Origin of the sequence: Yersinia kristensenii (assembly GCF_900460525.1) — a bacterium.
GTDB lineage: Bacteria > Pseudomonadota > Gammaproteobacteria > Enterobacterales > Enterobacteriaceae > Yersinia > Yersinia kristensenii.
In genome coordinates this window covers 920,956-978,626 of the sequence record NZ_UHIY01000001.1, presented here as the reverse complement: position 1 = coordinate 978,626, position 57,671 = coordinate 920,956, and the positions used below count along the sequence as shown (strand labels likewise).

Sequence of the window (57,671 nt, the reverse complement as noted above, 5' to 3'; positions counted from 1 at the left end):
TAACGTGGACGGCTGGCGGGAGGCTGAACCACAAGTTTCATCAACTATAGCCCCGTATTTAATGATTAAGTATTCTATTTGAGATGCTTGGTAACTTGCGTTTTATGGAATGCTTTGAGGAATTTTTAGGGTATGAAAAGTATAAAAATAAGTCTGGCCTGGCAAATACTCATTGCACTGGTGTTGGGTATTTTGGTTGGTGCAATTTTGCATAACCAAATTGAATCAAGAGAGTGGTTAGTTAGTAATATTTTAAGTCCAGCGGGCGATATTTTTATCCGCTTAATTAAAATGATTGTAGTGCCGATCGTTATTTCAACCTTGATTGTGGGCATCGCAGGTGTTGGTGATGCGAAGAAGCTTGGGCGAATTGGTCTGAAAACCATCATCTACTTCGAAGTTATCACAACTATTGCCATTATCGTCGGGATCACCTTGGCGAATGTGTTACAACCCGGGCACGGCATTGATATGTCTGCCTTGACCGTGGTTGATATCTCCCAGTATGAAAAAACCACTGAACAAGTGCAAAGTGGTAGCCACAGTCTGGTCAGTACCATCTTGTCGCTGATCCCTGCCAACGTCTTTGCCTCTATGGCAAAAGGCGATATGTTACCCATTATTTTCTTCTCAGTGTTGTTTGGTTTAGGGCTGTCTTCATTGCCAAAAGAAACCAAAGAACCACTGTTGAATGTATTTAAAGCTGTATCTGAAAGCATGTTCAAAGTCACGCACATGATTATGCGTTATGCGCCGGTCGGGGTGTTTGGTTTGATCTCGGTGACAGTCGCCAACTTTGGTTTTGCATCGCTTATTCCTCTCGCCAAGTTGGTTGTTCTGGTTTACGCCGCCATTCTCTTCTTTGCATTGGTGGTGCTGGGCACAGTGGCCAGATTATGTAAATTACGCATTTGGACATTGATTCGTATTTTGAAGGATGAGTTGATTTTGGCTTATTCCACGGCCAGTTCTGAAACTGTACTGCCACGAATTATCGAAAAAATGGAAGCTTATGGTGCGCCAAAAGCGATTACCAGCTTTGTGGTACCGACGGGTTATTCATTTAACCTAGATGGCTCTACGTTATACCAAAGTATTGCGGCCATATTTATTGCTCAACTTTATGGTATTGAGCTGTCACTTGGGCAAGAGATTATTCTAGTGCTGACTTTGATGGTGACCTCAAAAGGTATCGCCGGTGTTCCGGGCGTCTCTTTTGTTGTCCTGCTGGCGACATTAGGCAGTGTCGGTATTCCGTTGGAAGGTTTGGCCTTTATTGCTGGCGTTGACCGTATTCTGGATATGGCGCGTACCGCACTAAATGTGGTGGGGAATGCGTTAGCGGTGCTGGTTATCGCCAAATGGGAAAATCAGTTTGATGATAAGAAAGCCCTGGCTTATGAGAAAGCATTGTTTGCACCGAAACAAACACCGGTTCAAAACTAGCTGTTAAGCTCTTTATTTGTCAAAAATAGCTACCGGTAAAAACCCCCTGTTGGAGCGATACTAACAGGGGGTTTTTATTGGACATTTCTACAGAAAATAAGCATGTAGTTAATTTATGGACATTATTCATTTAAACCTAAGCGATATGACCAGTGAATCAGTTCAGCGACTTTATGTACATCCAGCTTTTTCATCATATTAAGGCGGTGGGTTTCAACGGTTTTCTGGCTGATTGAAAGCTGAGTGGCAATAATACGATTACAGGAACCTTCAGTGATCAGTTTTAATATTTGCCGCTCGCGGGGTGTCAGGATGGTTTGAGTCGTCTGGTCGCCCTGAGCCAGTTTACTCAACAAGGCGCTATTCAGCGTGGGGTCAATATAGCGCTTACCCGCAGCAACAGTTTGAATAGCGGCTAGCAAGATTTGCTGCGGGCTTTTCTTCAGAACATATCCTAGCGCACCATTATTGAGAGTCCTGCTGGCGTAATGCTCTTCATGGCGAGCTGTCAATGCCAGGATCTTCATGGTGGGCCAGCGGCGAAGAAGTTGAATAATGACATCAAGGCCATCCATTCCGGGTAACCCTAAATCGATAATGACAATATCTGGCTCGGTTTGACGACACAAGTTATACACATCCAGCCCATTCTCTGCCTGGCCGACAATTTGATAACGTGGATAAGCAATAAGCATATTTTTAATGCCATTAATAATCAGCTCATGATCGTCGACAATTAATAGTTTTGTGTTCATAAAGTGAATCCTTTACCTGATGATTTAAATAGTGTCACGGGGGCCTTATGGCTGGAATAGCCAGTGGGTTATCTCGTCGAGGCGGTTGATATCTTCTTGTGTAATCACTTCCTTAGCCTCAATGGCTATTTCCAGTTGGATAACGGCGTCTTGTAATTCAATTAACCCTGCTTGTCCGGCACAGCCTTTTAGGGTGTGAAGGTGGTCCGATAATGTGGGAGTATGAGTAAGCGAGTTTCTTGATTGTTGCAGTAAATCTTGTATTGATTTTAATACTTTCAGGCGAAGTGAGCCGTCAGCCAGGTTCAATAATGGCTGGGGTGTGGTTATTTGGGGAATGAGATGAATCCCACGTTCGAGTTGAAATTGTGCTGTTAGATCCAGAACCTTAGCCAACTGATCGAATGTCACGGGTTTAGAAATATAATGATTCATCCCTGCATGATAAGCCCTTATTTTTTCGTCAGGATTAGTGTTCGCACTAAGTGCTGTTATCATGCAGCGTCTATCCAGATTAATTGCATCATTACGCCAGCGCTGCGTTGTCATCAGGCCATCCATATCCGGCATACGAATATCCATCAGCACCAAATCAAAATGTTGGTTCTGCCCGATACGCAGCGCCACTTCGCCACTCTCCGCCAGCGTAACGTTATGCCCCAATTGCCGCAGCATCATACCGGTAATATCACGATTGGTTTCTGCGTCATCGACCAGCAATATACTCATGCACCAAGGTTGTAACGGGAGAGTATGTCGTATTTCTGGCTGATAAGGTGTGGCGTGTCTTTTATTGTCCAGATACTGTTTTACTTTGGTATATAAACGGCCTGGTAAGTAACATAATTCTTTTTCCGCAAAAAGCGTCAGTGGGAGAAAATCAGATTGGTTATTCTTCGATTGGCAGGTTATACCCCAAGCAGATAATTGCGCCTGTAATGGTGAAAGGGGCGCATAGAGTTCCCCCTTAAAAGGTATCGCTGGGGTTATTCCATTAAAGGGTAGAGTTAATGAAAAACGGCTCCCGGAATTTGGCTTGCTGTAAAGCGTAATGTGCCCTCCCATCATTTTTGCCAGATTATCCGCAATAGTCAGCCCTAAACCCGTCCCTTGCCCATGATCATAAGTTTGAATAAAAGGACGAAATATCTTCTGTTGATCCTGTAAATCAATTCCACAGCCGGTATCCTCCACGGTAAAACAAAGTTGTTGGCCTTTGCGTTCAACAGTGAGGCTAATACGGCCTTGTTGTGTAAATTTGACCGAGTTACCCAATAGGTTAATCAGGATCTGCTTTATGCGCTGGCTATCCAGCTCAAGCTCTAGAGGGACATCTGAGCTGACATAAGTAGAGAGAACAATAGACTTACTCAGAACTTGGCTGTGAATGGTTAACATTGCCTGATCCAGCAATGGTAATAATGCCGTTTTGTCTTGGGACAGTGTTAATTGACCAGACTCAATACGCGAAAAGTCTAAAAGATTATTGATTATCGCCAGTAATGAATGCGAACACTGGCTAGCCGTCTCTGCCAGCCGATATTGTTCAGGTGTTAGATAGGTATTCTGCAATAATTCGACTGCACCTAAGGTCCCATTTAAGGGCGTGCGGATTTCATGGCTTATTGTGGTTAGATGGATACTTTTGCGGTGATTGGCTTGCTCAGCTGCTAATTTTGATTTTGCTAATGCTAGTGTGCGTTCTTTTACTTTCATTTCCAGTGTGTCATATTGCTCATTCAATTTATCCAGTAAGTTATTGTAAGCACGAGCAATATGGCCTAATTCATCCATTCGTTTAATGGGTAATCGTGGCTCCATTGCATGTGGGCCGGTGGCACCAATAATATTGACAAAGTTCCATAAAGGAATAGCGAGGTAATATCGTAGTAATAAAGAAAGCGCCAGGGTGAGTAACAGCAAAATAGCTAATGCAAAAGGGAGTTGATGTAATGAGGGCTTTGCTGCTTCCCAGGCAAAACCTATTCGTGGATAAATAACTAATTGTTGCCAGCCAGGGCCTTTTAACTGAGTTCTTAGCACCAAATAATCAGGTGTTTGCTGCCAACCATCATGTAAAGGACTATCTTTCAGTTGACGGAGAATTTCATATAATTGGTTTGAAGGTATATTCTGTTGATAAAGAGGTAATAACTCCCCATTCTTATCCAGCAATAAATTAATGTCTCTTTGCTCAATGGATTGATTATTATTCACTAATTCATTTAGTTTTAATGAAAATCCGGCTAACGAACCCTCCTGATCACAGGCGGCAACGGAAACATGCCAGCCACTTTTTTTTGTGTACGTGGGTGTACCCCAAAAAATATTATCATGAGTGGGAAATACAGGGAGTAAAATGAGCTCTTTGCGCCGTTGCTGCAAATAATCGTTGGATACGTCTTGCGGTTTAAATATTGTAATCCCCTGATCTCTTTTAATCGTAAAACTATCAAGATAATAAGTTTGCCCTGAAGTGCCATAAGCCTGTGTCACTTTAAGGTCATGCTTAAACTGTGGGGTATTACATATTATTGAGTTAACGAGAGTATTATCCATATTCTCGCCTTTCAGCGGTATAGGGAATCCCCAGTTCATTTGATGACGAGTTTGGCGGTTGATCAGCGAGATAGCGTCCCGTTCAGCACCTTCAAACTGGTAATTGCTTAAATCCGCGCGTAATGACGCCATGTGTGTTAATTCATTCACTAACCGTTGACGTATATCTTCATATGAAAAGAATGCTGTTGTGGCAATTGAAATTAACCAAATAGCCGTTAAGGTTATACCCAATAAGAATGTCAATCGAGTGACGAGTGATGATGAATTTTCCATGAGGTCACCTGACTGTTTTTTTTAGTACGCCACAGCCAAAAAATGATATCAAGAATTACACTGATTTCATTACTGCTCGTTATAGATTCGTTTAATTATGAATAATGAGTAAATCAGGTTTTAACCTTATGACGGATATTTGATAACAGAGGATAATTGAATCGTGGTATTTCTGGAGTTATTGTCAATGTTAGAAATATTGAAAATGCAGACTTTAATTAAAGATATTAATTTATCAGATACTCACATTATGCACTTTACATTGAATGGCATCCCTGCCAAAGCGATGGATTACGACCATTCTATTTGTATCGGGCTTTTTTTTATTGAAAAAAAAATGATATCTGATTCGACGATTTATTATATTTCTCTCATGTTAATGGCTCTTGAAGATACGCAAGATTTTGCATTGCAGCTTAAGAGTAACTATTGGTGGCTTTGGTATCGGTATACTATTAATGACAGAAGCAATCTTGACGAGGAACGTCAGAAATTATCAATAAAACTAAATAAACTCAATGAGTTAGTTAATGTTTTTAGCTCATTAACAACTCCGGTTAAATCATCTAAAAAACGTATTTTAGGCGAACATAAAATAGATGTCAGCAAGGTGACTGTATGAAAAAAATTGCTGGCTTAACATTGTTTTTTTTTATGTTTCAGGCCAATGGGAAAACTATTCCCTGGCAAGGTGAACCTTTTTTTATTTATAGTCGAGGTATGACGGTCACTCATTTATTACAGGATCTCGGGGTAAATTATGGAATTCCTGTGGTCGTTAGCCCAGAAATAACTGAAAAATTTAGTGGCAAAATACGGGATAAAACACCAGAGCAAATATTGTCCGAGCTGGCTGGGCTATACAATATTACTTGGTATTATGACGGTAATATCCTCTACTTCTACAAAACTCAATCTATTAAAAGGGAGCTTATATCTCCTGAAGGCCTGTCAACTGCTTCCTTAATAAAATATCTAAATCAAAGTGGTGTGCCTGCGGCTAAAAATTGTACTGTGAGGGCTGTTTCGCAACTTAATGCTATTGAAGTTACGGGGGTGCCAGTCTGCATTGAGCGTGTGAGTTCTCTGACTAAAATGTTTTCCGCGCAAGTTCGTGAGCAAAACCAAAATAAAGAAACAGTGAAAGTCTTCCAGTTAAAATATGCTTCTGCAGCTGACTCTAACTACCAGTATCGAGATCAACAAGTTAAATTACCTGGTCTTGTCAGTGTGTTGCGTGAAATGAGCGCAGGTAATCATTTATCTTTGGGGGGTGAAAAAGAAACAGAGGGTGCACCTGTCAGCATGCCACTTTTCTCAGCAGATCCTCGGCAGAATGCGATTATTATTCGCGATCGCCAAGCGAATATGCCGCTTTATCGTAGTTTGATTACACAGTTGGATCTACGGCCTGTCCAAATAGAGATTTCGGTGACCATCATTGATGTTGATGCAGGGGATATCAGTCAGCTTGGTATCGATTGGTCAGCATCTACATCCATTGGTGGAGCTGGAATCTCATTTAACAGTGGGGAACCTCAAAATAGTGCCAATGGATTCTCCACTGTAATAGGGGATAGCGGAAACTTTATGGTGCGCCTGAATGCTTTACAAAAGAATTCACGCGCGCGAGTCTTATCCCGCCCGTCAGTAGTTACCTTGAATAATATCCAGGCAGTATTAGATAAAAATGTGACATTTTATACAAAACTGCAAGGTGATAAGGTGGCAAAACTTGAGTCAATAACATCTGGTTCATTATTACGAGTCACGCCAAGAATGATTGATGCTGACGGTGTGAAAGAAGTCCTACTGAACCTTAATATTCAAGATGGACAACAACAGGCATCAATCAGCAGTAGTGAGCCTTTACCAGAAATACAAAACTCAGATATTTCGACCCAAGCTACATTGCGAGTTGGACAAAGTTTACTCTTAGGTGGATTCATTCAAGACAAACAAATTGAATCACAAAATAAAATACCCTTATTGGGTGATATTCCCTTGTTAGGTGGGTTGTTTCGTAATACCAATAAGCAATCTCACAGTGTTGTTCGGTTGTTTTTAATCAAAGCTGTACCGATTAGCACAGGGGAATAATATGGAAATGAAATTCAAGCTTCGTATATTGGATGGTGAACTCAATGGTCGCGAACTGATGTTACCGAATGGGGTGTTTACTCTAGGGGGTCAGGGGGCCGATGTGTTATTACCATTACCTCAGGGGAAAATACTCGCCTTGATAATAAGTGAGAACCAAATAATGCTACAGGTGCCGGGTGTTGTTTGGGTTAATGGCTTGCGACATGATCTACAACAACCTGTTCCTTTACGGCAAGTCATTGAGGCAGCAGGTTTAGCATTAGTGCTCGGTGAGGAAAATGATGTCTTAAGTGGGATAATAGTGGGTCATCGTTCAGGGCCTCGCTTATTGCTATGGTTATCTGTGGCGACATTTATTCTATTAGGATTATTATTCTCTTTTATATTTTGGTTTACACAACAATCGAATCGGCTATTTTCTCATCTTCCTTCCTCTATCCCAACACAATTATCGGAACAATTAAAAATATCTACTTTAGAGGGAATAAACGCAACCTGGCTAGCCGATGGCAGTGTGGTGTTGAGTGGCCACTGTACGTCATCCTCAGCGGTTATCCAGTTACAGAATTTTTTGGTTTCGAACCATGTTGTATTTCGTAATCAACTAGTTTGTGATGATAGGTTGATTGCCAGTGTTAGTGAGGTATTACACCAGTATGGTTATCAGGATATAGACGTTAAGGTCGGTAAAATAACAGGGAATGTTGCTATTCATGGTGCTATTGAGATGGGGGAGAAATGGTTAAATGTGCAGAAAGTATTGGCAACTATTGTAGGTTTAAAAGGTTGGGTAGTTATTAACTCTCATGACTTCCAAATTCCACTTCTGGTTGATCGTTTAAAGGATCTGGGGTTATTAAGCTATCTAAGCATGACACAAAGTAATAAAGAAATCGTTATTAGCGGCATGTTATCACCTGAGCAGCAGCAACATCTTAGGTTAATGCTAGCGACACTCACCCAACAACCTGATGTATTTCCAGTCAGATATCAGAATATTCCAGCTTCGGATCAAGCCACTCAACTCCTCCCTGCGGCGATTGTGAGTTATGGTGGAAATAGTCATTCAAAATTTGTGCAATTGGCTAATGGTGTTCGTTTACAGCAAGGTACTGTGTTGGGAAATGGTTATAAGGTTATTTTAATTGGGGAGCAGAGTATCTCCCTATTAAAATCATCTAACTTAGTACAAATACCGATGAATTTTTGAAAGTAGGAAGTTAATTAATGCGACACATTACGGATCTGGAAGATTGTGTTAAGTGTAACTCTTTATCCATTCAGCATAAAAAAGCGTTGCTAATAAAAGAAAAGCTATTAGTTACCCACCAGTTGTCTCTCCGGCAAACACCGGAGAATTATAAATATCTTAATGACATGATATTAGCATTGGACAGTGCAGAAAAAATCATAGAAACCTTAATTCTCCGTTATAAGAAGTAATTTAACTTATGATGCCAATTTTTAAAAGAAACATAGTGAATATAAAAGACACTGATTAATGAATAATACAAAATTAATTTAATGGCTCATGAATAGATAAGGAGATTTCATATGAATGATAGTAACCCTATTCAATACATGCTGGGTGATTTGCAGGGAAGATATAGTAAGTTAAAATCTGATTTAGATAAGCTTAAGGATTTTCAACAGTATATTACATTACTGCAACAACGGGCAGATAATGACAGTCAAGCACGAGAAACATTATTGCGTCTGGATGCTGCTTTTCCTAATGGTTTTAAACAAGAAAAAGCCAAGATGATGGATTGTGTGTCTCAGATGAGTATACAGTTTAAACAATTAGAAACACAGCTTAAAAACCTAAATTCTACCGAGAATACGCAGTGATGATTTTCCTTAAATATCACTTCGGTTGGAGTGTGGGAGCCTCTATATGTCAACGAATACTTATGTCAATATACCAAAGTATTTTGCAACACACGCAGCCAAACCATCTGGAAATGATGTAATTAAATACACATCTCCTTATGCAGTTAATGATTCTGATGATATTTTTAGTCTAGGTTTAAAAGTCTTATATTCATTTCTTGAAGTGCTTTCTAACATCGCCAGCACTAATTTTAAAGAGATGCAGGCTCGCTCAAAATATGCCAGCGATACGCAAGATATGTCTAACCGTGTTGATGAGATTATTGCCAAAGCAGCGAAAGGGGATGATAAAACAAAGGAACCTCTACCTGATGAAGTGATTGATTTTATGCGGAGAAATGGCATTACTGTTGATGGTATGAGTATTGATGACTATTTAAAAAAGAATGGCCCAGAATTGGATAAAGGGCAGCTTCAGGCGGTGAAAGGTGCATTGGATAATGAGAAGAATCGAGCCACAGATACAATGAGTCAGGATCAATTACAGTTACAGAAAATAATGCAAAGTTATAACGTTTGCGCTAATAACATCAGTACATTACAGGCCGGTTTAAAAGATTTACTGATGACCATCGCCCGTAGTTTTTGTTAATTAAATCGTGGTGCGCAGGAGGGTATGAAATGAATATTCAACCCAGTGATGCAGTCATTAACTTTATGCGGCGAGGCGGCTCTCTGCGTATGTTAGCCAAAATGAATCCGCAAGATTTGGCCTTGGTATATGAATACACCGTCCAGTTGTGCCAAGGAGGAGAGTACAACAGCGCCAAGCAGTTATTAAATCTATTAGTGCGACTGGATCATTGGAATTTCTCATATTGGCTGACTTTGGGGGCGTGTTATCAGCAAACGGCTGATTTCCATCAGGCGATTTATTGTTTCAGTCGTGCGGGACAAATTCAGGTGGATGATCCCCGGCCATCTTGTTCGGCAGCTGAATGTTATGTGGCCTGCGGTAATAGGATTTACGCGGAAAAAGCTTTCCGAATGTCATTGAATTGGTGCTATTCGCACACTGAATGGCACCAAGTGAAACAACAAGCCGAGCGTGGGTTGGCAGCCTTACTACTGGAGGTGCGACATGTCTGATGCTATAGCAGTTAAAACAACTGGGCTGAATGATTGGACCATGATGAGGGCGGATAAAAGTCCCGCTTTATCGCCGGTAAAAATGCCGGACTGGCGGGGTATCGCTGGGTTACCTTCCTTGGTGGATGCCAATATAAGCTCACCCAATGTGTCGCAACAAAGCGCGCAAGAAGCACTCGATCGATTATTTATCACTTTATCTCACAATAGGTTAGATGAAGTAGGCCATGGCCGACTTTTACTTGATCAACTGGGCAGCATAGACATACAGCTCATTATGTCTATGGCGGGTAACTTGAGCCTCGGGGTTTTTTCTGATTTGTGTAAGTCGATTGGTAGGCAAATGGAGCGAGCCACAGATGTTCAGACTTTTTTGCGCGATAAACGTATCTCTGAATATCAACAGCAGATTGATAAAGCGGTTGAACAAGCAGATAAAGCCAAAAAAGCGGGGGTTTTCAATGCTGTATTTGATTGGATTATCGGAGCTGTCGAGGTGGTTTATGGCGCGCTTAAGGTGGCTGAGGGGGTATTAACCGGCGATCCGGTCGCCATTACCTCGGGTGTTGCTTATTTAGCGGCGGGCACGGCGGGTTTGGTCAAAGCTGCTGCGGAAACGGCGATGTTATTGGGGGCATCAAAGGAGAAATGCCAAGAAGTTATTGATGTTGCAGGTAAAGTCCAACTTGGGTTTGAATGTTTTGCTATGGCAATTGATCTGTTTCAAGCGGGGCGTGCAATCAATGCTGCTCGGGCGGTGACTCAAGGTGCAGGTGATGTGCTGAAAAAGGGCGGTGGCGAAGCATTGACGGATGCTATCAAGCGGGGAGCAACTGAAGAAGTTGAGCAGTTAGCTGGGCAGTTTGGTAAGGATGTAAGTCAGCAGGTTAGCCGCAATATCTCAATGAAAGCGATGGAAATAGAAATGGTTGAGGCCAGTGAGATGGCGTCAGCGGCCGCTAAGCAGGCAGTAAAGGCTGAAATGACTCTGGTGCGAAATATCACAAAGTCATTTACCCACGAAGGAATTGAAAAGCTGGTGAGTGGGGTGACGAAAAAACTGGCTCAGGATGCAATAAAAAAAGGGGTCACTCTCACAACAGAAGAATTGAGTCGACAATGTACCAAAGCTATTATGAAAAAATCAATTAAGACAATTTTAAAGGATATAGTCACCTCGCCTTTACTGATTATTCAAAAATGCAGTAGTGCGGCAGTACAAATTAATAATGGTCAGTTATCTGTTCAGAGCGCCGGATTGCAAAAAGAGATCCAAAAATTAATTCTTGATCAAGATTTCACTCAATTTATGGACGAATGGGTGGAACGAAATAAACAACATCAACTTAAACAACTTAAAGAAACATCCCAGGATGCGCAAGAGTCATTGACAAATCTCAATGACAATATTCGTAAAAATGGCATGTTGCAGGTGAGTATTGCGAATTCATTAATATAGAGAGGTTATTATGAATATGACAGTCAATCATCAAATAACTTTGCCAGAGAAAAATGAAATTTCCACTAAAAAAGACAATGAAGGAATAGAAGATAGCATTAGTGATATTATGTCAGACTTGTCAAATATCATTTTTCAAATGAATATTTTATTTAAGAAAATGCGTGATTTACTGAATTCTTATAGTCAGAAGCAACAAATTTTAGGTTGGAATATTCAAGTAACCTCAATGCAGAATAAACGGGAAGCGATCGGTAAAACAGCGAGTGGTGCCATTACCAGTGGTGTTTGTTCTATTATTTCTGGTGTGGCTAGCTCAGTGGGTGCGGTGGCAAGTTTAAGATTCGGTGATATTGCAACACATGGTGGCTCTGCGCTAGGGCAACTCGGTGCAGGTAGCGGAAAGTTAGTTGAAGGGTATATGGCACGTAATGCTGATTTGCTGCGCATGACCAGTGATCTACAAAGTAGTAGCGCACAATCTTATAATAAAAATATCAGTGAGCTATTGGATAAGATGAATGAGTCCCGACAAAACATGAAGGATTTTAGAAGTTTCATAAACAATATGATGGGGCAGATTTCCATGGCTGTGAAATTATGATATATGAAATCTAATCCATGTAATGCTGAACAATACTTAAGTGATCAAGGCTGTGCAGTCAAAATAGCTTACTTTGAAAATAGTGCATTTAAAGTTGGCCATGAATTTTGCCTTTATGGTTATCGTGTTATTTACCGGGTTGAACACAGTGAGTTTATTATTTGCTATTTCGAAACAATGAATGAAAACGGTTTGCCCGGTGAGTTTTTAAAATTATTTAATTTATTGTATCACTTAGGTATGAGTATTACTGAATTGTCGATAGTCAGGATGTTGATTGTTGATAATATTGCCAATCCAACCTTACAGTTAATACGCCGCCGTCTTATTAAGCTGCTTATAGCCAAAGGTGCATTCAGTAAAAATATTGATGGTAATGATTGGTTGTTATTTGATGTTAGCTAAGGGATAAAATGAATGAGAGAAATTTTGATGAATTACAGGCTATTTGCGCAAAAATAAATAATGCTTTGAAGAGCAAAGGGACTGATAACGCACAAATGATGAATGTTAATCAAGGCGTTAATGCTCAGGAGGTGCAGACTCGATATGCTCGGGGATATCAGGCTTGGCTGGTGGATGATTATATTGCGGCCACGGAGGACTTTTTTTGGCTGACATTACACTGCCCATTAGAGCCGCAATTTCATTTGGCCTTGGCAGGCGCTATGCAAATGCAGCAGGAATTTACGTTGGCGCTGAGTGCGTATGCTTGTGCATTGCTTATAGAGGCGCAAGATCCTGAACCGGTCTATCAAATGGCGGTTTGTTTACAGGCCATGGGTAAAGGGGCGGATGCCAGAGAGGCATTACAAACCGCCATTGAAATGAGTTATCTTAACCCTGAATACGCCCCGACAGCCGAAAAAGCCAATCAATTATTAAATAGTATCTGAAATAAATAGTATCTGAAACAGACAATATAGTTTGTATAAACCATGTTTAAGGTGGATAACTATGACCTCAATAACTGCATCCGAAATAACGCTGTCTTCAGATGTTGCCTCCGCATCTCATCCCTCCAGAATAAGTGGCAATCCAGGGTTGGATAGTGAGAAACCTATTCTCTCACGTTTGGTTGATTTTATAGAGAAATATGAAAACAATATTATTAAAGAGACGAATATTGGTGTCAATAAATTAGGTGATACTCAAGAGAGTGATCTTGATGAATTAAAAAATGCCAGAGTTAAATTAGCCAAGAAACAATTTTTTATCAATGTTATTGAATCGATTGTTTCTCTGACTTCGTTTGTTGTCGGGGTAGGGATCAGTATTTGTAGCGGTGGTGTAGCAACCCCTATTGCGGTTGTTGCGGGTTTAAATCTTATGCTTTCATTGTCTAATTTGGCTTGTGCCTATCATAACTGGAGTTGCGTCAGTAAAAATAAAGAAGAACTGACGATGGGCAGTGATGCAATACAACAAGCTGTTTTTATGCTAGCTAAATATTGTCAGGTTTCACCAATGAATGCTAAAAAAATTGCCCGCTTCACTTCGTATTTTATTAGAGCTGGAATTGTGGTCTCTCTCGGCGTAGTCGGAGGGTTTATTCATCCGGTTATTAATAATAGTTTATGTATACTTGCCAAAAATTATGCCCCGATATTAACCTCCATGATGAGTGTGGTCGCAGCGGGGGCCTTAGGAACCTGGATGAATCATGACAGTGATGCAAAAGAAGCTATTATAGCAAAATTAGTCATGACTGAAAAAGAGACTGTCGAACAATTAGTTGCTTTTGAGAGCGAGAAAAAGATATTAGCCGCATTTAAAGCATTCGTTAAATTATCTGAAGAAAATCCATCGAATATGATGAATGAGATTTAAGGTCTACACCGGATAGCCCTCAGCAGTACGGTTTGTCATCCTTGCACAAGGATAATGGCACTCGAAGGGATATTATGAAATCAATAAAATTTATTCTATTTCGGCAAGAGGGAATATTACGTATTGACGGTGTCAGCCATACTGTGCCTGCGGGGAATTTAGTGATTACCGATGAGCAGGCCAGTGTGTCTTCCTTTTCACAAAGTACGTTTATTTCAATATTATGTCACTCCATTGATCTTTTACCATTATATAAAGATTTAGCCAGTAAGATGGTACAGCCGAATAAATTTCGCTTACCGCCAAATGTTTGTGAGCGCTACAAAATATTACCTGCGAATAACGACATTATTTGCGCCGCTGATCAGTTGGTTGATATTGAACGAAGTGCATCGTTACGATTTCTTTATCTTTATTGTTTAGGTCTGGAGCCTGTTTATTTCTCCAGACTACTAGAATCAATTGTCGGAACTAATAATGAGTTACTGGAGTTCTTTGAGAAAAACCGCCTTAACCCTTGGACAGTTTCGCGTTATGCCAATGAATTAGGTATTTCGACCCGTAAATTGAATTTCCTATTTTATGAAAAATTCGGCATGTCTGCGAAGCAATGGCTTTTGGATCAACGATTGAAAAAAGGGTGTGAACTGCTGCTATCCACGCGATTACGGGTAGCAGATATTGCCCTGGAGTGTGGCTTTAGTAATCACGCTCATTTCTCTGATAGTTTTCGTCGCCGTTTTCAGCAGTGCCCGTCACATATGCGGTCACTTATGGAATAGGAGGGGTTATGGACATAAACGCGTTAGTGAACGGGTTGGCACAGAGCATCAATAAGATTGGCCAGGATTTTCAAAGCCAAATGGCGTCCGGTAATCCCTCTGATCCTGAGCATATGTTAAAGATGCAATTCGCGATGCAGCAGTATTCGTCTTATATCAATTTCAGCAGTGCGTTGATGAAGGGAATTAAGGATATGACCAGTGGGATTATTGCCAAAATATGATTTTACTTTCAGCACCTTGCCGCCAGTTAGTGGTGGAAGCCGCATTGGCGGGAGTTAATCACAGCTTACTGGCAGAGGCTCGCGATATTCTTAACGTATTGCCCCAGTTAATTCCTGATCCTCAAGTGCGTTTAGTCTGTGAGGGTATGCTGTTATTTGGCATTAATCGCCAAAGTGAGGCATTGGCGTTATTGGCGACGTCCTCCTCTCAAGAAGCTCAGGGCATGTTGGCTTTGCTGCAACAAGGGATTGCTTGTTCTGCCAAGATGTAAACCTGCGCGATAAACACTTTTATTAAAGCGAGATGATCCGATGGAAATTGATGCTATCAAAGCCGCCGTCAAGTTGAATATCCCCTCTCAGCCACCTGCCGATGCACAGCACATCGCCAAGTTTTCTCAACTAATGCAGCCGATTGAACCGGCCACGCCCATGATGTCTCCAGACCAATTGCTATCCATGCAATCTGAATGGATGCATGCCACGCTAGCTATTGATTTAACAGCTAAAGTTGCTGGTGTGATCGGGCAAAATATTAACAAACTGGTCAATATGCAATGAAACGGATGCGGCGCACGGTAGCGCTATTACTGGTCGTGATGTCGCTTTCTGGCTGTGGTATGGAGTTATACAGCGGGCTTTCGGAGGGGGAAGCCAACCAGATGCTGGCGTTATTGATGTTGAACCAAATTAAAGCGGAAAAAAAGGCCGAGAAAGGCGGCACCGTCGGGCTGAATGTCGATAAAAGTCAGTTTATTAATGCGGTAGAGCTGCTGCGCCAGCATGGTTTTCCTCGCCAACGATTTGCCACGGTGAATGAGCTGTTCCCGTCGAATCAGTTGGTGACTTCGCCGGGGCAAGAACAGGCCAAAATGGTCTACTTAAAAGAGCAACAATTGGAAAGTATGCTGAGCCATATGGATGGGGTGATTCAAGCTGATGTGACCATTGCCATGCCCGCGCCGACAGACGGGAAAAGCAGTGTTCCCCATGCTGCCTCAGTGTTTATCAAATATTCACCTGAGGTCAATCTACTGAGTTACCAGCCACAAATTAAGAATCTGATCCACGACGGTATTCCTGGGATTGATTTCTCACAAATTAGTGTGGTGATGCAGCCCGCTAATTATCGATTCACTGCCCCAGCAATCCTGCAACAAAGCCACTCAGAAGCGGCCCTGCAATGGCTATTACGTCATGCCGCGACATTACAAATCGTCTTAGGCACGCTGCTGGTATTGTTAGTCGGGTTGTCGACCGCTTGCTTATTGCGCTATCTGCGCCGATAAGTGACTGGAGAAAAGGATGATATCACCGTTAACTTCCGATATTCGCTATTTGCATCAGTTAGCCTGGCGGCCTGCCCAATTTGCCCATCCATTATGGTTGGCGGCGGCCGGAGTTAACACGGAAAATTACTGCTATGGGCGCAGCCAACTGCTGGATACCGCGTTGAATACGGTGCTGAATCGCTTGCGAAATTTTCCTCAACAGGCGCTGCCCGCCGTCTTGAGTCAGCAACAGCAATGTCAGATTGTGGGATCTGAGCGCTTGTCGGCCCGCTGTCTGGCGTTGGGATTGGTTCATTTACAATGTGATGATTATCTGCGCTTTCGCAGTTATCGGCAGTCACTTTCGCCGCTATTAAGTGAGGGCGATATTCAGCAACTCATGGGGATGGGCTATCGTGGTCACCTTCCCGCCAGATTAAATCCACAGCAATTACCCGCTGTTGCTTTGCGATTGGGGCAGAGCCTGGCTCACGATGCCCGTTGTGATGATGTGGTGTGGCGAGCAATGTCTATTTCATTACCGCCGTTAACGCGGGCGTTATCTTTGCCGCGGGCGGTATCCCTTTCTGCTGATCATTGGTTAACCCGATTAGAGCGTTTGTTATGAATCCTTTTCAGATTCGGGTGGAGACATTTGATTTTTCACTGCCTCTTGGCGGCGTTATCCCCGCGGCTCAGTTACAGGAAATGGTGCTGCGCCGCGATATTGTGTCTGATGCTCATACGCAAGCCGCAGACATAGTGCAAAGCGCGCAGGCCGAGAGTGCGCGGCTACTGGCCCAGGCGCAGCAACAGGCAGATAAGCTGCTCGAACAAACGCGGAGCCAACTGGAAATTGATGTATTGGCACAGCATGTCAGTTGGTTAGTGGCGGCGGAGCAACTGGAATCTTTACTGATTACACAGACTCGGGAGCTTATTTTGGCGGCAATTGCGTCGGTAGTGACTGCCTGGGCTGGAGAGCAAGAGGCTAGCCAGATTCTCATCCACCGCTTGGGGGCGCAAGTCGAGAAAATGGCACGCGACGATGCGCAGGTGTTACATGGGCTGATGCTGCGCGTTCATCCCCAGCATCTTTCCGCCGTGGCCTCAGCTTTAGGGGCGCGAGTGCAGTGTGTTGCAGATGAAAATATGGCGGCAGATCAGGCGCAATTAGGCTCGCCGATGTTACAACTTACACTTTCTCTCCAGCGCCATTTATCGCAGTTGCTTCTGTGGTTACAGGAATCACCGAAGCAGGAGTTCATCTCATCCGGAGCCGTATATGATAAATGCCCATAATGTGTCCGATACCCTCGCTGTTCATGGCACGCCACTCCATGGAGCTGAGTTTCACGGCGAAATAACACCTGCGCACTCGATTATGGCTTTAGCCAGCATGGAATTGTCGGAGGTCAGAGAAACCGCATTGGAAGAAACCATGGAAGAGATCGGGCTGAGTTTGGGTTCCCGATTAAAAGATCAAAAATCCGTCGAAGCTGAGGAGCGCAGTCAGCGCCGCCAGGAGTTACTGGTGAAGTTAATCACCCAGTTATCCGGTAGTGCTGATGCTCTGCTGCCGCAGAATATCCGGCTGGATATGGATATCTCGTTGCTGGCCAGCCAACTTCGCCAAGGGGGGTTATCGGCAGGGCAGCAAATCTTGTTGCTGGCCGCGATGATGGCATACAGCAAAAATAATCCGTTACGTCGCCGCAGCTTATCGCAATTACTTGAGCCGCTATTGGAAGAGGGCGGTTGGGAAATCGAGTTATTTGGCTTGCTCGAACTGGGCAGTAAGGAAAGCCAAGGGCTGGGTGCTATCAAGCAATTGTTTGCACAAAGTATTGAGCAAGATGAGTTGTCCGTTGCGGAGTGGTTTACGCAGATTAGCCGTTGGCCGCAGCGCCAGCAACGTGTGCGGATATTAATGCGCGCGGTGGCGTTTGATTTGGCCTCTCAGCCGCCCCCTCGGCATGGCAAACGTTTGGCTGCCACACTGTATCAACTTCGTCGTTTATTGATGTTTTTAGGGCTGGAAGATCATTGCAATCACATGGGGAGAGCCTGCGGCGTGGTGGGGGATATGATTCTGCATGAAGTATTGGCAGTGGTGGGCCAGCCCTGGCTGTTTAGCGGTTGGTTACAACCCCGGATTGAGGTGATTACTGGCCTGGACACCAACACACGCCGCCGATTTATTCGCCGGTTTTATGAATTGTTTAATCTTATGCCGGTTGATTGCTTCAATGATCAAGAGCAGCAACAGCAGATTTTGGCGGTGTTGCTGGAAATCTGATTTTACCATTCAGGCGAAGGCCCGATAGTGTGAAGATTGTTGGCTGTTTATTATTTCAATAATGTATATCAATGGGCTTCGGGTGATGGAAATGGATTTAGTCGCGACCCGTAACCTCCAGCTGTTTATCCAGATGGCGGAATTACCCTGTTCGGCAATAACCGCGTGCATGGAATGGCAGATAGGGCCGCGGCGGATTTACCTCGAGTGGCGCAACGGGCGGCTCTTACTGACCACGGGTGTGCAACATCGGCATTATCACCATGAGGACTTATTGCTGCTACAGGAATGCTGGCAGCTCGAACGTTTTAATGGGGTACCTCAGCGTATTTACTTATTGAACATGGGCATGATGGTCAGCTGCTCTCCCCCGGCGGCGTCAGGAGCTGAGTGCTGGTATCAGCTTTATCAGCAACAATGTGCTTTACTCCGCCGCTTGCCAGGAGAATACCGATGAGAGAATCGGCACTGACGCGCGGTTTAATGATGATAACGGCGCGGCAGGATGTTTTCTTAGCGATCATGTTGCTGGTGGCGATCTTTATGATGATCCTGCCACTGCCCACCATCATGGTGGATGTGCTGATTGCGGTTAACCTCGCGTTCTCCGTCATCCTACTGATGATCTCAATTTATCTGCGTGATCCGCTTGAATTCTCGGTTTTCCCGTCGCTGTTACTTATCACCACACTTTATCGATTGGCACTTACCATCAGCACCACACGGCTGGTCTTGCTCCAGCATGATGCCGGTGAAATTGTCGAGGCATTCGGCCAATTTGTGGTCGGGGGCAATTTGGCGGTGGGGTTGATCATTTTTACCATCATCACCGTGGTGCAGTTTATCGTGATTACCAAAGGATCGGAGCGCGTCGCCGAAGTTAGCGCCCGCTTTTCACTTGATGGCATGCCGGGCAAGCAAATGAGTATTGACGGCGATATGCGAGCCGGGGTGATCGACTCCGCTGAAGCCGGGCGATTGCGCGAGCGGGTGCAAAAAGAAAGCCGCCTGTTTGGTGCCATGGACGGGGCGATGAAGTTTGTTAAAGGGGACGCCATCGCCGGCATTATTGTCATTCTGGTGAATATTATTGGCGGCATCACTATTGGTGTGCTGCAACATAATATGTCGGCGGAACAGGCGATGACCACTTATGCAGTGTTATCCGTCGGGGATGGCTTATGTGCGCAAATCCCGTCATTACTTATTTCTATCACCGCCGGGATTATTGTTACCCGAGTTCCCGGCAGTGATAAACAGAGCCTGGCCAAAGACTTGGCAGTGCAGGTGGGGCGTCAACCCGATGCCTTGTGGCTGGCGGCAGCCATTTTGACGGTTTTTGCCCTCTTACCGGGTTTTCCTTTCCTGATTTTTATCACTTTAGCCGCGCTGGTCGCCACCCCCGCGTTTTTACTGTATCGGAAAAAGCAGCAGAGTGCGGGGGTCAGTGCCAGCGGCGAGAGTATGCCGTCGTCGGCTAACACCATGACGCCTGGCGCGGTGCCCCTGATGCTGTATTGCGCGCCCAATTTACATTATCCCCATTTGGGACGGGACATTGATGGCCTGCGCTGGCGCTGGTTTGAGTATCTTGGTGTGCCACTGCCGGAGGTGGTCGTCCGCAGTTCTCCGACATTGGCCGAAAACGAACTGTCAATTCGGGTTTATCAGGAGCAAGTGCTGAAACTGACCTTACCTGCTGATGATTTATTACTGCTTCAGCCCAATGCGGCGCTGGCGACGCGCAGCCAAACTCTGGGCATCAAAATGGGGGCTTTTGAGTGGTTGGCCGCTGAACAGGCGCACCATGCCAGCACCTTGGGGCTTCCTTATGTGCAAGGGAATCAGCGCATTATTCATTGCCTCACGCGGGTACTTGAACGGCATACCGCCGAGTTTATCGGCGTGCAGGAAACCCGTTATTTGATGGATGCCATGGAGGCGCGTTATGGCGAGTTAGTCAAAGAACTACAGCGCCAGATGCCGGTCGGGAAAGTGGCAGAAATACTGCAACGGTTGGTGGAGGAGGATGTTTCGATCCGCGATTTGCGCACCATATTTGGCGCGCTGGTGGCGTGGGCGCCCAAAGAGAAAGACATCGTTATGCTGACCGAATATGTCCGTATCGCCTTACGTCGCCATGTGTGCGCCCGGTTTAGCAAAAACCAAGCTTGGCTACGGGTATTGCGGCTGGGAGAGGGGGCTGAAAACCTGATCCGCGAGTCTATCCGTCAGACATCAGCGGGGACTTATTCTGCGCTGGGAGATAAACATTCGCGGCTGATTCTCGACAAAATAAAAAACGTGTTTGCTGACAATACCGATGCCGTGCTGCTGACGACCATTGATGTGCGGCGTTTTCTACGCAAAATCATTGAGCGGGATATTTTTGCGCTACCGGTACTTTCCTGGCAGGAATTGGGCGATGAAATGAATATTAAGGTGGCAGGCACCATCGAACTTATCGGCGATGAGCTTGATGAAGCTGCCTGACATTGCGCGATTAAGTGCTCAGTTGCAGCAACAATTGCGCTTACCCTCTTGTCCGCCAAGTGGCATAGAGTCTTGCGGGCCGATATTGGATGTTGGCCCAACATTGTTACGCGCCCATTTACCCGGCGTGGCATTGGGGGAATTATGCCAAATTGCCTCACCAAATAGGTTGGCTGAAGTGGTCGCCATTGAGCAGCAAACGGCACTGTTATCGCCGTTTTCCTCTTCCTTTGGCTTGCGATGTGGTCAATGGGTTTCTCCGCTGGGGCATGCACACCGCATCAGAGTTGGGGATGATTTGGCTGGTCGGGTATTGGACGGATTGGGGGTGCCAATGGATGCTGGCCCGCCCCTGACCGGATATTGGTGTGAGTTGGATTGCCCGCCGCCAGACCCACTTACCCGCCAGCCAGTCCAGCAAATATTGACCACCGGTATTCGCGCCATTGATGGCGTACTCAGCTGTGGCGAAGGGCAGCGAATGGGGATTTTTGCCGCCGCCGGAGTGGGGAAAAGCAGCTTACTGAGCATGTTATGTGCGGGGTGTGCGGCGGATATTACCGTGTTGGCGCTGATTGGAGAGCGTGGCCGGGAAGTGCGGGAATTTCTTGAGCAAGTGCTGACGCCCCAAACCCGCGCCCGCACAGTGGTGGTGGTGGCCACTTCCGACCGCCCAGCACTGGAGCGGCTAAAAGGCCTTTATACCGCCACCACGGTGGCCGAATATTTCCGTGAGCGCGGGCTGAAAGTGCTGTTAATGGCCGATTCGCTCACCCGCCATGCACGGGCTGCCCGTGAAATTGGCTTGGCGGCGGGGGAACCGCCGGTGATGGGCAGTTTCCCCACCAGTGTTTTTGCGACACTCCCGCGGTTACTTGAACGGGCGGGTAACAGTGAGCGTGGGAGCATCACGGCTTTTTACACTGTGTTGGTCGAGGGCGATGACATGAATGAGCCAATAGCCGATGAGGTGCGTTCGCTCTTGGATGGGCACATTGTTTTGTCGCGGCAACTGGCGGGGGCTGGGCATTATCCGGCGATTGATATTGCCGCCAGTGTCAGCCGTATCATGCCGCAAATTGTCAGTGTGGAGCATCGGGCATTGGCACAAAAACTGCGCCACTTACAGGCCTGCTATCAGGAAATCGAATTGCTGGTGCGAGTGGGTGAATATCAGCAAGGGCAGGATTTACAGGCCGATGAGGCGCTACAGCGCTACCCGGCTATTTGTGCTTTCTTGCAACAGGAGAATGCCTTATTCGCATGCAAAACCGACACCGCCGGGCTCACTCATACCTTGACGCAGCTCGCACGAGCGCTGGGTTAATCAATCCCACATTAGCGATTTTTCTGCGTTTACTGGCTCTGCGTCAGCACAAAGAGCGCCGATTGCGCCGCCAATTAATGAGTTTGCAGCAAGAAGAACAACAACAGGAACAGCAATTAGCGCACTTCCATCAAACACGCCAAGGGCTATGTCAGCAATTACACATACTTGCTCAATGGCGCGGTGAACTGAAACCGGCAGAAGCACAGGAGCAAAGAGCTTTGCAGCACCAAGCCTATCAGGCGGAGCGGCGGCTGCAAAAATCATTCTGTGAGTTGGCGGCTCAACGGCTACAACAGCAAGCCGCCATTACAGCACAACAGGCGCTATTACGGACTAATCAGCGTGAGCAGGAAAAATTACGGATGCTAATCAAAGATGAGTCGAATCGATATTGAAGGCGCGATACCGCCGCTCAGTGAGGGGCATTTTAGCAGCGAACAGCGGCAAAATTTAGTCAATGAGAGACAAAAGCAGCAATTTGCCCGCTATCTCCCTCGGAGTTCATCTTCCATGCAGGATATGGCCCGTGCAATGGCGAACTTGGGTCATGAAAACCTGATGCAGACGGACTACCGCATCGTTAGTGGGCCACTGTCTGGCACTCGGATTCATGTCAGTCTGGCGGCTCAGGGTTTGGTGATTGTACTTAGCCACCGCAACCGTGGTTTGGCCGAACGCCTACAACGTCTGCAATCTCGCTGGCAGCGGCAACTTCATCAATTGGGCTTCCCTTGCGTGTTGGAGGTGACCCATGATGGCGATATTGTCGGCTGAATTACGCGACATCAGCGCCGTCATTGGGCGCGGGCGTCATACCGGCGGTGTGTGCGCCACACTGGAGCAGGTCGAAGGCGAGGGCATTTACCTGCCACTCCACTATGCTGGCACGAGGTGCGGTCTCTGGTTATCACAGAGCTGTTGGCATCACTGGCTGACAGCTTCACTGGCTACCGACAACCCCCATTTGCTGGCGGCAGAATTGGTCAGCGCCACGGCCGCTTGGGCGGTCAGCCCATTGTCTGCCGTGCTACCTGAGTTGGCTATTGACGCCCCCGCGCCAGTAGCGATGACACTTTTGCCCCAATGGGCGGTAGTGTTGGTTTTCGAGCTGGAAGGTCAGTCACTGCGTGGTGTGTTGTATGACTGGCCTTTGGCGGCGTTAGCTGAAACTTTTTCCGATTGGCACCGCGAGCTGGCCACTGAGCATAACCTCCGGTGGCAGGCTGAGCTAGTGGTCGGGTGGAGCCGGTTATCACTGCATCAATTGCAACAAATCAGGCCAGGGGATGGGGTGCGAATCAACGGTGCCGCTGAATGGGAACAAGGGAACTGTTGGTTATGGCCAATGGCATCACCGCAGATTTATATCAAACTGGAAGATGGAAATAGAGTGATTATTCAACAAGTTAATGACGACATTGACTCGTTGCTCGCGCTGGATATCGCCGCGCTGCCAAAAATGCCACCGGCGGTGCAACTCGAGCAATTACCACAAACACTGATCATGGAAATTGGTCGCCTGACATTGCCGCTGAGTGACATTAAACAGTTAGATGTCGGGCAAACATTAGCCTGCCAAACCCACCTCTACGGTGAGGTTAATATCCGGCTGCATGGGCAGATCGTCGGCAGTGGCAGTTTATTGTGTTGTGATGGGCAGATGGTGGTGCGTATCGATCAGTGGTTTATCCGGCACACTTGAAGCCGCAGCGGTGTTAGCGGCGTTCATTCACCCGAATCACTGACCTGAGTCAGCTCATCGGGATTTATTCACTTGCTGCCTTGCTGCAACCCCAATTGTTTTGGATAACTATTTGTCGGCACACTTGAGGGCGCAGCGGTGTTAGCGGTGTTCATTCACCCGAATCACTGACCTGAGTCAGCTCATCGGGATTTATTCACTTGCTGCCTTGCTGCAACCCCAATTGTTTTGGATAACTATTTGTCGGCACACTTGAGGGCGCAGCGGTGTTAGCGGTGTTCATTCACCCGAATCACTGACCTGAGTCAGCTCATCGGGATTTATTCACTTGCTGCCTTGCTGCAACCCCAATTGTTTTGGATAACTATTTGTCGGCACACTTGAAGCCGCAGCGGTGTTAGCGGCGTTCATTCACCCGAATCACTGACCTGAGTCAGCTCATCGGGATTTATTCACTTGCTGCCTTGCTGCAACCCCAATTGTTTTGGATAACTATTTGTCGGCACACTTGAAGCCGCAACGGGGTTAGCGGCGTTCATTCAGGCCATGACCTGATAGGGGATTGCGGTGAATCGATAAATACTAGGGGCCTTCTTCTTTATCCAACAGGTCAGTTTTTGCGGAATAGATTATGGAGTTGCTGAATTCGTCCTCTCAATTAATTGTCCTGCTCTTTATCCTGTCATTGCTCCCCTTGTTGGTAGTGATGGGGACATCATTCCTCAAACTCTCGATTGTCTTTTCATTGCTGCGTAATGCGCTGGGGGTGCAGCAAGTACCGCCCAATATTGCCATTTATGGTCTGGCGCTGGTGTTAACCATTTTTATTATGGCTCCGGTCGGGTTGGATGTGCATGCTCGCCTCCAGGATGAGCCACTGCCCAATGATATTGGCGCTTTGTTGCATCATATTGATGAGAGTGCGCTGGGGCCTTACCGCGATTTTTTACAACGAAATACCGATGCAGAGCAGGTCAATTTTTTCAATGACATTGTCAAAACCAAATGGCCGGAACGCTATCGCGACACCATAAAACCCAATTCATTACTGATATTAATGCCCGCTTTTACTCTTAGCCAACTGACCGAAGCATTCAAAATCGGTTTGCTGCTTTACTTGCCCTTTGTGGCGATTGATTTGATTGTCTCTAACATTTTGCTGGCAATGGGGATGATGATGGTTTCGCCTATCACCATTTCACTCCCATTCAAACTGTTGATTTTTATATTGATAGATGGCTGGGGGCTACTGCTCGGGCAGTTGGTAGGCTCTTACTTGTGAATCGCCATCAAAGGAAACAGCAATGAGTACGGCCATTGTGGTTCATTTGGCGACTCAATTGTTATGGATAGTTTTATTGCTATCAATGCCGGTAGTGGTGGTGGCGTCGGTGGTCGGGTTGGTGGTCAGCTTGTTACAGGCGCTCACCCAAATACAGGACCAAACATTACAATTTTTGATTAAATTGCTGGCTGTATCAGCCACGTTATTGATTACCTATCATTGGATGGGGTCAACATTGTTGAATTATACCCAGCAGACCTTTTTGCAGATAACCAGTATGCGGTCTTGATATGCATGATTCTCTACATTGGCTAGGGGCGTTGGGGCTGGCGATGATGCGCCCTTACGGTATGTTACTGATATTACCTCTGTTTACCGCCCGCAGTTTGGGCAGCAGCTTACTGCGTAATAGCGTGGTTTTTGCTATCGCCCTGCCGGTCACTCCGCTGTTTTTCGCCACGACCTTACTGCACCAGGGTAACCTCAGCGGGTGGTTCTGGTTGTTATGTATTGAGCTGATAATCGGGGTAATGATAGGTTTTGTTGCCGCATTGCCTTTTTGGGCCATTGATATGGCGGGCTTCCTGATTGACACCTTACGCGGTGCCACCATGTCGACGTTGTTTAACCCCAGCATGGGGATGGAATCCTCCATTTTTGGTGTGCTGTTTACACAAATATTGACAGTCCTGTTCCTGATTTCAGGTGGATTTAATCTGGTGCTGTTGGCACTTTATGGCTCCTATGACATCTTGCCTGCGGGCAGTGGGATCCAGCCCACATCGGCCATGCTGCAATTTTTGCAAAGTGAATGGCGGCTGATGTATGAACTCTGCCTAAGCTTTGCTTTACCGGCGATGTTGGTCATGGTCTTAGCCGATTTATCTTTAGGATTAATCAATCGTTCGTCCCAACAACTGAATGTATTCTTCCTGGCAATGCCGATCAAAAGTGCATTGGCCCTGCTTTTGTTACTGATTAGTCTGCCTTATGCATTACATCACTATTTGGTCGGTATTAATCAGACTGAACAGAAAATAAGCACACTTATCCCGCTGATAAAAGGGGGATAATAATGAGCGGTGAAAGCAGCGAAAAGAATGAAAAGCCCACGGCCAAACGGCTGAGAGAGGCTCGGGAAAAAGGGCAGGTGATTAAAAGTGTCGAGATAACCTCCGGGATACAGTTGGCGGTGCTGGTGGCCTATTTTTTTCTGGCGGGCGACACTTTGCTCGATCAAGTCGGCGTGCTCATCCGCAGTTCAATCAAACAATTACAGCAACCCTTCACTTTTGCACTGGCGCGTATTGGGTCAGAGTGCATGGCGGTGCTTATCCACATTGTAGGAATATTGGGTGGGGCACTGATTTTAATGACGATTATTGCCGGTCTGGCGCAGGTCGGGCCGTTATTAGCCACCAAGGCGGTGGCGTTTAAAGGCGAACATATCAACCCCATCAATAATGCTAAACAGCTTTTTTCATTGCGAAGTTTATTTGAGTTGACCAAATCATTACTGAAGGTGGGCGTATTAACCCTGATTTTTGGCTATTTATTGGCGCGATATGCCAGCTCTTTTGGTTATCTGGCCTATTGTGGTAGTTACTGCGCTATTCCAGTATTCGGTACATTAATGAGTTGGCTATTGGGCGCATTGATTGCCTGCTATGGTGTTTTTTCCCTGCTGGATTATAGCTTTCAACGCTATAACACCCTGAAACAACTGAAAATGTCTCATGAAGAGGTCAAGCGAGAACACAAAGACAGTGATGGCGACCCGCATATTAAGCAGAAACGGCGGCAGTTGCAGCAAGAGGTGCAAAGTGGCAGTTTTGCTAAAAATGTTCAGCGCTCCACGGCGGTAGTGCGTAATCCTACTCATTTTGCCGTGTGTCTGTTTTATCACCCGGATGATGCCCCGCTTCCGGTGGTGATTGAAAAAGGCAAAGGCGAACGGGCGGCATTGATCATCAAATTAGCGCAACAGCAGGGAATTCCTATCGTGGAAAATATTGCGCTAGCACGGACATTGCATCGCGATGTGGCCTGTGGCGATACCATTCCCGAACCCTTATTTGAGCCGGTGGCCGCTATTTTACGCCTGGCTTTAGCGCTGGATTATCAATCCTCGGATGAAGATGATCCATTTTGATTCGAAATACTTATCCTTTGCCCAAAACTCCCCTCTGACAGATTAACTTCTGGTTAGTCTCTAATTTCCAATATGTCGCGTCTCCCTTAACCAAATAATTAGCTTATTATAGGAGGGTCTATTTCTCGTCGCGGCATATGGCCCTCATCTTGTCGGTGACAACACGTATTTTGGAGGTGTCAGTGTGAGCTGGCAGATGTTTAAGTCTCAATATTTGGTGCGCTTCTGGGCCCCTCTGCCAGCAGTGATTGCCGCAGGTATTTTATCGACTTATTACTTTGGTTTGACCGGCACTTTTTGGGCTGTGACTGGCGAGTTCACTCGCTGGGGCGGCCATCTGATGCAACTGTTTGGCGCGCATCCGCAAGAGTGGGGTTATTTTAAAGTTATCGGATTAGAAGGGACGCCATTAGATCGTATCGATGGCATGATGATCATCGGCATGTTTGCCGGTTGCATCGCTGCGGCATTGTGGGCTAACAATGTGAAATTGCGAAAGCCCCAGCATCGTATCCGTATTGCTCAAGCGCTGGTGGGCGGCATTATCGCCGGTTTTGGTGCGCGCTTAGCAATGGGCTGTAATCTGGCGGCTTTCTTTACCGGCATTCCACAGTTTTCACTGCACGCCTGGTTCTTCGCACTCGCGACAGCGGCGGGATCCTATTTGGGTGCCAAATTCACTTTGTTGCCGCTGTTTCGTATCCCGGTGAAATTGCAAAAAGTGACATCAGCCTCGCCACTGACCCAGCATCCCGCCAGGGCTGCACGGCGTTTTCGCCTCGGTATGGTGGTGTTTGTTCTGGCGTTGGGTTGGTCGTTGATTGAGCTATTCCACCACCCGAAATTGGGCATCGCCATGCTATGTGGAATTGGTTTTGGCTTGCTGATAGAACGGGCGCAGATTTGCTTTACCTCCGCGTTCCGCGACCTGTGGATCACCGGGCGCACTCACATGGCGAAGGCGATTATTCTGGGGATGGCGGTCAGTGCTATTGGGATTTTCAGTTATGTCCAACTGGGTGTTGCGCCCAAAATTTTGTGGGCAGGGCCAAATGCGGTGATAGGGGGGTTACTGTTTGGTTTTGGTATCGTGCTCGCCGGTGGCTGTGAAACCGGTTGGATGTATCGCGCGGTGGAAGGGCAAATTCACTATTGGTGGGTGGGGTTGGGGAATATTATTGGCGCGACTATTTTGGCGTATTATTGGGACGATTTTGCCCCAGCATTGGCAACCAATTATGACAAAGTTAACCTGCTGGAAACTTTCGGGCCGATCGGTGGGTTGCTGGTGACTTACCTGATGTTAGCCATCGCGTTTGCCGCCATGCTGTGGTGGGAAAAACGCTTCTTCCGCCAACAGAAAGCTGCCGCATCCTCTTTGGCTAAGGAGCCATCATGAGTAACTCTTCATCCGCTGATAAAACAGCAATCTCAACCGCTATCGTGCCGGATTACCGCTTGGATATGGTGGGCGAACCCTGCCCATACCCGGCAGTCGCGACGCTCGAAGCTATGCCGCAACTGAAACCGGGTGAAATTCTGGAAGTGATCAGTGACTGCCCACAATCCATTAATAATATTCCGTTAGATGCCCGAAATTATGGCTATACAGTATTGGATATTCAGCAAGATGGCCCGACCATTCGCTATTTGATCCAGCGCTGAAGTGGATAGAGCGGAAAGGCGGGTTTAACCCGCCAGTAAGGCTTTAACTTTTCACGTTATAAGCAATCGGCGCTATCAGCTCAATCACCCCGTTGCGCAGCAACTCGGCGGGGGGAGTGGGTAAGGGTTGGGCGCGGGAAATTAGGGCCATTGCTTCGTGGTCCAATATTTTAGCGCCAGAGCTGGTGAATAACTCCGCAGTTAATACTTTTCCTTGATGATCAACGACAAAGCGTACATGACTAATCCCTTCCAGGCGGTAGCGCAAGGCTTCCCGTGGGTAGCGTTTATAGCGCGAAAGATGGGCCAGCACCTCACTCTGCCACGAGGCTTTTCCACTGATAGCGGCTGAAGCAACGCTGGAAAATGTCGCGGCATTCTTATGGCTATCGCCAGGTAATGGGGCGCTGGTGGTTGGGGCGGCCTTTTCTGCAACCACCGGCAGCGGAGTGTCTGTCCGCGGTTTGGTTGGCGCTATTTTTTTCTTTTGCACCACTTTTTCTGGTCGGATCGCATGTGTGCCTTTTGGCGAGCCAGTTAATTTCGGCAATTCTTCAGGCCGTTTTTCGGGCGGGGCATCATCGGGTGCTGCCATGCTTTGCTGTAGCCCCTGTGGGATGTCGCGTGGCGCGGATTTGGCTTGCTGATACAGCGTCAGTTCAATCATCACCGCCGGAGGCAGCACGCCCTGAGGGGCCATTTTATTTATCCAGCCGAGCATCAAAACGGCGGCAAGCATGTGCAGCCCTAGCCCGAATAGCAAACTGATACTCCAGCGCGTTTTGGGCTGGCCGCGGGGCAAATCCATTGCAATATCATGGTTATTTTTTGTTATCGACATAATGGTGCCGCCTTCCTGCAACTCTAATTATTTATTTGATTAATAATGATTTTATTATTTATTTTGCGTGTTTTTTGTTGGTCAATATGGTTTTTTGCCCCAGAGAATAAGTGACAGATTATACAAATCAATAGCCATATTGATAGTTATTGTGATTATCATTTGCATTTGAATGAGCTTTTCGCTTATAACCGCCAGCCTTAGAAGAGTGAAACCCCGTGGTATTCACCCTCGCGGGACTGACTGTTGTTTTGTCATTTTTTATCTCTTTTTTACAGCAAAGTGGGCCACTGAATTGATGTACCTGATGCCGCAGGGTTGCCGCGTAACTGCCCGACGCCTGCCTGAGGCTGTACTGTCTAACGGATGCATTCATGGATAAACCGCCATCAAATAAAGTGAGCCTGGCTTACCAGAACACTTATGGTCAGTTGGTCAGTTTCTTTCGCAAAAGGCTGGATAATGCCAGCGACGCGACGGATCTGTCGCACGATGTCTTTACGCTGTGGTTAAAGCGGGCGAAACAGACACCCGTCGAGCATTCGCGGGCATTTCTTTTCAAGATTGCCCATCGAGTGCTGATTGATCATTGGCGGGCGGCGGGCAAGCAGCGCATGGCACTGGTACAAAGCCATGAAGATGATGATGTTGAGCAAGAAGCCCCCGCCGGGGCAGATCCACAGCATTTGCTCGAGCAGCAGCAACGGCTGAGCCGATTGGAAGAGGCGCTCAATAGCCTCAGCCCACGCCGCCGCGAGGCTTTTCTGATGCACCGTTTTGACGGCCTGTCACAAATTGAGGTGGCGGAGAGAATGGGAATTTCTGTCAGTATGGTCGAAAAACATATTGCGGGCGCATTGCTGCATTGTAAGCGCCACGTTGCTGAATCAGGGAGTGAGCAACATGATGGATGAGAGCCGTTCTCTGAGCGCTGAAATCGATGAACAAGCGGCGTTATGGTTCAGCCGTAGTCAGGCCCGCCGCTTAACCAACCAAGAGCAACAACAATTGGACGCGTGGCTGCGATATTCCCCTGCCCATGCAGAGGCTTATCGCCAGATGCAGCAGGTTTGGGGCGATTGCGCATTGATTCCGCGCCCTGCCAGTGCGCCGCAACCGGCAAAACAGGCTCGAAGTTGGCGGCCCTTACGCAGCTGCGCCGCAGGGTTATTTTTCTTGTTTGCTCTGTTGCTGCCGATGAGCCAATTGCCCTCGTTGCTGACCAATGATATGAGTCTGCAAACTACCGATTACAGCCGCGAAATCGTGCTGTCAGATGGCACTCGGGTGCATGTTAATCGCCATTCGCAGATTCGCGTTCATTATGCCAAAGATAATCGTCAACTCTGGCTGGATCAGGGGGAAATTTACCTACAAGTAGCCGCCAATAAAGCTCGGCCATTCACTGTTTATGCCGGTGAGAGCCAAGTGAAAGTGGTCGGAACCGCATTTGACGTGCGTTATGACTTAGGCGAGGTCGCCGTGGCGGTCAAAGAGGGTATTGTCGCGATGACCGGCAGGCCAAATATGGCGGCGGTAATGCTGCATGCCGGTGACACGGCGCGGCTGTTGCCAGAGAAAAAACGCTTGCAGCTCAGCCAACGTGCGGTAGCTGAAATCGGTGAATGGCGCAGCGGGCAATTATCGTTCCGCAACCGCCCACTAGGAGAGTTACTGACCCAATTACGGCGCTATCGACAGGGTAAAATTGAACTGACTGATGCCAGTTTGGCGCAGTTACCGGTATCTGGTTCACTGGATTTAAACCACCCGGATGAGTTCCTTGACTCATTACCCTTGCTATTGGCGGTCAATGTGGTGCATGACGCGCAAGGTAACATAATGATTTTCCGTGATTTAAATAAAAAGTAAAAAAAAGTTCATTTCATAGGTGAGGATAATTCTCATTATCACGTCTTCCCTGATGCTGGTGCTTATTGGCATGGCATTGACATTTCTTAGGGAAGAAATAGCGTGATGATAAACAATAAAAAGAAATTTTCTGGGATGCCTGTTTTCTCTGCTTTGGCGCTGGCAACGCTATTCACCACGCAGGGCGTGATGGCGGCGGATGCGCAGTTTAATCTGGCGGCACAACCGTTGGCGAATGCTATCACGCAGGTGGCACAACAGGGCCAACTGCACGTTATTTTCGATGAATCCGATGTGCGTAATTTGCGTGCGCCAGCCCTCAGTGGTCACTACAGCGCGCCCGCGGCATTGCAGCAATTGCTGGCAGGCAGCGGATTAGAGCTGGTTTCTAGTGGCAAGGGGTACGTCATCCGCCCGATGCTGGCGGCGGGCGCTTCCGCGGGTAGCATGGTGTTACCGACCACCTCAGTCATGGGGGAGGCCGGTGGCCGTGTTGCGGTGGATAATTTGATGTCGGCCCCGCAGGTGGTCACCTCCGAAGAGATTCGCCAACGCCCGACCGGTAACGGCAATATTACCGAATTACTGCGCACCAACCCGGCGGTACAGTTTTCCAATAGCGGTAACACCAGCATGACGCAAGGCGAAATCAAGCCCGGCGCTATTTCTATCCATGGTTCGTCGAGCTATCAAAATGCCTACAATCTGGACGGTGTCAGTTTTAATAATGACATTGACCCGGCGAGTGATGGCAACGGCGAAACCATTACTCGCGTCGATAGTGGTGATCAGGGCATGTATCTCGACAGCCGCCTGATCGACAGTATCACGGTGTTCGACAACAACATTCCGGTGGAATTTGGCGGTTTTACCGGCGGTACATTGGATGTCACCAGCCGCCGCTGGCGCGGTGAGGACAGCGCCCATGTTTTCTATCGTGAAACCCGTTCCGCATGGAACAAGGTTTTCACCGATCCGAATATGGATTTCGACAGTTCAAAAAACGATACCAGCCGCCCGGCGCGTTATCAGCCGAAGTACAACAAACAAAGTTATGGTGGCTGGTTTGAAGCGGGTATCACCGACAATATGGGCATTGTATTTTCCGCCTCACAGCGCCTTTCTGATATTCCGACCTACACCACCGGCGGCAGCGGCCTGCAATTGGGGCCAAATAATGAGCTGGAAGTGGTGTCAGTCACGCCCGGCTATCGTAGCCAGAAGCGGGTTTCGGATAACTATTTTACCAAGCTTTCCTGGGATGCTAATGAGCGCACCAGCGCGCATCTCTCGGCGAATTATTCGGCGTACACCAGCACGCTGTTCTCCAGCAGTGTCATTAATTCCGGCTATGACAACGACCACAATGGGCTGAGCACCACACTCCAATTGGAGCACCGTTTTGATATTGCTAACCTGGATTTTACCGCCGGTTATCAGCAGCTTAAAGATGAACGCACTAATGACATGAAAGACTTCTTCACTCTGGAAGACTATTACACCGACTGGCGCAACCCGCAGTTTTATAACAATGGCGGACAGGGGGATTTGACCACTCGCCAGAACAGCGCCAGTGCCAAAGGGGTGCTGCGTTTTAATGAATTTAATGCCTTGGGCTTACAACATGCCCCTAACCTTGGCTTTGAACTTAACAAAACCACTGCTCGCTATATCCGGGAACGCGACTATTACCGCTACAAATTCAGTGCCGCGGCGGATGATATCGCTGACCTGACCGAAGCCAGTTATATCACCCGTTTCCGCGCCGGTAACTATGAGGCCGGTTACACCAATTACGCGCTGTTTTTGGATGATAGCATGCAATATGGCCGCCTGACTGTGCGCCCAGGTGCGCGTTTGGACCGCGATGACTTTGTGCAAAAAACTAATATTGCACCGCGTCTGAGCAGCAGCCTTGATGTGTTTGGTTCCGGCGATACCGTGCTGATTGCGGGCGCTAACCGCTACTATGGCCGCTCGATGCTGACTTACGCACTGTACGAAGCGCAGAACGCGGGTATGGAACATTGCTATTACTTCTGTTCACTGGATCCGTCCGAGAATGAGTGGGACGGGGTGAAAGACTTTGAAGGCATTGACAGCTTAAAGACGCCGTATAACGACGAACTGAGTTTTGCTCTCCAGCAGCAGGTGATGCAGAGCACATGGCGCTTACAGTATGTGCATCGTGAAGGTTATGACGAAGTGCGCAGCCGCACCAAATACCGTAATCCAAGTGATGCGAACCAAGCCCGTATTCGTACTTTTGATAATGGCGGCCGCAGCAGTAACGACACGGTCTCACTCTCTGTTAGCAACAGCAAACCTTGGGAATTGGCATCAACCACCCATGCCTTTACCAGCTCGCTGACCTGGCAGCAAAGTAAAAGTAATACCCCGAAAGATCAAGGCTATGCCTTCTTTGACCCGAACACCAAACTGGATTCTGACAAAGTGTGGTACGACGGCAAAGTGATTAATGCTGCTGATTTACCCTCGACAAACTTCAACTCGCCGTGGCGACTTAATCTGGAACTCACCAGCCAGTGGCAAGAATACGACCTTACCTTCTATAACCTGTGGCAATGGCGCAGTGCACGTAATCAAGCGGTGCGCTATCAGAATGAGTATTACACCGACACCAACACCGGCACTCAGATGCTGAAATATGAGAAAACGCACTTTGCCAGCAACTTTCGCTGGGATACCAAAGTGACCTGGCAGCCCGCCTTTGCTTATGGTGCCGGGATCTCGGTTGAGGTGAATAACTTACTCAACAAACGCAATGTGTCTGACACCTTCGTGTATGGCGATCGCGTGCTGCACTCCTATGAGCCAGGCCGCCAATTCTGGCTGCAAGTGAGCTACGACCTGTAATCGGATTTGTTATTTAAAATCATCGGGTTGCTGCGGCGGCCCGATACTTTTTGTTCTGAATCTTCAGAACCTTTGCTTGCCGTTTATTGATAAAAGCAACTTATGAAAACACTGAGACAATTCTATTACCTTGCCAGACCCTTCTGGGGCATCCGCTCAGCACTGCTGGCCTGGCTGTTGCTGCTGGTGGTGTTGGCACTCAGCCTTTCTTCTGTTTGGTTTAATGTGCAACTTAACCAATGGAATGGCAGTTTTTACAACGCGTTACAGCAACTCAATAGCCAGGCGCTGTACCAGTTATTGCAACATTTTATTCTGTTGGTCAGCGCGTTGATTTTGGTGGTGGTTTTTGCCGACTACCTCAAACAGAGATTAATAATGCGCTGGCGTATCGGCATGACCGAACATATTTTAGCGCGCTGGTTGTCTCACAAAGGCCAGCATTATGCGTTAAAAATCAATGCACTGGTGCCGGATAACCCCGACCAGCGTATTGCTGAGGATGTCCGGTTACTGATTGAGTCCAGCTTGCGCTTGCTCATTACCTTCCTGCATTCGCTGCTCACCCTGATTTCGTTCGCCGCCATTTTGTGGCAACTCTCCGGCAGTATTAGCTTCTCACTGGCGCAGCACAGTTTCACTCTGCCCGGTTATATGTTCTGGGTGTGTATTGGGTACACCTTGATTGGCATCACCCTGACCCATTGGATTGGCTATCCGCTGCGCCAGTTGAATATGGATCGTCAGCGGCGTGAGGCCGATTACCGCAGTGGATTGATTGCTCGGCGCGAAGCCAGTGACGCCATTGCCGGTCAGCGGGGTGAACGCCATGAGCGCGGGGCATTATTGCAGCGTTTCCGCGCGGTGGCCGATAACTGGTATAAGCTTATCCGCTATGAAAAAAACCTCTCATTCTTCACTGTGGGTTACCAGCAACTCAGTGCGCTGGCCCCGATTTTCTTTGCGCTGCCGAAATTTTTGGCCGGTGAGTTGTTGCTCGGCGGGCTGATGCAAATTCGCCAATCTTTTGCCCAAGTTGCCGGGGCGCTGGGCTGGTTTATTTTCTCCTATCGCGAGATTGCCGCCTGGCAGGCCACAGTCACCCGTTTGTATAACTTTGTGGTGTTGCTGGATGCCGAGCCCACCAGCCCGGTTGACAGCGCGCCGGACGACGACTTACCACTGCGCGCCGCGCTGGATCTCTATACTGCGGAGGGCGCGATGCTACTGAGCAACATCACCCTCAATGCGGCGGCGGGCAGTTTGACCCTGATCCAAGGGCGGTCGGGAATCGGCAAATCCACCTTGCTGCGCACCTTGAGCGGCCATTGGCCACATTATCAGGGCCGCGTTCAGCGCAGTGACAGTGTGAGTTGGTTGCCCCAGCGCCTCTATCTGCCCCACGAACGGCTGGACGATTTATTGGCTTATCCGGCACAGCGCGGTGATTTCAGTGAAGCGCAATTCCAGCAGGTTCTGCTGCAAGTGGGCTTACCACAACTGAATTATCAGTTGGCGCTGTCAACTGATTGGCAGCAGCGCTTGTCGGGGGGGGAACAGCAACGGCTGATGTTCGCCCGCCTGTTACTGAACCAACCGCGGTTGATTTTACTGGATGAAACCACTGCTGCGCTGGATGCTGCCAGTGCTCGCCACTTATTACAGTTGCTCAGACAGCAATTGCCACACAGTGCGGTGTTGCTGGTCAGCCACCAAACATTCCTGGCTGAGATTGCCGACCATCAATATCACCTCGATGATTTATCCGATGCTATTCAAGGAGTTGCTACGCCATGCTTAACCGACTAGTGCGAACATTACTCGTTTGCTTGTTTTTGGGGAGTGTTTTGCCGGTTTCTGCCGAGGAGCAAAAACTGCCGGTGCGCGCTGACCTCCAGCATTTCACTCTGGACAATGGCATGCAGATTTACCTGCTGCCGCGTGATCAACCCGGGGTAGAACTTCGTTTGCTGGTGAACAGTGGGTCAGTGCAAGAGAGTGAACAACAGCGCGGGCTAGCGCATTTTGTCGAGCATATGGCGTTCAAAGGTACCCGCAACTTCCCCGGCACCAGCAGCTTTAAATCGCTGGAAAAACAGGGGATTACGTTGGGTAGCCATGTCAACGCGGTGACCAGTCTCAATGCCACCACCTACAAATTGTCACTGCCGAATGCCGATGCCAAACAGCTGACTTTGGGGCTGCACATTTTATCGGATTGGGCGCAGGGCATCAGTTTTGAACCCGCCGCCTTTGATAAAGAGCGCCAGGTGATTGTGGAAGAGTGGCGCTTGCGTCAAGGGGTCGGGTTCCGCATCAATCAAGCTTTGGAGCGCTTGCGCTATCAAGGTAGCCGCTATGTAGAGCGCGATCCTATTGGGTTGTTGGATGTGGTGCGGCAAGCTCCGGTGAGTGAGGCCGTGAATTATTATCAGCAATGGTATCAACCGCAGCGCATGGCATTGGTGGTGGTCGGTAAGTTTAATGCGGGTGATTTACGTCAGCAGATCAAGGGGTTATTTGCTATTCCCGCCCCGAAGCACTCGGCGCAAGATGGTGCCAACTGGGCAAAATTTGCTCCGCAACCGGGGTTGATGCTCAGCACGGTATTTGATGCTGAACAGGGCACGCGCATTATTCAACTGGCGCTACAGCGCGACCTGGCGGCACCTTTAGACAGTGCGAATGGGCAATGGCGCGACCTGCTTGATACCCTGTGGCTGACCATTTTTAATCAGCGGCTCTCATTGTTGGTGGATAACGGCCTGTTATCGGTGGCGAGTATCAATCAACAAGGTGCCCTGCTGGACAACCGCCGGATTCAACATTTGATGATTGCCCGCCCGCAAGGCAGTGACTATAACGGGACACTGCGCCAGTTATTCACCGAGTTACAACGGATGGCCACTGCGCCGGTCAGTGACGTGGAACTGAATGCGGCTCGTCAGCAAATCCTCACTAAACTGAGCCAGCAGGCCGCCAGTGAAAGCCGCTATCAGCATGATTATCTGGCGGATAATCTTACCACCGCCATTGAGTTTGATCTGCCGATGCTGAATAAACAGCAGCAATTCGCGATGACCAAAACCTGGCTTGAGGCCATCGGCCCAGAGCATGTTCAAGCTCAAGTGGCTGAATTATTGCAGGAAGGTTCAGCTCGACTGGCACTGATTGGCCCGGATAGTGATAAATCGCTGGTGGATAATCAGCAATTGGCGGCGATGTGGAACAGTATCCGCCAAAGCACGCCGGGGCCGTTTACCCTGAAACCGAAGCCGGTCACCTTGACCGTCACCCCACCGGCTGCGGGCAAAATTGTACAGCGCCAGACTTTACCCATCCCTGACACCCAACTCTGGACATTGAGCAATGGCGTTCGGGTGATTGTTAAAGCCAATAACCGCTTGAAAGATGATGTGCAACTCTCGCTGCGCATCCCCGGTGGGCGCTCGCTAGAAGATGATAATAGCGTGGGTGAAGTCAATTGGGCGATGCGGCTGCCACAAGTTAGCGGTTACAGCCAATACACTCCACACCAGTTGGCCCAGCTAGGTAAGCAAACAGAAGTGACCATCGCCCCTTATGACGAGATGCTGTTCCACGGGTTGCGCGGGTCGGCACCGGCAGACAAACTTGAGCCGCTGCTGCAATTATTGTATTTGAAAATCACCGCGCCGCAGTTCTCGGCGGAGAAACTGGCGCAACAAAAACAGTCATTTGCGCTGGGGTTAGAGAAACAGCCGGTGGAGCGCCGCTTCCTCGACAGCATTACCCAAGCCGGTTATCAGCATGGCGATCGGTTGTTAGTGACGGCCACCGGCCCGTGGCGTGATTTTACTGTGGCGGGTCTTGAACAGCGCCACCGCCAGCTCTTTTCTGCCCCCCAAGATATGACCGTAACCCTCAGTGGTGCGCTGGATGAAAAGCGCTTACAACCTCTGGTAGAGACATGGCTGGGCGGCTTGCCGCGTAGCGAACAGCGTTTGCATTGGCGCGATTTAGCAATAAAACCGCTGAATCAGGCGATGAGCCAGGATTACCCGCTAGCCAGTAGCCCGAAAACCATGGTCAGTATGCAGTTCTCGGCGGATGCCAACTGGTCGCAGCCGAATCAACTGGCGCTGCAATTATTGGATAAAATTGTCACATTACGGCTGCGTTATGACATGCGCGAACAAGCTAGCGGTATCTATACGTTGGGCTTTTCGCAGCTATTGGCAAAACTGCCGCAGCCTTATTATTTGGCGCGGCTCAACTTTACCTCCGCCCCAGAACGCGCGCAGGAAATGACGCAAATGGCGCAAAAGGTGTTACAGCAAATAGCGGCTGAGGGCGTCACGCAATCAGAGTTGGATAAAGCCAAAAAAGCCTGGTGGATTGAACAGGATAGCAGCCGTAACAGTGCCAGTTATTGGACTGATGCACTGGCGCAGGTGGCCAGTGATGATGGCAATTTTGCTTTGCTGGCCCAAGAGGAACAGCAAGTGAAAGCGGTCACGCTTGAGCAGGTCAATGCTTTAGCTGCTCAATGGTTAGGGCGCAATCCGAAAGTATTTAGTCTCAGTCCGGCGAAATAAGTCATTAAGGGGCCATAAGTTTTATCGTATTGATATTTCTTATGGCCCAGTCTTTATTAATTATCCTGTTAATTCGCTATAGGCAAGGGTCTGATCGGCACTGCCACCGCCAGAGATACCCCTGCGGCCCGAAGCCGCTTTAATATGCTGAATAACAACTCACTTTTGGTGTTACTGACCATTCGTGGGCTGGGGACTAACCCGGTGACACTGAGCACAATGCCATCTGGACTTAACTGGCTAAATTTTACTGATGGGGCTGGGGTATCGAGTATGGATTCGTGTTCTTCGTAAGCTTCTATCAACAGCGCTTGCGCCAGTTCAATATCTAAATCCAGCGGGAATGTCAGGGCAATGGTCACCACCCCTTGCGCATTCGCCATAGTGGCATTACGCACATTCTGCGAAATTAATTGAGAATTGGGCACGATAACTGTCGAGCGGTCACTGAGCTGGATTTCTGTGGCGCGAACATTGATGCGGCGAATATCCCCCTCAACCCCACTAATACTGATTAAATCCCCGACCTTGACTGGCCGCTCGGTGAGCAAAATAATGCCGGAAATAAAGTTCTTCACAATTTCCTGCAAGCCAAAACCGATACCCACAGATAATGCACTGACAATCCAGGCTAATTTATTCCACTGAATACCGAGCACTGATAAAGTCATCAGGATCACCAGCACATAACCGATATTACTGAACAGGGTGACTGCCGAGGTTTTTATCCCGGAGTCCATCTGAGTTTTCGGTAGGAATTCATTACTGAGCCAACGTTGTGCCGCCTTGAGCACATATAATCCGACCAGCAGACAAATAGCCGCATTAAGCAAATTGGTTGGCACAATATTGAGTTTTTCCAGCCCCTCGCCACCCAAGAGTTCCATGGTCTTTTGCAGCAGTGAAACCGGGGTTGTCGAGCCAAAAGTGCCATTAAACAGCGCGATAATAGCCAGTAATATCAGCGTCACTTTGCTGGTGGCTGATAATAATGTTGCCGCTTGCGCCAAATGGCGGTCATCAATATTGAGTGACTGCTTAATGGCTTTACCGGCACTGCTGGTGGGGGAAAAGAGACTTTCAGCTAAATCAACACAAAGATGAGTCAGCAAATACACACAGGCCAGTACCAGGCAAACCCATACCAGTTTGTAACTCAAGAATTTCGCTAGCGCGATATATCCCACTAACAATGACAATAATATGGCTATTGCAGTAATGCCGATGGCCAGGTGAATTAACCCGGCCAAGGTGGAATAAGCTTCAGGTTTTTCGCCATTGACCATCAGTTGGCGGCGTATCCGGTTGGCGCGTAATGGAATAATCGCGGCAGTCAGAGCCACCAAGAGAGCTGAAATACCATTGCCAAAAATTGTCCCCGATACGCTGATATTGATCATGTTATTCATCTGATCAATCGCACCAAAAATCATGATGCAACTGGCTAGCAGCGGAGGAAACAGTTTGAGAGACGCGGCCACTTCATCAGCAATGGCGGGTAGCCGCCATGAGGGGCGCTGGATGGATAAAAACGCACGGCCAAGACCCGCGACCAACGCGGAGAAAAACATAAGCTGAACAAATGCCAGTGCAAAATTCATTACTAGCGGTGATGCATCCGGTGTGCGAGTGAATGTCTGGGTGATGCATTGCGCCATGGTGACGGTAATCAGCACCGTGTATAAAGTGGTGGCTGAGGCCATAAAGCTACGGCGTAATGGGCCTTGGGGCAGGCACTTAGCACAAAACCAGGCGGTCAGTTTGTCGAGGAGCTTAAAGCCAAATGCGCCGATCAACAGAGTCAGTAACAGGTACATTGCCGTGCCCGCGCGCCATTCTGGCTCCCAAGCGGCATGCCAGGCATCCGCCAGTTCTTGCACAAAACCTTTCAACCGCTGGTCATCATCGGGATTGGGATTGACGATGGGCGCCCAAAATTTAGCTCCCAAGATGCTGCCAGAATTTAAGGCAATTTGTGATTTCAGTGCCGTTCGCCGTAACGAGATAATCTGTATTGCCAGGTTCTCCGCGTTAGCTTTGATGGCCTGAGCTTGATCATTCTGGCCCTCTAATTGGACTTTACGGGTATTTAACGCGCGGCGTTGTTGAGCGACTATCGGGGTTTCAGCCAGTGTCCCTGCGGCGGGCGGCGGGCCTAAAACATCCAACTGTGCCTGTAGTTGTTCCCGTTTGGGTTTCAAATCGGCCAGCAGAATGTCGACATCCCTGACCAGTGTTAATGCTGTTTCATTCAGCGTACTTAACTGATTGTCTGATGTACTGTTTGACACACTCTGTTTGAGTTTATCTAACTGTTTTTGCAAGCTAATTAATTGAACCGATATCGCCGGTTTTACCGGTTCCTCACTGCTTTCAGTTGTCGTGTCTGATGTTGTCGCTGCAAAGGCCGTACCTGTAGTTGAAATCGCGATAAGTGACGCGCAAAAAAGCATGAGCAACAGACAGAGTAGGGGATAATAGCGATGTAAAACAAAGTACCCATTCTTTTTCATAAAACCGGTCAGCCCGAAAGTGTATGTCACAATGAACCCATTGATTAGTGCAGTGGTGCCTGCCTGACAATCATTGTGGCACACCTTACGAATTACTGAATAATCTTACTCTTATAATTACTCCCCTAAATTAACTGTTAAAGATAATAATTATCATTGTAATTAACACTCTCATTTAATAAATTGTGCGCTGCACTTATGGACCCACAATATGTGGCGCGCAGGTTAGGGTATTTGCCGGGCGAAAATAGCAAAGGATGCTGATAAATAACCATCTATTTTATCTGGGGAAGATAACTATGTTCTCGGCTTTTACCATAAAGCGCTCTGCTATTTTATGTTCACTGGCACTGTTTATTCCATTGGCCGTCATCGCTGACGATACGATAGAAGTGACAGCCAAAGCCGGCCATGAAGCCGATTTGCCTACTTTGGGCTATACCGCAAAAACCACCAAAGGGGCAACTAAAACCGATCAGCCGTTAATTCTGACTGCACAAGCGGTCTCAGTGGTTACTCGCCAACAAATGGATGATCAAAACGTTGCTACACTGAACCAAGCGCTGAATTATACCCCAGGTGTTTTCACCGGTTTTTCCGGTGGAGCCACCCGCTATGACACTATTGCCTTGCGGGGTTTCCATGGCGGCGATGTGAACAATACCTTCCTCGATGGCCTGCGTTTACTCAGTGATGGCGGCAGTTTTAACGTGTTGCAGATCGACCCATGGTTCCTTGAGCGCGTTGATGTTATCAAAGGCCCCTCTTCCGCATTATATGGCCAGAGTATCCCCGGCGGTGTGGTGATGATGACCTCCAAGCGCCCGCAATTTACCTCGGAAGGTCATTTCCGCCTGACGGGGGGTAATAACAATACCCAAGTCGCGGCATTTGATTATACCGATGCGATATCCGAGCATTGGGCGTTTCGCCTGACCGGGATCACCCGCAACAGTGACACCATGTATGACCATCAGCGCGAAGAGCGCTATGCAATCGCGCCGTCATTATTGTGGCAGCCAGATGAAAATACTTCATTGTTACTGCGCGCCAATTTGCAAAAAGACCCTTCCGGTGGCTATCACAGTGCGGTGCCAGCAGATGGCAGCATTTATGGGCAGAAATTAAGCCGTGGCTTCTTCGATGGCGAAAGTAACCACAACGTGTTTAAGCGCTGGCAGCAAATCTATAGCTCTGAATTTTCACACAAATTTGATAATGTTTGGTCTTTCCACCAAAACGCCAGCTATACCCATTCTAATAGTCAGTTAGAGCAGGTTTATCAAGGGGGCTGGAATAGCGACCGTACTCTGATGAACCGTTATTACTCTGGTGAAGAGTCATCACTCAATGCATTTGCGGTAGATAACCAACTGACCGCGGATTTCGCCACGGCGGCAGTGGAACACAAGGTAATGCTGGGGCTGGATTTCCAGAAATTCCGCAATAATTTGCGCAGTGACAGTGCTTATGCCACCACATTGAACCCTTACACGGGCGTTTCTGGCGGCAGTACCTTGTATCGTGATGACTTGTTGACCACTCCCGGTATCAATTCATCCTATTTAAATCGCCGCTATGAGCAGAGTGGGGTTTATCTGCAAGATGAAATGACATTGGATAATTGGCATCTGAATCTGTCCGGCCGTTATGATCGGATGAAGACGGAGAATATTGATAAAACCGCCAACAGCACTGATGAGCGCACAGATAATCACGCCAGCGGGCGCGCCTCATTGCTGTATGGTTTTGATAGTGGTATTTCTCCGTATGTTAGTTACAGCCAAGCTATCACGCCAAGTTTGTTCCCGGATGCACAGCAAAAACTGTTGAAACCGATGACCAGCGAGCAGTATGAAGTGGGGATTAAATATCAGCCGCCGGGCAGCTCTTCACTCTATTCCGCCGCCTTATATGACCTGACCCAAAATGATGTGGCAAACCGCGCAGTACCGGCCACTTATTATGTGCCCGCCGGTAAAGTGAATTCACAGGGGCTGGAGCTGGAAGCCAGAAGCCGGATTAATGACCGGTTGAGTGTGATTGCGGGCTATACCTATAATCGAGTGAAATTCAAAGATGCCATTGATGGTAATGATGGTCATACGCCAGTATTAGCGCCGTCTAATATGGCATCACTGTGGGCGCAGTATGAAGCGGGTTATGGTATTAATGTGGGGGCGGGGATCCGTTATATTGGCAAACAGTGGGCCGATGATGCCAATACCTTGCGCGTCCCTTCCTATACACTGGGCGACGCCTCGGTTCGTGCGGATTTAGGGACATGGGCAACATCATTGAAAGGCGCGTTTGTTCAATTGAATGTGAATAATATCGCAGACAAAAAATACGTCGCCGCCTGTTACAACACTTCCTATTGCTACTGGGGCGCAGAGCGCTCAGTACAAGCGACAGTGGGCTATGACTTCTAACTAACTCAATATATTCATCATAAAGCCCGCAATCTCTGCGGGCTAATGATGACATTATCTTTTCTCAGCGCCAAAACGGGCGGCTGTAATCTCGCTTGATATCCTCTCGGCTCAGGCCAATATCTTTTAATTGATCGGAATTCAACCGCCCGAGAGTATTGGCCGTTTTGCGCTGTTCATTCCATTGATGCACATATCTGTATGCTTGCAACCATAGCCGAATAAAAATATTAGGGCGATTTTTTGTGGCTCGTGTCATTGACGAGCAGCATTCATCTATTTGATCTTCAATTATATTATTCATTATTGACTCCCCGTCAGTAGGTGAGTCACTAGCATGAAACTTTGGCGCAAAACATTACAGATGCAAATTAGGACTATTATTTCCATACAGATATGCGATATATCAACTGAATGGTGTGATTTCATGCCATCTGTACTGCTTTACTCGTCATACTTCAAGCTGCATGTATGTTGGCTGCCTTCGTTCACCCCAGTCACTTACTTGTGTAAGCTCTTGGGGACTCGCTCAGTTGCCGCCTTCCTGCAACTCGAATTATTTAGAGAAATTACTCATTTATCAGGTGATACCAATGACTCGTTACCAACAATTGGCTGATATTCTTAGTCAACGGATTAAAGAAGGGCTCTATGTCGCCGGTGAGCGCCTCCCTTCGGTCAGGGTTTTGAGTGATGAGCATGGAGTGAGCATTAGCACCGTACAGCAAGCGTATCGGCAACTGGAAGAGTGCCTGTTGATTGAGGCGCGGGCGAAGTCGGGTTATTTCGTGCGTTGCAGCTCAAATCTGCCCTCTTTACCCGCGACCTGCACCCATGCACAGCGGCCGGTTGAGATATCACAGTGGGAAAATACACTGGCATTTTTGCAACGAGGCAAGCAAGAAAACATTATGCATCTGGGGGTAGGCTCGCCCGACATCTCTGGCCCGGGGCTTAAAATTCTCAGCCGATTATTAAGTCGAGTGAGCCTCCATCAAAGTGAAGAGGTGTTGGATTACGATAATATTTACGGCACGCCGGTATTACGTGAGCAGATAGCTCGCCTGATGCTCGACAGTGGTAATCATCAATCGGCTGAAAATATCATTATTACCTCTGGATGCCATGGTGCGCTGGCGATTGCGTTAGGGGCGGTTTGCCAGTCCGGTGACATTGTGGCGGTGGATTCCCCCAGTTTTCATGGTGCCATGCAAACCCTGAAAGGGATGGGAATGAAAGTGATTGAGATCCCAACCGATCCGGTGGTAGGGATCAGTCTGGAGGCACTGGAAATGGCCTTGGATCAATGGCCGATCAAAGCGATTCAGCTCACTCCAACCTGTAATGATCCGCTGGGCTACAATATGCCCGATGAGCGCAAAAAAGCATTACTGACACTGGCCCAGCGCTATGACGTCGCGATTATTGAAGATGACGTATATGGCGCACTGGCTTATCAATATCCACGGCCACCGACTATTGCCTCATTTGATGATGACGGGCGAGTATTGCTGTGCAGTTCCTTCTCAAAAACAGTAGCACCGGGTTTGCGTATCGGCTGGATTGCGCCGGGCCGCTATTTAGATAAAGCGCTGCACATGAAATATATTTCGGCCGGGCGGGTTGCCACATTACCGCAGTTGGCAATGGCTGAATTTATCAAACAAGGCCATTACATGCAGCATTTGCGCCGAATGCGCCGCCAATATCAACGCAATCGCGATATTATGACCAGTTGGGTGATGAAATATTTTCCGCCGAATACTTGTTTGAGCCGACCGCAAGGCAGCTTTATGTTGTGGGTTGAATTGCCGTATGGGTTTGATAGCTTGCGACTTAATCGCTGCTTATTACCACAAGGTGTGCAGATTGCGGTTGGATTTATCAGTTCAGCCTCGGGGAAATACCGTAATTGCTTGCGGCTGAGTTACAGCAAGCCGATGACGGTAGAAATTGAACGCGCGGTGCAAAAAGTTGGCACGGCGATTTATGAATTGTTGGCGGAGGATGAGCCTAAGGTAGCTGAAAAGCAAAACCAGCCTTAGGCTGGCTGTTACTGACGCAAATAGATCTGTGGCAGGGCGCTTTCCGGATGGCGTGAAATCCCCAAATCGGCTTGATACCAGCGGGTCAGTGTTTCGGCATTAAGCACTTCCTCTGGCGTGCCACAGGCAACAAGTTCGCCCTGCGCTAACAATAAAATACGATCGGCATACAGGGCCGCCAGATTCAAATCATGCAGCACACAGCACACCGCCAAAGGTTCTTGCTGGGTGAGTTGGCGCAATAGGCGCAGAGTATGTTGTTGATGATACAAATCTAATGCTGAGGTTGGTTCATCGAGAAATAACCACCGCGGGGCTGGCTCCGGTTGCCACAATTGCGCCAGCACACGAGCAAGTTGTACCCGCTGTTGCTCGCCACCGGACAGTGCGCGGTAATCCCGCTGCGCCAGTGCCAGACAGTCTGTTTGCGCCATTACTTCTTGCAGCGCCTGGTGATGGTGTGCCGCGCCATAAGGTGCGCGGCCCATTTGAATGACTTCACTGACACTGAATGGAAAGGCCAAATCACTGTATTGGCGCATCACCGCTCGGGCGCGAGCCAATGCTTGGGGCTGCCAGCTATTGAGGTTTTTCCCCAGCAACTGACACCGGCCCTCAGATGGCGCGAGGTAGCCGGTTAATAAGCGCAGCAAGGTGGATTTCCCCGCACCGTTTGGCCCGATAATCGCCACCATTTCACCGCTGGCAATGTGTAGTGAAACATTATTAATCAGCTTTTGCCCCTGAACATGATAGGAAAGCTGATTCGCTTCTAATAGCGCTGTATCAACCACTGCGTTGCTCCCGCTGACGTAAAATCAGCCACAGAAAATAAGGGCCACCCAGTAGGCTGGTTATCAACCCGACCGGCATTTCAGCCGGTGCGACCAAAGTCCGGGCCAGAGTATCGGCGGTGAGTAACAAGCAAGCCCCACCCAGTGCGGAGCCGGGGAGTAACCAGCGGTGGTCAGCCCCGATACGCATGCGAATGAGATGCGGCACCACCAACCCGATAAAACCAATCACGCCACTGACGGCAACGGCGGCACCAATCAAAATGGCGCTGAGTAACAACAAGCGTAATTTGGCTTGCCGCACATTGACACCGAGGTAGTGCGCTTCTTCATCCCCTAGCTGCAACAGGTTCAACTGGCGCGCCTGCAACAAACCGAGCACACAGGCGGGCAGGATCAATGATGTGGCTACCATTAGTGTCGACCATTGCGCTTGACCCAAACTGCCCATGCTCCAGAGGGAAAATTGACGTAATTGCTGGTCATCACTGATATAAGTCAGCACGCCGACCGCCGCACCACACAGCGCATTGATCGCGATACCGGCCAATAGCAAGCGCGATAAGTTGCCATGCCCCCAGCGGCTGAGGGTGAAAATAACGGCAGAAATAGCCAGACTGCCAATAAATGCGCCGACCATATGACTGTAAAGTGCTAACAGTGGTGGCAGGCTGAATGGCATAACAATAATCAACCCGACACACAGGGCCGCACCGCTGCTGATACCCAACAAACCGGGGTCTGCCAGTGGGTTGCGGAATAACCCTTGCATGATAGCGCCAGAGACTGCCAGTGCACAGCCGACCACCACGGCCAATAGTACGCGGGGCAGGCGGATATTCAGCCAAATGTGCCACATGGCATCATCTAGCGAGGCGTGCCATAAGGTGCGAAACGAGAGTGTCAAAGCCCCCATATTGGCCGAACCGAGCGCTAGGATAATCAAAACCATCAACAAGATGCTTAACATCAGGCGCGGGTGGATACGGCAATTCATTGCGCTTGTTCCATGCCCTTGCGCAGTTGCGCCAGCACTTGTGGGGTTGCCAGCCCAAAGCCCAGTAACGCCATATCATCAACCACTAACAGGCGCTTATTTTTACCGGCAGGTGTCAAGGCGATACCCGGCAGTTTCCAGATGTTCTCGTGGCCGCCCAGCGCCCTTACGCCGTCACTGGTGACTAGCAATAAATCCGGCGCACTCGCAATGACACCCTCTTGTGACAGTGGGCGATAGCGGCTGAAACCTTGCATTGCATTGTTACCACCGGCAGCCCGGATCATCGCATCCGCTGCGGTATTTTGCCCTGCGGCCATCGGCGTTAAGCCGCCATGGCTCATGACAAACAGTACTTTGACCGGCAGCGGTGTATTGCTCACAGCTGCCAAACGTTGCCGATAGTCTTTAATCAGTTTTTGCCCTTGTTCTGGTTGATGAAGCGCAGTGGCAACTGCGCTAATCTTTGCCGCGACACTTTCTGGCGTAATCTGACCAGGGATAGTGACGACGTTAACGCCACTCTCCGCGACTTGCTTCAGCGCTAGCGAGGGCTGCGCTAATTCGCTGACCAGCAGCATGGTCGGTTTCATCGCCAAAATCCCTTCGGCATTGAGCATACGCATGTAACCGACATCAGGAAGCTTTTGCACTGCCTTGGGCTGTAGACTGGTACTGTCACGGGCCACAATCTCGTCGCCGGCACCCAGTGCATAGGCGATTTCTGTGACATCACCGCCAATGGTGACGATACGTTCTGCGGCGAAAGATTTTAACGGCAGAAAACAGGCGCTCAGTGACAGAATGAAAGGGAGTGACAGTAACCTTAGTCTCATGCGGCAATGTCCTTATGATTTAGGCGAGCAATCTGCTCACGCCATTGGGTTTGTTCTGGCTGCCCTTCAGTGCGTTGGCCATAAAGTTGCGCAAGTTGGGTGCCATCTACAGCAAATAGCTCTAAACTGGTGACAAAACCGTCTTTTGTTGGCTTGCGGGTAATCCAGCTTTCAGCAATAGCGGTTTCGATCAGATGCAGTGTGAAACGCTGGTTGAAAACATTAATCCAATTTTGATGCGGGGTGACCTTCTCAATCATACCGGTGAATATTTGTACACAACCACGATTACCCACGAAAATCATAATTTCGTTCTGTTCTTGTTGAGCCGTATTCAACAGCTGTGTCAGTGAGCTGTTATCAACCCGATAAGCTAAGTCATCACCCACAGCGCGGAATGCTTGTTGGCGGGTCAGGTTATTGCGCTTGAGTAGCTGGAAGAACTGATGCACGTCAGTCATTGCGCGCCATTCAGCATCAACAGTCTCATCAGTGGCCGTGGGTTCACTGACTTCAGGGGTATTCAGTGGCTCTAGCTGCAACTCTGGGTTTTCGGTGGTGATAAACTGCGCCAGTAGCGCTTCCCAAGCAGGGATGTCAGTCTGTTCAGTGACATACACTTTATGCAGAGCATCGCCTTGATGGTCGAAGAACTGGATACTATGGCGCACTCCGTGGCGAGTTTCTTCGGTCAGTGTGAATGCGCTGGCCCATTGATTGAGGAACAGACGCAAATCCAAATTGCGCGGGTTGAGGATCAAACCGGCGTGACCATTCAGATGTTGATTCTCATAACGGCCCATTTGTTCATGCACGGCATAGGTATTGCGGGTGATAGCTTTGACTTCACCGACCGCTGCCAATGCAGCCAGCAGGGTACGAGCATCCGCTTTCAGCCGTTTGGCATCATGCCCGACTCGGCTGTGGGTCAGTTCCGCTTCTGAAATATCCAATAGAGTGGCTAAATCGCGCGCATATTTGCCTGGATTATCGGCTTTAGCCTGTAGATATTGTTCATATATTGAGTTGCTCATAATGATTTCCTCATTCTATTGATTTTTTATATGCAGATGATAGATAAGAATGATAATCCGGTAATTCGCCAATTGAATTACCGGAAGTGTTATTTCAGACTAACTTTTTCAATCAATTACCACTGATAGCTCACGAAGAGTTTTGCGTTACGGCCATCTTGCGGCACACCTTGTGGCGCGTAATACTCTTTTTCAAATGCGTTACCCAACACCACGGTAGTGGTCACACCTTTCAGTTGCTCTCGACCTTTATAGCTGACATAGAAATCATTGACGCCATAGCCGGCCTGACGTTTGCCGGAACTTAATGGCTGAGAGCGGTCAGCAAAGGTGGCAATCCAGCCCACGGCGAAACCGCTGTTAGCCACCGGAACATCCAGGGTGCTGGTGACCGTATCCGGGTTAATGGATTCGAGCCATTTATTGGTATCCTGATTTTTACCCCGGGTGCGGTTATAGGCCAGATCCCAGTTAAACAGGGCGGTTTTGTAGCTCATAGTGGCATCCCAGCCCCAGATTTTTGCCCGGTCAATATTGATTGATGAGGTTGTTGACCGATTAACTTTGATATCGATGTAGTCTTTAGCATTGGTGTCGAAGTAACTGGCTTTGAATTGCAGGTCATCTTCGGCCATCAGCAGGTCGTTAAAGCGCAGACCAAAACCATATTCCTGAGTTTCGTTAGTTTCTGGTTTCAGATTGGGGTTCGGTACCCAATAGTTACCCGGGAAGTGTCTGGAATCGTTGTACATTTCGCCCATAGTGGGCGCACGGAAAGCTTGCGCATACGAACCAAACAGCATCAGCCAGTCTGTTGGTGTCACCGTCATGGCCCCGCGCGATGACCATTTGTCAGCATCAACATCGGCGTAGCCTTCACTGCTGCCGCTATAGTTGTCATAACGGGTGCCGGCCAAAATAGACACTGGCAGGTCACGTAAGGTGATTTCATCTTGCAGCCAGCCGGAGCCAAAGCGAATATCCGCTTGTGGGAAACTTGTCGTTGCACCGCCCGGCGTTTGCTCTTGTTTATAAGCTTCAGTGCCATAAGTCAGTAAATGTGATGCAAAGCTATCAGTAAACAGGCGGGTGCGGTTTTCCAGCTTGCCGCCATTGGTGGTCTGCTTGCGTCCCTCTTCTGGGGTTCCCCGTGGGCGAGCATTGATTTCCACTTCGGAATAGTAAACCTGCGCCGTGGCATTCAGCCATTCTTGTTCAAGGGGCTTAATGTTGTATTTAAGTTGGGCATCACGTTGAATTGTAGAGCGATTTGTCATGACGTTAGCGCTGGACGCTGCGCTGGTTTGGGGGTTTTTCGGCTCTAGTGCGCTGTTGTTGTAATAACGCAGATTGGCACTCAACGACTGAATCTGGTCAATGCGCCAGGTGCCTTTTGCCATGACATTACTGATAGTTTCGTCATTTGGGGCATTAAAACCGTCGCTTTGGCGGATATTACCAATATCGCGGGTGCCGAAGGAGAGAATGCCATCGACATCATCGGTGCGGCCGTAGGCACTGGCACCCAGCCCGAAGCTGTGATCGCCGGTAGCGGCAGAACTGTAAACACGATAACCGGTATTTTTACCCGGTAGCAGCAAATCAGCGGCGTCGACGGTTTCATAGGCGATAACTCCGCCCAATGCACCGCTGCCATACAGCAGGGCGGATGGGCCACGCACCACTTCAACCCGTTTGACCAGCGCAGGGTCAAGGAAAGTGGAGTTTAAGTGTCCAGTATCAGTGCCTTGACGAATGCCATCAACTAAGGTGAGGACGCCCTGTTTGCCGTAGCCGCGCAATGTCACATCCTGCCCGTTAACGCGCCCGCTGCCGGTCACCGTCAACCCCGGAATTTTACGCAGCATATCTGCGGCGGAGGTGGCGGTTTCACTGGTGGGAGTGTTGGCTTCAATCACCGTCACCATCATCGGCGCTTCAAAACTGCTGCGCTCATTACCGGTCGCGGTGACGACCATGGTGTCAGTGGCGTGTCTTTTGCTGTTGGTTTGAGTGGCTGTAGGATCAGCCGCTTGCGCAGCAAAAGGCAAGGTGCAAGCGATTGCCAAACTGAGTGGGGACCAACGGAAACGGTCAGAAGTGAAACGAGGCATGTCGGCAATTCTCCATATTCTCTATGCAAAATAATATGCAAAAACAAATAGATAGTTTGCTGGCTGCCTTGATTAGAAAATCTGGGTGGCTTGCATTAATATCTTCAGCTTCGATGTCATAACACCGAGAAGCTTAGGTATATCGGGATGTTATTTGGTTAATATCAGTTTTCCAGCCTTGGTTTGGCGTAGCTGATAACATTCACCCTGATGGACAATAAAAGCGACACCGTGTTCTCCCAGCAGTTGTTCGCTGGTGATAGACAGCGGCTTACTGCCCGCGGGATGTATGGCTGCGGGCGCGTCGTTCTTGATGGGGGTTTTGTTCAACTGTTTATCCATATAACCGTTATGGTAATGATAACCAATATCAATGTGATAAGTATTATCAGTCATAACGAATGTTACACCAAGACATATTTATTGTTAATTCATTTTTACTTTGCGAGCTAATCCGTGATCTGGCAGTCAATCAAGGTTCATAACAGGCTGACTGGATGAGATGATTCCATAGCAGACTATGTGATAAAAACCAGAGCGGCAGAAACAACAAAACCCACCAATGGCGGGTTCTATTGTTGTTTAATCGGGCAATTTGGCTTATCTGAAGAGTAAGCCGCCATCGATGAGGGGGGCTTGTCCGGTCATATAGTCTGAATCAGGCCCAGCGAGGTATGAAACAAAGGCTGCGACATCCTCCGGTGTTTCTGCTCGGCCAAGGGCAATGCCATCCACATATTTTTTATAGGTTGCACCAATCGGCGCACCGGTTTCTTCGGCCATTTTTTTATCAATTTCAACCCACATATCCGTCCCGACAACACCGGGGCAATAGGCATTCACGGTAATGCCGAAGCTAGCCAACTCTTTTGCTGCCGCTTGGGTCAGTGCGCGAACACTGAATTTGGTGGCGGAGTAAATCCCTAACAGGGCAAAACCCTCATGACCCGCAATGGAAGAAGCATTGATAATTTTACCTTTCTGCTGGCGAGCTTTAAATTTTGTTGCTGCGGCTTGAATGCCCCAAAGTGTACCTTGTACGTTGATTCTAAATATTTTTTCGACTTCTTCCTGTGTCACGTTCAGCAGGCTTTTGGTTTGGCTGATACCGGCATTGTTCACCATAATATCGAAACCACCGAGTTCTTTCTCCGCGTAATCAACCGCTGCGAAAACCTGATCACGGACACTGACATCAGCATTAAAAGTGACACTTTTACGGCCTAAGGCGCGAATCTCATCCGCTACGACTTTGGTTTTTTCATCATTTAAATCAACCAATGCAATATCAGCCCCATCATGGGCCAATCGAAGCGCAATACTTCTACCTATCCCTTGCCCTGCGCCAGTAACCAGCGCCACTTTACCTTTCAAAGACATGTATAGCTCCTAAAGATGGAAATCATTCGCATTTACAGTTTTATCGCCATTAGTCAGGATTTGCTGGTGTATTCGTGCTAATCCCTTATTGCGTATAGTTATTTAGATATATCCGCCCAGTGAGAATATTCACCTCAATGGCGCTATTTATGAAAAACAGGTGACAGCTTTGCTGCCAATGCTGTCACCCTCGCGCGGGGCATTCTTGTGCCAGTCCATGTCAGGGCGATGATGACAGGCTTTTGTTATCCCGTGTTTATGTCCTGCCAGACTTCGCCAGTAAATATAAGAACCACGGCGCGCCGATCAGTGCCGAGAGTAACCCTGCTGAAATTGGCCACGGCCATGCCAAATTGCGCCCTAGCCAATCGGCAATCACCATCAACAACCCGCCGAATAAAGCCGATAGCAGACATTGCGAGCGAAAATGGTATGCACCGCTATAACGTGCTAATTGCGGGGCGATTAGCCCAATAAAACTGAGCGGGCCGATGAGCAATGTGCCTGCGGCGGTCAACGCTGCTGCCAGCAATAAAATCAGCATATTACTGCGCCGCAAGCCAACGCCGAGGGTTCGCGCGGTAGCTTGGCCAAGACTCAATAACGTGACCCAGCGCTGTAGCAAGAGTGCCAACGGGATCAACAGCAGTGCTTGGCCCATTGCCCATAATGCTCGTTGGGCCGTGATCCCGGTAGTGGAACCGGTGCTCCAATTCAGTAGTGTCATGGCGCGGGGATCGCCACTCATCAGCAGCAACATACTCAGTGCCATACTCAGATTGGTCAGACACAAACCGACTAACACCATAGTTTGTGGTTGAAACTGAGAACGCAGTCCGAACATAAACAACAGCAGAGTTGCCAGCACACTGCCTGCCAGTGCGGCGGGGAAAAGCAGTGAGAGCGGCTGATTGAAAATAATCACCACCAGCACCACGGCTAGAGACGCCCCGCTGCTGATACCCAATAGTTCAGGGCTGGCCAACGGGTTCCTGCTTTGGCGCTGAATGAGTACCCCGGCCACCGCCAACATGGCCCCAGCGCTAAATGCGCCCAGTATGCGCGGCCATCGCCATTGCAGCAGTTGCCATATGTCTGAATTTTCAGGTGTTCGGTTGACCAGCAATGACATCACGATGCCAAACAATAACATCAATATCAGCAGCGACACATGTGATGCCGTGAGTTTCCTGTCGGGGAGATTGCCCTGCGGTGCGGGTGAAAGTTGCGCATTGCGTTGGCGTAACAGCAGCATCAGCATGACGGGCGCACTGAGTAAGCCGGATAATGCCCCGGTCGGTAAATCCCCTCCCGCCGGGGAGATAAACTGTGCCAACTGGTCGACGGCGGTCAGCAATAACGCGCCAAACAGAGGCGCACAAATTAATTGATGCGAGAAGCGCCGAACCCCGCTTAACCTGACTAAAGCGGGCGCGGCCAGACCGATAAAACCAATAATGCCCACTTTACTGGTCACCAGCGCACTGAGTGCGACGGCAATGGCCAAAGCGGCAAGTCGGATTTTTACTACTGAAACACCTAAGGTGCTGGCACTGTCATCAGACAGCCCAATTAACATCAACGGCCTGGCGAGCAAGCCGCTCAGCCCCATCAGGATAAGCACGGGTAACCACAAAAGTTGCACCGATTGCCAGCCGCTCTGGTTCAGTGACCCCGCCTGCCAGCTAAACAGATCACTGAGATAATCATGATTGAACAACACCAGCACGGTATTGACTGAATTGCCATACAGACTGATCACCATGCCAACCAGAATGACTCTTAAAGGCGCAATCCCCTGTTTGACCACCAACAAATAGAGCAAAATGGCGGTGAGTGTTGCGCCAATTAATGCCAAATTAGTTAGCCCGAGAACCAGCAATGCCGGGCAGAGAATCACACTGGCTGACATTGCCAGATTGGCTCCAGCCGCAATCCCCAGAGTGGCTGGTTCTGCCAATGTGTTGCGTAGCACCTGCTGAAACAGCAGGCCAGCCAGCGCCAGCGCCATCCCCGCCAAAACACTGATGGTTAGCCGGGGCAGGAAGCTGTATTGCAGCACCAGGTTAATGGCCGAAGGAACATTGGTGGATTTGATTCGAGCGAGATTCATCGCCAGTAAAGTCATGCCTATCAGCAGTAATATCAGCGTGATAAGCCAAAGGACATAAGGAGGGCGCGGCTTAGTCATGATGGATGAGACTCCAGAATAGCCGCGGTAATGTTTTGCGCCAAATTGACCGCTGTTGCCAAACCACCAAAGGGGAAAATATGACTCATTTCCCGCGTTTTATTCTGTGCCACCAGTGGTAATCGCTGCCACAATCCGTCGGCTTGGCGCAGGCGCGAAACCTGTGTCAATGTGGTGGGAAGCTCGGTATAGAGCAGTTTATCGACCGGCAATGACGCCAGTTTCTCGATACCCACATTGGCCGTGCCCATGGCGCTGACCGGCTGTATCCAGGCGTTGCTCATCCCTAGCTGATGTAATACTGCATCTGCCAAACTATTACGGCCATAAACCGTGGCATATTGACCATCCTGACTGCGAACCACCACCAAAATGCGCTGGCTTTTTATGTGGCTCAACTGCTGGCGACAGTGCTCTATCGCGGTACTGGCTTCTTGTATGAACCGCGCCGCAGCGCTTTCGATTTGCAATTGCTGCCCTAATTGGGCGGTAAACTGAGTCAGCCCTTGCCAGACATCAATAACCGACGGATAGACGCTCACCACCTGCACTGTGGCTACGCGGCGTAGGTTATCCAGCAAGGCCGGAGCAAGGAAATCACTGAAAATCAAAGAAGGTTTGAGCGCGCTCAACAGCTCAATGTTAGGTTCCCAGAACGGCCCAATGTCTAACACGCCCTCGGGTAACGGGGGCGTGTTAATACGCCGACGAAAATATTCACTATCGGAAACGGCCAATGGAACGATACCCAGCGACAGCAGGGTTTCTGCTGCCAGCCAGTTAATCGCGACGATACGTTTATTAGAGGGCGCAGCCATCGCCAAAGATGAATTTATTAATGGCAGTGCCAATAATATTTTCAAACAATGACGACGGCTTAAGTGCATGTTTTTCATCAGAAGCTATATTTTAGCGAACCGACAAAGGTGCGCTCTTGCCCCGGATAACAGCTGGTGGCGTCATCGCAGGTTCCCACATAGCTGTGGTTTAACAGGTTCTGGACATTGAAGCCTACGGCAACATGCTGATTTACCTGGTATTTGGCTCCAGCATCAACCAGCGCGAAATTCTTGACCTCAATGGTATTGGCGTTGTCACCATACATGCTACCGACATAGCGCACACCAGAACTGAGCTGCAAACCATCAAAAATCCCCTGATGGAACCCATAGCTCAGCCAGGTTGATGCCATATGTTTAGGAACATTGGCCTGCTGCTTGCCACGATCGCCATTGTTACTTTTGGTGATTTCGGTGCTGGTGTAGGTATAGGACGCCAGTAAATCCAGATTTTGCGTCAGTTTCATGGTCGTTTCTGCTTCAATACCGCGCGAATTCACTTCTCCCGCGGCCACCAGATAACCGGTCGCGACATTGTTGACTATTTCATTAGTCAGCACGTTGGTTTTGGTAATATCGAATGCGGCAAGGGTCATCAACAGATTGCTATCTGGCTGATATTTAACACCTATTTCATATTGATGCGCTTCACTCGGATCAAAGGTGTGGTTTTTGCTGTCCACGCCGCTGTTGGGGACGAAAGATTCGGCGTAGCTGATATAAGGCGCAAGCCCATTATCAGCGAGGTAGGTTAAGCCCGCGCGCCCAGTCCATACCCCTTTGTCTACCCAACTGGTGGTGGTTTTCAGATTATTAACCGTGCTCATGCTCACATCATCATGACGCCCGCCCAGTGTTACCAGCCACTTCGGCGTTAGCGATATTTGATCCTGCATATACAGGCCCAACTGCGCAGTGGTTTGGTCATTATTGTTCAGGGCATAGGTAGGGTCAGCAATTGGCAAACCATAAACCGGGTGATAAATATTCAGCGCAGGGGCCGCCGCGCCAAAGCGCTTCGCATTCCCCTCCATACGGCTGTAATCAAGGCCGACTAACAAAGTATGCTCAATGGAGGCGGTAGCAAAATCCGCCTGCAACTGGTTATCAAT

Annotated in this window: 55 protein-coding genes (1 of these 55 running past the window's edge); 40 read left to right on the top strand and 15 right to left on the bottom strand. The window is 48.4% G+C overall.

Translation table 11 applies throughout. The annotated features are described in order from the left end of the window. The first annotated feature begins 132 nt into the window (after positions 1–132). Positions 133–1,446 (top strand): glutamate/aspartate:proton symporter GltP, encoded by a 1,314-nt coding sequence (gene gltP, locus DX162_RS04560; protein ID WP_004391751.1) that lies wholly within the window; start codon positions 133–135, stop codon positions 1,444–1,446. A 122-nt stretch (positions 1,447–1,568) separates the two neighbouring features. Here gltP and DX162_RS04555 read toward each other — a convergent pair whose 3' ends face one another. Both DX162_RS04555 and DX162_RS04550 read right to left on the bottom strand, forming a co-directional pair. Then, positions 1,569–2,201: a two component system response regulator gene (locus DX162_RS04555; RefSeq protein WP_004391752.1), complete on the bottom strand. Its 633-nt coding sequence runs from the start codon at positions 2,199–2,201 to the stop codon at positions 1,569–1,571. Positions 2,202–2,246: 45 nt separating this feature from the next. Beyond that, positions 2,247–5,036: a two component system sensor kinase gene (locus DX162_RS04550; RefSeq protein WP_032820396.1), complete on the bottom strand. Its 2,790-nt coding sequence runs from the start codon at positions 5,034–5,036 to the stop codon at positions 2,247–2,249. 187 nt (positions 5,037–5,223) lie between these two features. Here DX162_RS04550 and DX162_RS04545 point away from each other — a divergent pair, with 187 nt between their 5' ends. The 32 genes from DX162_RS04545 to yedF all read left to right on the top strand — a co-directional run bounded on the left by DX162_RS04545 (position 5,224) and on the right by yedF (position 29,217). Beyond that, a complete protein-coding gene (locus DX162_RS04545) occupies positions 5,224–5,658 on the top strand; it encodes a hypothetical protein (RefSeq protein WP_032820397.1) in 435 nt (144 codons plus the stop codon). Further along, positions 5,655–7,136, top strand: a complete 1,482-nt coding sequence (locus DX162_RS04540; protein WP_032820398.1) for an EscC/YscC/HrcC family type III secretion system outer membrane ring protein — start codon at positions 5,655–5,657, stop codon at positions 7,134–7,136. The genes DX162_RS04545 and DX162_RS04540 overlap by 4 nt, the downstream gene beginning before the upstream one ends. Position 7,137: 1 nt before the next feature. Next, positions 7,138–8,349 carry a type III secretion system inner membrane ring subunit SctD gene (gene sctD / locus DX162_RS04535; RefSeq protein ID WP_004391757.1) on the top strand — a complete coding sequence of 404 codons (1,212 nt, stop codon included), beginning with the start codon at positions 7,138–7,140 and terminating at the stop codon, positions 8,347–8,349. Between the two features lie 17 nt (positions 8,350–8,366). Then, positions 8,367–8,582: an EscE/YscE/SsaE family type III secretion system needle protein co-chaperone gene (locus DX162_RS04530; protein WP_004391758.1), complete on the top strand. Its 216-nt coding sequence runs from the start codon at positions 8,367–8,369 to the stop codon at positions 8,580–8,582. 111 nt (positions 8,583–8,693) lie between these two features. Beyond that, positions 8,694–8,990, top strand: coding sequence for a chromosome partitioning protein ParA (locus DX162_RS04525; protein ID WP_032820399.1), 297 nt, complete (start codon positions 8,694–8,696; stop codon positions 8,988–8,990). A 46-nt stretch (positions 8,991–9,036) separates the two neighbouring features. Next, the gene (gene sseB, locus DX162_RS04520) at positions 9,037–9,624 is read left to right on the top strand and encodes a type III secretion system translocon protein SseB (protein ID WP_032820400.1); all 588 of its coding nucleotides are present in this window, start codon (positions 9,037–9,039) and stop codon (positions 9,622–9,624) included. Positions 9,625–9,653: 29 nt separating this feature from the next. After that, positions 9,654–10,121: a SycD/LcrH family type III secretion system chaperone gene (locus DX162_RS04515; protein WP_004391762.1), complete on the top strand. Its 468-nt coding sequence runs from the start codon at positions 9,654–9,656 to the stop codon at positions 10,119–10,121. Then, positions 10,114–11,580, top strand: a complete 1,467-nt coding sequence (gene sctE, locus DX162_RS04510) for a type III secretion system translocon subunit SseC family protein (protein WP_032820401.1) — start codon at positions 10,114–10,116, stop codon at positions 11,578–11,580. Before DX162_RS04515 ends, sctE begins: the two co-directional genes overlap by 8 nt. 10 nt (positions 11,581–11,590) lie before the next feature. Next, positions 11,591–12,184, top strand: coding sequence for a type III secretion system translocon protein SseD (gene sseD, locus DX162_RS04505; RefSeq protein ID WP_004391764.1), 594 nt, complete (start codon positions 11,591–11,593; stop codon positions 12,182–12,184). A gap of 3 nt (positions 12,185–12,187) precedes the next feature. Beyond that, positions 12,188–12,589: a type III secretion system effector protein SseE gene (sseE, locus tag DX162_RS04500; RefSeq protein ID WP_004391765.1), complete on the top strand. Its 402-nt coding sequence runs from the start codon at positions 12,188–12,190 to the stop codon at positions 12,587–12,589. 8 nt (positions 12,590–12,597) lie between these two features. Beyond that, positions 12,598–13,080 (top strand): tetratricopeptide repeat protein, encoded by a 483-nt coding sequence (locus DX162_RS04495; RefSeq protein ID WP_004391766.1) that lies wholly within the window; start codon positions 12,598–12,600, stop codon positions 13,078–13,080. 61 nt (positions 13,081–13,141) lie between these two features. After that, positions 13,142–14,014: a hypothetical protein gene (locus DX162_RS04490; RefSeq protein ID WP_004391767.1), complete on the top strand. Its 873-nt coding sequence runs from the start codon at positions 13,142–13,144 to the stop codon at positions 14,012–14,014. Between the two features lie 74 nt (positions 14,015–14,088). Further along, positions 14,089–14,796, top strand: coding sequence for a helix-turn-helix domain-containing protein (locus DX162_RS04485; RefSeq protein WP_004391768.1), 708 nt, complete (start codon positions 14,089–14,091; stop codon positions 14,794–14,796). 8 nt (positions 14,797–14,804) lie between these two features. Next, a complete protein-coding gene (sctF, locus tag DX162_RS04480) occupies positions 14,805–15,020 on the top strand; it encodes a type III secretion system needle filament subunit SctF (protein ID WP_032820403.1) in 216 nt (71 codons plus the stop codon). Next, entirely contained in the window at positions 15,017–15,292 is a 276-nt protein-coding gene (locus DX162_RS04475; protein ID WP_032820404.1) for an EscG/YscG/SsaH family type III secretion system needle protein co-chaperone, read from the top strand. The genes sctF and DX162_RS04475 overlap by 4 nt, the downstream gene beginning before the upstream one ends. Positions 15,293–15,332: 40 nt before the next feature. After that, a complete protein-coding gene (gene sctI / locus DX162_RS04470) occupies positions 15,333–15,581 on the top strand; it encodes a type III secretion system inner rod subunit SctI (protein WP_004391772.1) in 249 nt (82 codons plus the stop codon). Continuing rightward, positions 15,578–16,309: a type III secretion system inner membrane ring lipoprotein SctJ gene (gene sctJ, locus DX162_RS04465; protein WP_098081013.1), complete on the top strand. Its 732-nt coding sequence runs from the start codon at positions 15,578–15,580 to the stop codon at positions 16,307–16,309. Before sctI ends, sctJ begins: the two co-directional genes overlap by 4 nt. Before the next feature lie 16 nt (positions 16,310–16,325). Continuing rightward, the gene (locus DX162_RS04460) at positions 16,326–16,919 is read left to right on the top strand and encodes a type III secretion system domain-containing protein (protein WP_004391775.1); all 594 of its coding nucleotides are present in this window, start codon (positions 16,326–16,328) and stop codon (positions 16,917–16,919) included. Then, the gene (sctL, locus tag DX162_RS04455; RefSeq protein ID WP_050413820.1) at positions 16,916–17,593 is read left to right on the top strand and encodes a type III secretion system stator protein SctL; all 678 of its coding nucleotides are present in this window, start codon (positions 16,916–16,918) and stop codon (positions 17,591–17,593) included. Before DX162_RS04460 ends, sctL begins: the two co-directional genes overlap by 4 nt. After that, complete coding sequence (locus DX162_RS04450) at positions 17,577–18,590, top strand: TyeA family type III secretion system gatekeeper subunit (RefSeq protein WP_032820405.1); 1,014 nt, start codon at positions 17,577–17,579, stop codon at positions 18,588–18,590. The genes sctL and DX162_RS04450 overlap by 17 nt, the downstream gene beginning before the upstream one ends. 85 nt (positions 18,591–18,675) lie before the next feature. Further along, positions 18,676–19,047, top strand: coding sequence for a type III secretion system protein (locus DX162_RS04445; protein ID WP_032820434.1), 372 nt, complete (start codon positions 18,676–18,678; stop codon positions 19,045–19,047). After that, complete coding sequence (locus DX162_RS04440; RefSeq protein WP_032820407.1) at positions 19,044–21,083, top strand: EscV/YscV/HrcV family type III secretion system export apparatus protein; 2,040 nt, start codon at positions 19,044–19,046, stop codon at positions 21,081–21,083. Before DX162_RS04445 ends, DX162_RS04440 begins: the two co-directional genes overlap by 4 nt. Continuing rightward, positions 21,070–22,410: an EscN/YscN/HrcN family type III secretion system ATPase gene (locus tag DX162_RS04435; RefSeq protein ID WP_032820408.1), complete on the top strand. Its 1,341-nt coding sequence runs from the start codon at positions 21,070–21,072 to the stop codon at positions 22,408–22,410. The genes DX162_RS04440 and DX162_RS04435 overlap by 14 nt, the downstream gene beginning before the upstream one ends. Before the next feature lie 77 nt (positions 22,411–22,487). Next, a complete protein-coding gene (locus DX162_RS04430; protein WP_080987359.1) occupies positions 22,488–22,808 on the top strand; it encodes a type III secretion protein in 321 nt (106 codons plus the stop codon). Beyond that, positions 22,789–23,187: a hypothetical protein gene (locus DX162_RS04425; RefSeq protein ID WP_032820409.1), complete on the top strand. Its 399-nt coding sequence runs from the start codon at positions 22,789–22,791 to the stop codon at positions 23,185–23,187. Before DX162_RS04430 ends, DX162_RS04425 begins: the two co-directional genes overlap by 20 nt. Then, complete coding sequence (locus DX162_RS04420) at positions 23,165–24,115, top strand: YscQ/HrcQ family type III secretion apparatus protein (RefSeq protein WP_032820410.1); 951 nt, start codon at positions 23,165–23,167, stop codon at positions 24,113–24,115. Before DX162_RS04425 ends, DX162_RS04420 begins: the two co-directional genes overlap by 23 nt. Before the next feature lie 631 nt (positions 24,116–24,746). Next, positions 24,747–25,397 (top strand): type III secretion system export apparatus subunit SctR, encoded by a 651-nt coding sequence (sctR, locus tag DX162_RS04415; RefSeq protein WP_004391784.1) that lies wholly within the window; start codon positions 24,747–24,749, stop codon positions 25,395–25,397. Positions 25,398–25,419: 22 nt separating this feature from the next. Then, positions 25,420–25,689: an EscS/YscS/HrcS family type III secretion system export apparatus protein gene (locus DX162_RS04410; RefSeq protein WP_004391785.1), complete on the top strand. Its 270-nt coding sequence runs from the start codon at positions 25,420–25,422 to the stop codon at positions 25,687–25,689. Between the two features lies 1 nt (position 25,690). Then, on the top strand, positions 25,691–26,473 hold the full coding sequence (locus DX162_RS04405; protein WP_004391786.1) for an EscT/YscT/HrcT family type III secretion system export apparatus protein: 783 nt from the start codon (positions 25,691–25,693) through the stop codon (positions 26,471–26,473). 2 nt (positions 26,474–26,475) lie between these two features. Then, entirely contained in the window at positions 26,476–27,552 is a 1,077-nt protein-coding gene (locus tag DX162_RS04400) for an EscU/YscU/HrcU family type III secretion system export apparatus switch protein (protein WP_004391787.1), read from the top strand. Between the two features lie 184 nt (positions 27,553–27,736). Then, positions 27,737–28,951 carry a selenium metabolism membrane protein YedE/FdhT gene (yedE, locus tag DX162_RS04395; protein ID WP_004391788.1) on the top strand — a complete coding sequence of 405 codons (1,215 nt, stop codon included), beginning with the start codon at positions 27,737–27,739 and terminating at the stop codon, positions 28,949–28,951. Continuing rightward, positions 28,948–29,217, top strand: a complete 270-nt coding sequence (yedF, locus tag DX162_RS04390; protein WP_050413821.1) for a sulfurtransferase-like selenium metabolism protein YedF — start codon at positions 28,948–28,950, stop codon at positions 29,215–29,217. The genes yedE and yedF overlap by 4 nt, the downstream gene beginning before the upstream one ends. A 43-nt stretch (positions 29,218–29,260) precedes the next feature. Here the strand turns inward: yedF and DX162_RS04385 are convergent, their stop codons facing one another. After that, entirely contained in the window at positions 29,261–29,980 is a 720-nt protein-coding gene (locus DX162_RS04385) for a TonB family protein (protein ID WP_032820438.1), read from the bottom strand. A gap of 452 nt (positions 29,981–30,432) precedes the next feature. Between DX162_RS04385 and DX162_RS04380 the strand changes: the two genes are divergently transcribed. The 5 genes from DX162_RS04380 (at position 30,433) to DX162_RS04360 (ending at position 39,384) form a co-directional block, all read left to right on the top strand. Further along, positions 30,433–30,972 carry an RNA polymerase sigma factor gene (locus tag DX162_RS04380; RefSeq protein WP_004391791.1) on the top strand — a complete coding sequence of 180 codons (540 nt, stop codon included), beginning with the start codon at positions 30,433–30,435 and terminating at the stop codon, positions 30,970–30,972. Further along, positions 30,962–31,930, top strand: coding sequence for a FecR family protein (locus DX162_RS04375; protein WP_032820411.1), 969 nt, complete (start codon positions 30,962–30,964; stop codon positions 31,928–31,930). The genes DX162_RS04380 and DX162_RS04375 overlap by 11 nt, the downstream gene beginning before the upstream one ends. 105 nt (positions 31,931–32,035) lie before the next feature. After that, positions 32,036–34,807 (top strand): TonB-dependent receptor, encoded by a 2,772-nt coding sequence (locus DX162_RS04370; protein ID WP_004391793.1) that lies wholly within the window; start codon positions 32,036–32,038, stop codon positions 34,805–34,807. Between the two features lie 102 nt (positions 34,808–34,909). Continuing rightward, positions 34,910–36,616, top strand: a complete 1,707-nt coding sequence (locus DX162_RS04365) for an ABC transporter ATP-binding protein/permease (RefSeq protein ID WP_004391794.1) — start codon at positions 34,910–34,912, stop codon at positions 36,614–36,616. Then, on the top strand, positions 36,601–39,384 hold the full coding sequence (locus DX162_RS04360) for a M16 family metallopeptidase (RefSeq protein WP_032820412.1): 2,784 nt from the start codon (positions 36,601–36,603) through the stop codon (positions 39,382–39,384). Before DX162_RS04365 ends, DX162_RS04360 begins: the two co-directional genes overlap by 16 nt. 68 nt (positions 39,385–39,452) lie before the next feature. On the opposite strand, the gene DX162_RS04355 is transcribed toward DX162_RS04360, so the two are convergent. After that, entirely contained in the window at positions 39,453–41,927 is a 2,475-nt protein-coding gene (locus tag DX162_RS04355) for a DUF3772 domain-containing protein (RefSeq protein WP_169311120.1), read from the bottom strand. Between the two features lie 269 nt (positions 41,928–42,196). Here DX162_RS04355 and DX162_RS04350 point away from each other — a divergent pair, with 269 nt between their 5' ends. Continuing rightward, entirely contained in the window at positions 42,197–44,329 is a 2,133-nt protein-coding gene (locus DX162_RS04350) for a TonB-dependent siderophore receptor (protein WP_032820413.1), read from the top strand. 64 nt (positions 44,330–44,393) lie between these two features. Here DX162_RS04350 and DX162_RS04345 read toward each other — a convergent pair whose 3' ends face one another. Next, positions 44,394–44,633, bottom strand: coding sequence for a DUF1127 domain-containing protein (locus tag DX162_RS04345; RefSeq protein WP_004391800.1), 240 nt, complete (start codon positions 44,631–44,633; stop codon positions 44,394–44,396). A 289-nt stretch (positions 44,634–44,922) separates the two neighbouring features. On the opposite strand from DX162_RS04345, the gene DX162_RS04335 reads away from it, so the two are divergent. Continuing rightward, positions 44,923–46,374, top strand: coding sequence for an aminotransferase-like domain-containing protein (locus tag DX162_RS04335; protein ID WP_032820415.1), 1,452 nt, complete (start codon positions 44,923–44,925; stop codon positions 46,372–46,374). An 8-nt stretch (positions 46,375–46,382) separates the two neighbouring features. Here the strand turns inward: DX162_RS04335 and DX162_RS04330 are convergent, their stop codons facing one another. The 10 genes from DX162_RS04330 to DX162_RS04285 all read right to left on the bottom strand — a co-directional run. After that, positions 46,383–47,168, bottom strand: coding sequence for a heme ABC transporter ATP-binding protein (locus DX162_RS04330; protein WP_032820416.1), 786 nt, complete (start codon positions 47,166–47,168; stop codon positions 46,383–46,385). Continuing rightward, entirely contained in the window at positions 47,161–48,165 is a 1,005-nt protein-coding gene (locus tag DX162_RS04325; protein ID WP_032820417.1) for a FecCD family ABC transporter permease, read from the bottom strand. The genes DX162_RS04330 and DX162_RS04325 overlap by 8 nt, the downstream gene beginning before the upstream one ends. Then, positions 48,162–49,001, bottom strand: a complete 840-nt coding sequence (locus DX162_RS04320; RefSeq protein ID WP_032820418.1) for a heme/hemin ABC transporter substrate-binding protein — start codon at positions 48,999–49,001, stop codon at positions 48,162–48,164. The genes DX162_RS04325 and DX162_RS04320 overlap by 4 nt, the downstream gene beginning before the upstream one ends. Next, positions 48,998–50,035, bottom strand: coding sequence for a hemin-degrading factor (locus DX162_RS04315; protein ID WP_004391805.1), 1,038 nt, complete (start codon positions 50,033–50,035; stop codon positions 48,998–49,000). Before DX162_RS04315 ends, DX162_RS04320 begins: the two co-directional genes overlap by 4 nt. 116 nt (positions 50,036–50,151) lie before the next feature. Further along, positions 50,152–52,149 carry a TonB-dependent hemoglobin/transferrin/lactoferrin family receptor gene (locus DX162_RS04310; RefSeq protein WP_004391806.1) on the bottom strand — a complete coding sequence of 666 codons (1,998 nt, stop codon included), beginning with the start codon at positions 52,147–52,149 and terminating at the stop codon, positions 50,152–50,154. Positions 52,150–52,299: 150 nt separating this feature from the next. Then, positions 52,300–52,491 carry a hemin uptake protein HemP gene (gene hemP, locus DX162_RS04305; protein ID WP_151430476.1) on the bottom strand — a complete coding sequence of 64 codons (192 nt, stop codon included), beginning with the start codon at positions 52,489–52,491 and terminating at the stop codon, positions 52,300–52,302. A 258-nt stretch (positions 52,492–52,749) separates the two neighbouring features. Next, positions 52,750–53,529, bottom strand: coding sequence for an acetoin reductase (locus DX162_RS04300; RefSeq protein WP_004391808.1), 780 nt, complete (start codon positions 53,527–53,529; stop codon positions 52,750–52,752). 256 nt (positions 53,530–53,785) lie between these two features. Continuing rightward, a complete protein-coding gene (fhuB, locus tag DX162_RS04295) occupies positions 53,786–55,720 on the bottom strand; it encodes a Fe(3+)-hydroxamate ABC transporter permease FhuB (protein WP_032820419.1) in 1,935 nt (644 codons plus the stop codon). Beyond that, on the bottom strand, positions 55,717–56,607 hold the full coding sequence (locus tag DX162_RS04290; protein WP_032820442.1) for an ABC transporter substrate-binding protein: 891 nt from the start codon (positions 56,605–56,607) through the stop codon (positions 55,717–55,719). The genes fhuB and DX162_RS04290 overlap by 4 nt, the downstream gene beginning before the upstream one ends. A gap of 8 nt (positions 56,608–56,615) precedes the next feature. Further along, positions 56,616–57,671: the end of a TonB-dependent siderophore receptor gene (locus tag DX162_RS04285; protein ID WP_071777659.1), read on the bottom strand. Its footprint extends 1,293 nt past the window's final position; the window shows 1,056 of its 2,349 coding nt (coding positions 1,294–2,349); its start codon lies beyond the right edge, outside the window; the stop codon is at positions 56,616–56,618.

What these genes read in the sequence shown, in the direction of transcription:
- gltP (WP_004391751.1), top strand. Translation starts at nt 133, where the DNA reads ATGAAAAGTATAAAAATAAGTCTGGCCTGGCAAATACTCATTGCACTG.
- DX162_RS04555 (WP_004391752.1), bottom strand. Translation starts at nt 2,201, where the DNA reads ATGAACACAAAACTATTAATTGTCGACGATCATGAGCTGATTATTAAT.
- DX162_RS04550 (WP_032820396.1), bottom strand. Translation starts at nt 5,036, where the DNA reads ATGGAAAATTCATCATCACTCGTCACTCGATTGACATTCTTATTGGGT.
- DX162_RS04545 (WP_032820397.1), top strand. Translation starts at nt 5,224, where the DNA reads ATGTTAGAAATATTGAAAATGCAGACTTTAATTAAAGATATTAATTTA.
- DX162_RS04540 (WP_032820398.1), top strand. Translation starts at nt 5,655, where the DNA reads ATGAAAAAAATTGCTGGCTTAACATTGTTTTTTTTTATGTTTCAGGCC.
- sctD (WP_004391757.1), top strand. Translation starts at nt 7,138, where the DNA reads ATGGAAATGAAATTCAAGCTTCGTATATTGGATGGTGAACTCAATGGT.
- DX162_RS04530 (WP_004391758.1), top strand. Translation starts at nt 8,367, where the DNA reads ATGCGACACATTACGGATCTGGAAGATTGTGTTAAGTGTAACTCTTTA.
- DX162_RS04525 (WP_032820399.1), top strand. Translation starts at nt 8,694, where the DNA reads ATGAATGATAGTAACCCTATTCAATACATGCTGGGTGATTTGCAGGGA.
- sseB (WP_032820400.1), top strand. Translation starts at nt 9,037, where the DNA reads ATGTCAACGAATACTTATGTCAATATACCAAAGTATTTTGCAACACAC.
- DX162_RS04515 (WP_004391762.1), top strand. Translation starts at nt 9,654, where the DNA reads ATGAATATTCAACCCAGTGATGCAGTCATTAACTTTATGCGGCGAGGC.
- sctE (WP_032820401.1), top strand. Translation starts at nt 10,114, where the DNA reads ATGTCTGATGCTATAGCAGTTAAAACAACTGGGCTGAATGATTGGACC.
- sseD (WP_004391764.1), top strand. Translation starts at nt 11,591, where the DNA reads ATGAATATGACAGTCAATCATCAAATAACTTTGCCAGAGAAAAATGAA.
- sseE (WP_004391765.1), top strand. Translation starts at nt 12,188, where the DNA reads ATGAAATCTAATCCATGTAATGCTGAACAATACTTAAGTGATCAAGGC.
- DX162_RS04495 (WP_004391766.1), top strand. Translation starts at nt 12,598, where the DNA reads ATGAATGAGAGAAATTTTGATGAATTACAGGCTATTTGCGCAAAAATA.
- DX162_RS04490 (WP_004391767.1), top strand. Translation starts at nt 13,142, where the DNA reads ATGACCTCAATAACTGCATCCGAAATAACGCTGTCTTCAGATGTTGCC.
- DX162_RS04485 (WP_004391768.1), top strand. Translation starts at nt 14,089, where the DNA reads ATGAAATCAATAAAATTTATTCTATTTCGGCAAGAGGGAATATTACGT.
- sctF (WP_032820403.1), top strand. Translation starts at nt 14,805, where the DNA reads ATGGACATAAACGCGTTAGTGAACGGGTTGGCACAGAGCATCAATAAG.
- DX162_RS04475 (WP_032820404.1), top strand. Translation starts at nt 15,017, where the DNA reads ATGATTTTACTTTCAGCACCTTGCCGCCAGTTAGTGGTGGAAGCCGCA.
- sctI (WP_004391772.1), top strand. Translation starts at nt 15,333, where the DNA reads ATGGAAATTGATGCTATCAAAGCCGCCGTCAAGTTGAATATCCCCTCT.
- sctJ (WP_098081013.1), top strand. Translation starts at nt 15,578, where the DNA reads ATGAAACGGATGCGGCGCACGGTAGCGCTATTACTGGTCGTGATGTCG.
- DX162_RS04460 (WP_004391775.1), top strand. Translation starts at nt 16,326, where the DNA reads ATGATATCACCGTTAACTTCCGATATTCGCTATTTGCATCAGTTAGCC.
- sctL (WP_050413820.1), top strand. Translation starts at nt 16,916, where the DNA reads ATGAATCCTTTTCAGATTCGGGTGGAGACATTTGATTTTTCACTGCCT.
- DX162_RS04450 (WP_032820405.1), top strand. Translation starts at nt 17,577, where the DNA reads ATGATAAATGCCCATAATGTGTCCGATACCCTCGCTGTTCATGGCACG.
- DX162_RS04445 (WP_032820434.1), top strand. Translation starts at nt 18,676, where the DNA reads ATGGAAATGGATTTAGTCGCGACCCGTAACCTCCAGCTGTTTATCCAG.
- DX162_RS04440 (WP_032820407.1), top strand. Translation starts at nt 19,044, where the DNA reads ATGAGAGAATCGGCACTGACGCGCGGTTTAATGATGATAACGGCGCGG.
- DX162_RS04435 (WP_032820408.1), top strand. Translation starts at nt 21,070, where the DNA reads ATGAAGCTGCCTGACATTGCGCGATTAAGTGCTCAGTTGCAGCAACAA.
- DX162_RS04430 (WP_080987359.1), top strand. Translation starts at nt 22,488, where the DNA reads ATGAGTTTGCAGCAAGAAGAACAACAACAGGAACAGCAATTAGCGCAC.
- DX162_RS04425 (WP_032820409.1), top strand. Translation starts at nt 22,789, where the DNA reads ATGAGTCGAATCGATATTGAAGGCGCGATACCGCCGCTCAGTGAGGGG.
- DX162_RS04420 (WP_032820410.1), top strand. Translation starts at nt 23,165, where the DNA reads ATGATGGCGATATTGTCGGCTGAATTACGCGACATCAGCGCCGTCATT.
- sctR (WP_004391784.1), top strand. Translation starts at nt 24,747, where the DNA reads ATGGAGTTGCTGAATTCGTCCTCTCAATTAATTGTCCTGCTCTTTATC.
- DX162_RS04410 (WP_004391785.1), top strand. Translation starts at nt 25,420, where the DNA reads ATGAGTACGGCCATTGTGGTTCATTTGGCGACTCAATTGTTATGGATA.
- DX162_RS04405 (WP_004391786.1), top strand. Translation starts at nt 25,691, where the DNA reads ATGCATGATTCTCTACATTGGCTAGGGGCGTTGGGGCTGGCGATGATG.
- DX162_RS04400 (WP_004391787.1), top strand. Translation starts at nt 26,476, where the DNA reads ATGAGCGGTGAAAGCAGCGAAAAGAATGAAAAGCCCACGGCCAAACGG.
- yedF (WP_050413821.1), top strand. Translation starts at nt 28,948, where the DNA reads ATGAGTAACTCTTCATCCGCTGATAAAACAGCAATCTCAACCGCTATC.
- DX162_RS04380 (WP_004391791.1), top strand. Translation starts at nt 30,433, where the DNA reads ATGGATAAACCGCCATCAAATAAAGTGAGCCTGGCTTACCAGAACACT.
- DX162_RS04375 (WP_032820411.1), top strand. Translation starts at nt 30,962, where the DNA reads ATGATGGATGAGAGCCGTTCTCTGAGCGCTGAAATCGATGAACAAGCG.
- DX162_RS04370 (WP_004391793.1), top strand. Translation starts at nt 32,036, where the DNA reads ATGATAAACAATAAAAAGAAATTTTCTGGGATGCCTGTTTTCTCTGCT.
- DX162_RS04365 (WP_004391794.1), top strand. Translation starts at nt 34,910, where the DNA reads ATGAAAACACTGAGACAATTCTATTACCTTGCCAGACCCTTCTGGGGC.
- DX162_RS04360 (WP_032820412.1), top strand. Translation starts at nt 36,601, where the DNA reads ATGCTTAACCGACTAGTGCGAACATTACTCGTTTGCTTGTTTTTGGGG.
- DX162_RS04350 (WP_032820413.1), top strand. Translation starts at nt 42,197, where the DNA reads ATGTTCTCGGCTTTTACCATAAAGCGCTCTGCTATTTTATGTTCACTG.
- DX162_RS04345 (WP_004391800.1), bottom strand. Translation starts at nt 44,633, where the DNA reads ATGAATAATATAATTGAAGATCAAATAGATGAATGCTGCTCGTCAATG.
- DX162_RS04335 (WP_032820415.1), top strand. Translation starts at nt 44,923, where the DNA reads ATGACTCGTTACCAACAATTGGCTGATATTCTTAGTCAACGGATTAAA.
- DX162_RS04325 (WP_032820417.1), bottom strand. Translation starts at nt 48,165, where the DNA reads ATGAATTGCCGTATCCACCCGCGCCTGATGTTAAGCATCTTGTTGATG.
- DX162_RS04320 (WP_032820418.1), bottom strand. Translation starts at nt 49,001, where the DNA reads ATGAGACTAAGGTTACTGTCACTCCCTTTCATTCTGTCACTGAGCGCC.
- DX162_RS04315 (WP_004391805.1), bottom strand. Translation starts at nt 50,035, where the DNA reads ATGAGCAACTCAATATATGAACAATATCTACAGGCTAAAGCCGATAAT.
- DX162_RS04310 (WP_004391806.1), bottom strand. Translation starts at nt 52,149, where the DNA reads ATGCCTCGTTTCACTTCTGACCGTTTCCGTTGGTCCCCACTCAGTTTG.
- hemP (WP_151430476.1), bottom strand. Translation starts at nt 52,491, where the DNA reads ATGGATAAACAGTTGAACAAAACCCCCATCAAGAACGACGCGCCCGCA.
- DX162_RS04300 (WP_004391808.1), bottom strand. Translation starts at nt 53,529, where the DNA reads ATGTCTTTGAAAGGTAAAGTGGCGCTGGTTACTGGCGCAGGGCAAGGG.
- fhuB (WP_032820419.1), bottom strand. Translation starts at nt 55,720, where the DNA reads ATGACTAAGCCGCGCCCTCCTTATGTCCTTTGGCTTATCACGCTGATA.
- DX162_RS04290 (WP_032820442.1), bottom strand. Translation starts at nt 56,607, where the DNA reads ATGCACTTAAGCCGTCGTCATTGTTTGAAAATATTATTGGCACTGCCA.